48 protein-coding genes, 2 tRNA genes and 1 pseudogene (2 of these 51 only partly in view) are annotated in these 57,671 nt (G+C 42.4%); 14 read left to right on the top strand and 37 right to left on the bottom strand.

Annotated elements, in window-relative coordinates; genetic code table 11:
* On the top strand, nt 1-394 hold the 3' portion of the coding sequence (locus GDK41_RS10255) for a helix-turn-helix transcriptional regulator (RefSeq protein ID WP_152086328.1). The gene continues 569 nt to the left of window position 1, outside the view; 394 of the gene's 963 nt are visible here — the last part of the coding sequence; the start codon falls outside the window, past its left edge; its stop codon occupies nt 392-394.
* A 161-nt stretch (nt 395-555) separates the two neighbouring features.
* Here the strand turns inward: GDK41_RS10255 and GDK41_RS10260 are convergent, their stop codons facing one another.
* The 5 genes from GDK41_RS10260 to GDK41_RS10275 form a co-directional block, all read right to left on the bottom strand.
* The gene (locus GDK41_RS10260; RefSeq protein WP_152086329.1) at nt 556-1,206 is read right to left on the bottom strand and encodes a hypothetical protein; all 651 of its coding nucleotides are present in this window, start codon (nt 1,204-1,206) and stop codon (nt 556-558) included.
* A 265-nt stretch (nt 1,207-1,471) separates the two neighbouring features.
* A complete protein-coding gene (locus GDK41_RS20225; protein ID WP_172971521.1) occupies nt 1,472-1,645 on the bottom strand; it encodes a hypothetical protein in 174 nt (57 codons plus the stop codon).
* A 180-nt stretch (nt 1,646-1,825) separates the two neighbouring features.
* Nucleotides 1,826-3,241 carry an FAD-dependent oxidoreductase gene (locus tag GDK41_RS10265; RefSeq protein ID WP_152086330.1) on the bottom strand — a complete coding sequence of 472 codons (1,416 nt, stop codon included), beginning with the start codon at nt 3,239-3,241 and terminating at the stop codon, nt 1,826-1,828.
* Nucleotides 3,242-3,249: 8 nt separating this feature from the next.
* The gene (gltB, locus tag GDK41_RS10270; RefSeq protein WP_152086331.1) at nt 3,250-7,704 is read right to left on the bottom strand and encodes a glutamate synthase large subunit; all 4,455 of its coding nucleotides are present in this window, start codon (nt 7,702-7,704) and stop codon (nt 3,250-3,252) included.
* A 510-nt stretch (nt 7,705-8,214) separates the two neighbouring features.
* On the bottom strand, nt 8,215-8,562 hold the full coding sequence (locus GDK41_RS10275) for a Grx4 family monothiol glutaredoxin (RefSeq protein WP_152086332.1): 348 nt from the start codon (nt 8,560-8,562) through the stop codon (nt 8,215-8,217).
* A 240-nt stretch (nt 8,563-8,802) separates the two neighbouring features.
* Between GDK41_RS10275 and GDK41_RS10280 the strand changes: the two genes are divergently transcribed.
* The 4 genes from GDK41_RS10280 to GDK41_RS10295 all read left to right on the top strand — a co-directional run bounded on the left by GDK41_RS10280 (nt 8,803) and on the right by GDK41_RS10295 (nt 14,346).
* The gene (locus GDK41_RS10280) at nt 8,803-9,384 is read left to right on the top strand and encodes a superoxide dismutase (RefSeq protein WP_152086333.1); all 582 of its coding nucleotides are present in this window, start codon (nt 8,803-8,805) and stop codon (nt 9,382-9,384) included.
* A 204-nt stretch (nt 9,385-9,588) separates the two neighbouring features.
* Nucleotides 9,589-11,511: a PrkA family serine protein kinase gene (locus GDK41_RS10285; RefSeq protein ID WP_152086334.1), complete on the top strand. Its 1,923-nt coding sequence runs from the start codon at nt 9,589-9,591 to the stop codon at nt 11,509-11,511.
* Nucleotides 11,512-11,538: 27 nt separating this feature from the next.
* Nucleotides 11,539-12,822: a YeaH/YhbH family protein gene (locus tag GDK41_RS10290; protein ID WP_152086335.1), complete on the top strand. Its 1,284-nt coding sequence runs from the start codon at nt 11,539-11,541 to the stop codon at nt 12,820-12,822.
* Between the two features lie 18 nt (nt 12,823-12,840).
* Nucleotides 12,841-14,346, top strand: coding sequence for a SpoVR family protein (locus GDK41_RS10295; RefSeq protein ID WP_152086336.1), 1,506 nt, complete (start codon nt 12,841-12,843; stop codon nt 14,344-14,346).
* Nucleotides 14,347-14,402: 56 nt separating this feature from the next.
* Here the strand turns inward: GDK41_RS10295 and GDK41_RS10300 are convergent, their stop codons facing one another.
* On the bottom strand, nt 14,403-15,392 hold the full coding sequence (locus GDK41_RS10300; protein ID WP_152086337.1) for a sensor domain-containing diguanylate cyclase: 990 nt from the start codon (nt 15,390-15,392) through the stop codon (nt 14,403-14,405).
* Nucleotides 15,393-15,396: 4 nt separating this feature from the next.
* A complete protein-coding gene (locus GDK41_RS10305) occupies nt 15,397-16,401 on the bottom strand; it encodes a response regulator (protein WP_152086338.1) in 1,005 nt (334 codons plus the stop codon).
* A gap of 221 nt (nt 16,402-16,622) precedes the next feature.
* On the opposite strand from GDK41_RS10305, the gene tpx reads away from it, so the two are divergent.
* A complete protein-coding gene (gene tpx, locus GDK41_RS10310; protein ID WP_152086339.1) occupies nt 16,623-17,204 on the top strand; it encodes a thiol peroxidase in 582 nt (193 codons plus the stop codon).
* A gap of 184 nt (nt 17,205-17,388) precedes the next feature.
* Here tpx and GDK41_RS10315 read toward each other — a convergent pair whose 3' ends face one another.
* From GDK41_RS10315 to GDK41_RS10370, 13 genes and pseudogenes are all read right to left on the bottom strand, one after another.
* Nucleotides 17,389-18,144 (bottom strand): class I SAM-dependent methyltransferase, encoded by a 756-nt coding sequence (locus tag GDK41_RS10315; protein ID WP_152086340.1) that lies wholly within the window; start codon nt 18,142-18,144, stop codon nt 17,389-17,391.
* Nucleotides 18,145-18,305: 161 nt separating this feature from the next.
* Nucleotides 18,306-18,950, bottom strand: coding sequence for an adenylate kinase (gene adk, locus GDK41_RS10320; protein ID WP_152086341.1), 645 nt, complete (start codon nt 18,948-18,950; stop codon nt 18,306-18,308).
* Between the two features lie 153 nt (nt 18,951-19,103).
* On the bottom strand, nt 19,104-21,017 hold the full coding sequence (gene htpG, locus GDK41_RS10325) for a molecular chaperone HtpG (protein WP_152086342.1): 1,914 nt from the start codon (nt 21,015-21,017) through the stop codon (nt 19,104-19,106).
* Nucleotides 21,018-21,241: 224 nt separating this feature from the next.
* Nucleotides 21,242-21,847: a recombination mediator RecR gene (gene recR, locus GDK41_RS10330; protein WP_152086343.1), complete on the bottom strand. Its 606-nt coding sequence runs from the start codon at nt 21,845-21,847 to the stop codon at nt 21,242-21,244.
* Between the two features lie 153 nt (nt 21,848-22,000).
* Nucleotides 22,001-23,767: an endonuclease/exonuclease/phosphatase family protein gene (locus GDK41_RS10335; RefSeq protein ID WP_152086344.1), complete on the bottom strand. Its 1,767-nt coding sequence runs from the start codon at nt 23,765-23,767 to the stop codon at nt 22,001-22,003.
* A gap of 230 nt (nt 23,768-23,997) precedes the next feature.
* On the bottom strand, nt 23,998-24,885 hold the full coding sequence (locus GDK41_RS10340) for a PD40 domain-containing protein (RefSeq protein WP_152086345.1): 888 nt from the start codon (nt 24,883-24,885) through the stop codon (nt 23,998-24,000).
* A 473-nt stretch (nt 24,886-25,358) separates the two neighbouring features.
* Nucleotides 25,359-25,685 carry a YbaB/EbfC family nucleoid-associated protein gene (locus tag GDK41_RS10345; protein WP_070991532.1) on the bottom strand — a complete coding sequence of 109 codons (327 nt, stop codon included), beginning with the start codon at nt 25,683-25,685 and terminating at the stop codon, nt 25,359-25,361.
* Nucleotides 25,686-25,742: 57 nt separating this feature from the next.
* Nucleotides 25,743-27,974 carry a DNA polymerase III subunit gamma/tau gene (gene dnaX / locus GDK41_RS10350; RefSeq protein ID WP_152086346.1) on the bottom strand — a complete coding sequence of 744 codons (2,232 nt, stop codon included), beginning with the start codon at nt 27,972-27,974 and terminating at the stop codon, nt 25,743-25,745.
* A gap of 1 nt (nt 27,975) precedes the next feature.
* The gene (gene apt / locus GDK41_RS10355; RefSeq protein ID WP_152086347.1) at nt 27,976-28,521 is read right to left on the bottom strand and encodes an adenine phosphoribosyltransferase; all 546 of its coding nucleotides are present in this window, start codon (nt 28,519-28,521) and stop codon (nt 27,976-27,978) included.
* A 159-nt stretch (nt 28,522-28,680) separates the two neighbouring features.
* Nucleotides 28,681-28,803 carry a hypothetical protein gene (locus GDK41_RS20440; RefSeq protein WP_269473128.1) on the bottom strand — a complete coding sequence of 41 codons (123 nt, stop codon included), beginning with the start codon at nt 28,801-28,803 and terminating at the stop codon, nt 28,681-28,683.
* Nucleotides 28,804-28,873: 70 nt separating this feature from the next.
* Nucleotides 28,874-29,620: an HvfC family RiPP maturation protein gene (locus tag GDK41_RS10360; RefSeq protein ID WP_152086348.1), complete on the bottom strand. Its 747-nt coding sequence runs from the start codon at nt 29,618-29,620 to the stop codon at nt 28,874-28,876.
* On the bottom strand, nt 29,620-30,462 hold the full coding sequence (locus GDK41_RS10365; RefSeq protein ID WP_152086349.1) for an HvfB family MNIO-type RiPP peptide maturase: 843 nt from the start codon (nt 30,460-30,462) through the stop codon (nt 29,620-29,622). The genes GDK41_RS10360 and GDK41_RS10365 overlap by 1 nt, the downstream gene beginning before the upstream one ends.
* Before the next feature lie 66 nt (nt 30,463-30,528).
* Nucleotides 30,529-30,750 (bottom strand): annotated as a pseudogene (locus tag GDK41_RS10370) (HvfA family oxazolone/thioamide-modified RiPP metallophore); the annotation flags it as partial.
* A 154-nt stretch (nt 30,751-30,904) separates the two neighbouring features.
* Between GDK41_RS10370 and GDK41_RS10375 the strand changes: the two are divergent.
* Both GDK41_RS10375 and GDK41_RS10380 read left to right on the top strand, forming a co-directional pair.
* The gene (locus tag GDK41_RS10375; RefSeq protein ID WP_152086351.1) at nt 30,905-31,897 is read left to right on the top strand and encodes a tRNA-dihydrouridine synthase; all 993 of its coding nucleotides are present in this window, start codon (nt 30,905-30,907) and stop codon (nt 31,895-31,897) included.
* Between the two features lie 29 nt (nt 31,898-31,926).
* Nucleotides 31,927-32,286 carry a conjugal transfer protein TraR gene (locus tag GDK41_RS10380; protein ID WP_152086352.1) on the top strand — a complete coding sequence of 120 codons (360 nt, stop codon included), beginning with the start codon at nt 31,927-31,929 and terminating at the stop codon, nt 32,284-32,286.
* Here the strand turns inward: GDK41_RS10380 and GDK41_RS10385 are convergent.
* From GDK41_RS10385 to GDK41_RS10430, 10 genes are all read right to left on the bottom strand, one after another.
* Complete coding sequence (locus GDK41_RS10385; RefSeq protein ID WP_152086353.1) at nt 32,283-33,302, bottom strand: hypothetical protein; 1,020 nt, start codon at nt 33,300-33,302, stop codon at nt 32,283-32,285. The genes GDK41_RS10380 and GDK41_RS10385 overlap by 4 nt on opposite strands.
* 49 nt (nt 33,303-33,351) lie before the next feature.
* Nucleotides 33,352-34,611: a tetratricopeptide repeat protein gene (locus tag GDK41_RS10390; protein WP_152086354.1), complete on the bottom strand. Its 1,260-nt coding sequence runs from the start codon at nt 34,609-34,611 to the stop codon at nt 33,352-33,354.
* An 11-nt stretch (nt 34,612-34,622) separates the two neighbouring features.
* Nucleotides 34,623-35,237: an energy transducer TonB gene (locus GDK41_RS10395; protein WP_152086355.1), complete on the bottom strand. Its 615-nt coding sequence runs from the start codon at nt 35,235-35,237 to the stop codon at nt 34,623-34,625.
* The gene (locus tag GDK41_RS10400; protein ID WP_105168645.1) at nt 35,237-35,641 is read right to left on the bottom strand and encodes an ExbD/TolR family protein; all 405 of its coding nucleotides are present in this window, start codon (nt 35,639-35,641) and stop codon (nt 35,237-35,239) included. Before GDK41_RS10400 ends, GDK41_RS10395 begins: the two co-directional genes overlap by 1 nt.
* A 14-nt stretch (nt 35,642-35,655) precedes the next feature.
* Entirely contained in the window at nt 35,656-36,180 is a 525-nt protein-coding gene (locus tag GDK41_RS10405; protein ID WP_152086356.1) for a MotA/TolQ/ExbB proton channel family protein, read from the bottom strand.
* Nucleotides 36,180-37,544, bottom strand: a complete 1,365-nt coding sequence (locus GDK41_RS10410; protein WP_152086357.1) for a MotA/TolQ/ExbB proton channel family protein — start codon at nt 37,542-37,544, stop codon at nt 36,180-36,182. Before GDK41_RS10410 ends, GDK41_RS10405 begins: the two co-directional genes overlap by 1 nt.
* Nucleotides 37,545-37,550: 6 nt before the next feature.
* Nucleotides 37,551-38,321, bottom strand: a complete 771-nt coding sequence (locus GDK41_RS10415; protein ID WP_152086358.1) for a DUF3450 domain-containing protein — start codon at nt 38,319-38,321, stop codon at nt 37,551-37,553.
* A 411-nt stretch (nt 38,322-38,732) separates the two neighbouring features.
* Entirely contained in the window at nt 38,733-39,371 is a 639-nt protein-coding gene (locus GDK41_RS10420) for a CatA-like O-acetyltransferase (RefSeq protein WP_152086359.1), read from the bottom strand.
* 68 nt (nt 39,372-39,439) lie between these two features.
* Nucleotides 39,440-40,480: a Leu/Phe/Val dehydrogenase gene (locus GDK41_RS10425; RefSeq protein ID WP_152086360.1), complete on the bottom strand. Its 1,041-nt coding sequence runs from the start codon at nt 40,478-40,480 to the stop codon at nt 39,440-39,442.
* 326 nt (nt 40,481-40,806) lie between these two features.
* A complete protein-coding gene (locus GDK41_RS10430; protein WP_152086361.1) occupies nt 40,807-42,333 on the bottom strand; it encodes a fumarate hydratase in 1,527 nt (508 codons plus the stop codon).
* A gap of 155 nt (nt 42,334-42,488) precedes the next feature.
* Between GDK41_RS10430 and pabB the strand changes: the two genes are divergently transcribed.
* From pabB to GDK41_RS10445, 3 genes are all read left to right on the top strand, one after another.
* Nucleotides 42,489-43,838, top strand: coding sequence for an aminodeoxychorismate synthase component I (gene pabB, locus GDK41_RS10435; protein WP_152086362.1), 1,350 nt, complete (start codon nt 42,489-42,491; stop codon nt 43,836-43,838).
* Between the two features lie 9 nt (nt 43,839-43,847).
* A complete protein-coding gene (locus GDK41_RS10440; RefSeq protein WP_232056442.1) occupies nt 43,848-44,423 on the top strand; it encodes an NUDIX hydrolase in 576 nt (191 codons plus the stop codon).
* An 83-nt stretch (nt 44,424-44,506) separates the two neighbouring features.
* Nucleotides 44,507-45,883, top strand: coding sequence for an L-serine ammonia-lyase (locus GDK41_RS10445; RefSeq protein ID WP_152086363.1), 1,377 nt, complete (start codon nt 44,507-44,509; stop codon nt 45,881-45,883).
* Between the two features lie 192 nt (nt 45,884-46,075).
* Here GDK41_RS10445 and GDK41_RS10450 read toward each other — a convergent pair whose 3' ends face one another.
* The 5 genes from GDK41_RS10450 to dapB all read right to left on the bottom strand — a co-directional run bounded on the left by GDK41_RS10450 (nt 46,076) and on the right by dapB (nt 52,675).
* The gene (locus GDK41_RS10450; protein WP_152086364.1) at nt 46,076-46,651 is read right to left on the bottom strand and encodes a rhomboid family intramembrane serine protease; all 576 of its coding nucleotides are present in this window, start codon (nt 46,649-46,651) and stop codon (nt 46,076-46,078) included.
* Between the two features lie 115 nt (nt 46,652-46,766).
* Nucleotides 46,767-47,243 (bottom strand): transcription elongation factor GreA, encoded by a 477-nt coding sequence (gene greA, locus GDK41_RS10455; RefSeq protein WP_152086365.1) that lies wholly within the window; start codon nt 47,241-47,243, stop codon nt 46,767-46,769.
* 46 nt (nt 47,244-47,289) lie between these two features.
* On the bottom strand, nt 47,290-50,508 hold the full coding sequence (gene carB / locus GDK41_RS10460) for a carbamoyl-phosphate synthase large subunit (RefSeq protein WP_152086366.1): 3,219 nt from the start codon (nt 50,506-50,508) through the stop codon (nt 47,290-47,292).
* 17 nt (nt 50,509-50,525) lie between these two features.
* Nucleotides 50,526-51,662: a glutamine-hydrolyzing carbamoyl-phosphate synthase small subunit gene (gene carA, locus GDK41_RS10465; RefSeq protein WP_152086367.1), complete on the bottom strand. Its 1,137-nt coding sequence runs from the start codon at nt 51,660-51,662 to the stop codon at nt 50,526-50,528.
* Between the two features lie 209 nt (nt 51,663-51,871).
* A complete protein-coding gene (dapB, locus tag GDK41_RS10470) occupies nt 51,872-52,675 on the bottom strand; it encodes a 4-hydroxy-tetrahydrodipicolinate reductase (RefSeq protein WP_152086368.1) in 804 nt (267 codons plus the stop codon).
* Nucleotides 52,676-52,901: 226 nt separating this feature from the next.
* Here dapB and GDK41_RS10475 point away from each other — a divergent pair, with 226 nt between their 5' ends.
* The 3 genes from GDK41_RS10475 to GDK41_RS10485 all read left to right on the top strand — a co-directional run bounded on the left by GDK41_RS10475 (nt 52,902) and on the right by GDK41_RS10485 (nt 57,430).
* Nucleotides 52,902-54,209 (top strand): Na+/H+ antiporter NhaC family protein, encoded by a 1,308-nt coding sequence (locus GDK41_RS10475; RefSeq protein ID WP_152086369.1) that lies wholly within the window; start codon nt 52,902-52,904, stop codon nt 54,207-54,209.
* Between the two features lie 186 nt (nt 54,210-54,395).
* Nucleotides 54,396-56,471 (top strand): prolyl oligopeptidase family serine peptidase, encoded by a 2,076-nt coding sequence (locus tag GDK41_RS10480; RefSeq protein ID WP_152086370.1) that lies wholly within the window; start codon nt 54,396-54,398, stop codon nt 56,469-56,471.
* 170 nt (nt 56,472-56,641) lie between these two features.
* Nucleotides 56,642-57,430 carry a nucleoside-binding protein gene (locus GDK41_RS10485; protein ID WP_152086371.1) on the top strand — a complete coding sequence of 263 codons (789 nt, stop codon included), beginning with the start codon at nt 56,642-56,644 and terminating at the stop codon, nt 57,428-57,430.
* Between the two features lie 77 nt (nt 57,431-57,507).
* Here the strand turns inward: GDK41_RS10485 and GDK41_RS10490 are convergent.
* Together GDK41_RS10490 and GDK41_RS10495 are read right to left on the bottom strand one after the other, a co-directional pair.
* Nucleotides 57,508-57,594, bottom strand: a tRNA-Leu gene (locus GDK41_RS10490).
* A gap of 35 nt (nt 57,595-57,629) precedes the next feature.
* Nucleotides 57,630-57,671: transfer RNA gene (locus tag GDK41_RS10495), tRNA-Cys, on the bottom strand (it continues 32 nt past the right edge of the window).

The following is a 57,671-nucleotide window of genomic DNA, read 5'->3' on the forward strand; positions in this document are numbered from 1 at the left end:
AGCTATTTGCGATTTGAACGGCTGCTTTCATGAAGTACAACCGCGATTTGTAACTCTGTTAAATCAACACTTTCCAAACCGCTCCGATGTAACCTTACCCTTTCCCATTGGCAAAGACCAAACAATGGTCGAGATCAATAATTTGTCCATCACATTTAAGTCGCTTGGTAAGCTTGTTTTAGTCACGTTGCGCTTACCTGGGCCATTAGACGTACTCAGTCAGCGTGAAAAACAAATAGTAACCTGGATCTGCAAAGGCCTCAGCTTTAAAGAAGTAGCCAAGCAACTCGAGGTTGCACCGTCAACGGTGTCTAATCATTTGTATCGTATTTATGAAAAGGTAGGCATCAACAGTCGCAGTGAACTGGCCCAGTTGGTGGATAGTCAGAATTAATTTTGCATATGCCATTAAAAGAGCGCTTCCATCATAGGCTCAGAGCCTGTCACATACGTACAGGCTGTTAGTCAGATTGGTAGTTTTTGATCTTTATATTGTGAAGCAAGTGACTTGACCCCTTGCCTTTTAGTGACCCCTTGCCTTTTAGGGCTACACAACTAATTGATTTTCTCTCTTATTTCATATAGATGGTCGAGTAATGTGTCTAATTCATTAAGCAAATCATCTAGAGAATTCAGAGGCTTATCGCTATTTAACTTTGGCATATTTTCAAGAGTAAGTTCTTTTTTACAAGTTATCTGCTGCTTTAATTGTTCCGCAAAGACCTGAATTCCAAAAATAGTACCTGAAATCCTAGCTATCAGATCAATGCTTTCACCTTGTAAATACTTATATAAGTTACGTTCAAATAATGATTCATAACGCATCTCGATACGAGCGGCCACTTCAACCAATGCTATTGGTGGTCTGTTGTTTTCAATACAATGTTTAACGTACCCAACTTTAGCTTTTAGGTCTTTTACAATAACAATTGCATGATGAGTTGACTGTACAGTTTCAACTCTTTGTTCATTTTCTTCCAATATACGGTTATTGATTATCAGCCGGTTAGCAACCTGTACAACTAGAAGAGCAGTTAAAGGGGGCAATAAAGATTTAGCCCCCTCGAATAGATAGTTAAAATCTTTAATATAAAGGCAATAAATAATTCTGAAGAGAACAAGACAACAGTACGTTATCAATAACCAAGTAAGCCACTTTATGTCACGATCAATAGTTTCATACTTTTTTACTAAATCGAAAATCATCGAACTTCCTAGTAGCCCTAACAGCCCATTCAGCCCCTTTTGGTAGTTTATAACACACCAAAGCGACTCATATTACATACCGTTATAATTCCACCAATAATTGCCAATGTAAACAAGCATATAACACAGCGGAAAATTCCAGTTTGTCGCTTTACCCCAAAACAGCGAGGAATAATGTTTTAGGACAAAATTCGGCACTTTGTATAAAACGGCATAACTTTGCTCTCTACTAACGGCTGCTTCTGACATTTTTCAGCCCTTAAACTCAAGTCCAATAGTCACTTTTAGCCAGCAGCTTAACGTAGTCAGTCGGGTTATTTCTAAGTAACAGCATGATTTCTAGTCGGATGGCGGCGCTGCGCACCTTATACCGACCTACACCAAAAGGTAGGTTGGTTAAGCCGAAGGCGCCACCCAACAAAGTTTCAGATTCAGGCATTGGAACTACGCTTCTGGCATTTTCCAGCCGTTAATCTCAGGTCCAAATGCCACTTTTAACCAACCGTTTAGATACGCGCTTCACAAAGCATATCGATAAACCAAACCCAACAAAAAAGCCCGCTTGTGCGGGCTCGATGGTCTTACTACTTAGTTTGAAACTAATTTCTAAATAGAGTGATTAAACATCCAAGTAATCGAGAATACCTTCTGCGGCGTTTCGGCCTTCGAAGATGGCGGTAACCACTAAATCGGAGCCGCGCACGGCATCGCCACCAGCGAAAATTTTTGGGTTGCTGGTTTGATGGGTAAATTCGCCTTTTTCTGGTGCTTCTATGCCGCCCCAGTGGTTAATTTCCACATCGTATTGCGCTAACCAATCAAGGCTATGTGGTTTAAAACCAAATGCCATCAATACCGCATCCGCTTCTACCACATGCTCAGACCCTGCCACCTCTTCAGCGCGACGACGGCCATTGGCATCGGGCTCACCGAGTTTGGTTTGTACCATTTCAACGCCAGTGACATGGCCTTGCTCGTTCACCAAAATCCCCTTTGGTTGTAGGTTAAATTTAAACTCAACCCCTTCTTCTTTGGCATTTTTTACTTCACGACGAGAGCCCGGCATGTTTTCTTCATCTCGACGATAGGCACACACAACCGATGCGGCGTTTTGTCGAACAGACGTACGCACACAGTCCATGGCAGTATCGCCGCCACCAAGTACCACGACTTTTTTGCCTGCCATATCGATAAACGGCTGTTTTGACTCGTCATATCCCATCACACGGTTGGTATTGCCAATTAAAAATGGCAGTGCGTCATATACGCCTTGTGCGTCCTCATTCACCAGTCCACCGCGCATGCTTTGGTAAGTACCCACACCTACAAACACTGCATCGTATTGTGATAACAGTTCATCCATACTAATGTCTTTGCCTACTTCCGTGTTCAGCTGAAAATCGATTCCCATTTCAGTAAAGATCTCGCGGCGTTTTTCCATTACCGATTTTTCGAGCTTAAATGACGGGATCCCAAAGGTTAACAAGCCGCCAATTTCAGGGTTACGATCAAACACCACTGGCTTAACGCCATTGCGTACTAAAATATCGGCACATCCGAGCCCCGCCGGGCCTGCGCCAATAATAGCTACTTTTTTGTCGCTCCAAACCACATAAGACATATCCGGCTTCCAGCCCTGTGCAAATGCGGTGTCGGTAATGTATTTTTCAATATTGCCTATTGTGACGGCGCCAAACTCTTCGTTAAGTGTACACTCGCCCTCACATAACCTGTCTTGCGGACATACCCGACCACATACTTCTGGTAAACTATTGGTGCGGTGTGACAGCTCTGCCGCTTCAAAAAGTCGACCATTTCTTATTAACTTCAGCCACTGCGGAATATAGTTATGAACTGGGCATTTCCACTCGCAATATGGGTTGCCACAATCTAAACATCTATCCGATTGCGAATTTACCTGACTGCTCGAAAACGGTTCATAAATTTCTACAAATGACTGTTTACGAGTCGAAATTGGCTTTTTGCGCGGGTCAACTCGTTGTACGTCTATAAATTGATATACATTTTCGCTCATACTTCCCCCTATTGAGCCTGCACACGAAGTTCAGCACTACTGCGTGCTCTGTGCCCTAATAGGCCTTTAAGATCGCTAGATTTAGGTTTAACTAGTTTGAACATCGGCAAATACAAATCAAAGTTAGCCAACACTTGCTCGGCACGTGATGAACAAGTTAGATCTAAATGCTCTGCAATTAAGCCTCGCAAATGTTCTTGATGCGACGCCAGTTCAGTCAGTTCAACCACTTCAACAAGCTCTGGGTTAATACGTTTTTCAAAGTCATTGCCCTCATCTAACACATAGGCAAAACCACCGGTCATACCGGCACCAAAGTTCACCCCTACCGCACCAAGCACACACACCACACCACCGGTCATATATTCGCAGCCATTATCCCCTAGGCCCTCTACAACCGCTTGAACGCCAGAGTTACGCACCGCAAAACGCTCACCTGCTCGCCCTGCAGCAAACAACTTTCCACCTGTTGCACCGTACAAACAGGTATTACCCATGATTGTGGCTTGATGACTGGCAAAGCTCGAACCCATAGGCGGCCTGATCACCAGCTTACCGCCAGCCATACCTTTGCCTACATAATCATTCGCATCACCTACGAGTGTCATCTCCAGACCACCGGCGTTCCACACACCAAAAGACTGGCCAGCTGTACCATGTAGCTCAATAGCAACTGGGTCTGCAGACATACCTTGATTACCATGCTTACTGGCAATATAACCCGATAACATTGCCCCGACCGAACGATCGGTATTAGCTATTCGGTTGACCAAAGAGATCCCTGATTTTTCGTCGATGGCTTGTTTTGCCTTATCAAGCAATAGCTCATTAAGCTTACCCTCATAATGAGAGGTGTTCTTTGCGCTGCAATAAAGCGTCTCACCTGAGGGGTTACTCGGTTGTGCCAGCAAGTTCGATAAATCAAGCTTACTTTGCTTGGCTGTGCGACCTTCTATCACCTCAAGCAGGTCGGTACGGCCAATTAGGTCAACAAGTCTTGTTACCCCTAATTGCGCCATTAACTCACGCGCTTCTTGGGCAATAAACTTAAAATAATTCATCGCCATTTCAGGTAGACCGTGATAATGCTTTTGGCGCAACGTTTCGTCTTGTGTTGCCACACCCGTTGCACAGTTATTGAGATGACAAATTCTTAAATATTTACATCCAAGCGCAACCATAGGGCCGGTACCAAAACCAAAACTCTCGGCACCTAAAATAGCGGCTTTAACAATATCTAAACCCGTTTTTAGACCACCATCGGTTTGTAAACGAATGCGGTGACGCAAGCCGTTTTCAACCAATGCTTGCTGGGTTTCAACTAAACCAAGCTCCCACGGACTCCCCGCATACTTAACTGATGTTAACGGACTTGCACCGGTGCCACCGTCATAACCAGCAATGGTAATAAGGTCGGCATAAGCTTTTGCCACACCCGTGGCAATCGTACCAACACCCGGTTCAGACACGAGCTTCACCGAGATCATGGCATTGGGGTTAACTTGCTTAAGGTCAAAAATTAGCTGAGCTAAATCTTCTATTGAGTAAATGTCATGATGCGGTGGAGGTGAGATCAACGTCACGCCAGGTACTGAATAACGTAACTTCGCTATGTATGGCGTCACTTTTTCACCTGGCAACTGACCGCCCTCGCCCGGCTTCGCGCCCTGCGCTACTTTAATTTGGATCACATCGGCACTTTGCAAGTAATGCGGCGTTACACCAAATCGGCCTGAGGCAACTTGCTTAATACGCGAGTTCTTTTCTGTACCAAAACGCAGTTTATCCTCACCGCCTTCACCTGAGTTAGAGCAACCACCCAAACGGTTCATGGCAATTGCCAATGCTTCGTGCGCCTCTGGCGATAACGCGCCAATACTCATTGCTGCTGAGTCAAAGCGTTTGTAAAGCTCAGTTGCAGGTTCTACATCATCAATACTAACTGCCGTTTGTCCTTTTAAAGCCAACAAATCGCGCAAGTTGGTAATAGGACGATTATTTACCAGATCTGCGTATTTCTGGTAATCAGAATAACTACCAGAGCGCACTGCCACTTGCAGCGTTTGCACAACATCTGGGTTGTATGCATGGTACTCTCCACCATGTACATATTTGAGTAAGCCACCATGGCTGAGCAATTTACGCTTGCTATAAGCGAGCTTATGTAGCTTAGCTTGATCACTTTCAAAGTCTTCAAAACATGCGCCCTGAATGCGGTTTGCAACACCTTTAAAGCATTTTTCAACCACGACATCAGATAGACCAACCGCCTCAAATAGCATTGAACAGCGATAAGAGGCAACCGTGCTAATGCCCATTTTTGACATGATTTTATACAAGCCTTTGTTAATCGCATTACGATAGGCTAGCGTCACTTCACGGTAAGTCTTTTTGATGATGCCTTGATCACACATCGCTACCAATGACTCATATGCCAAGTAAGGATAAATAGCTGTGGCACCAAAGCCTAACAATACTGCAAATTGGTGTGGATCTCTTGCGCTTGCCGTTTCAATAATAATGTTAGAATCGCAACGCAAGTTAGTATCAACTAACCTCCTTTGCACTGCCCCCACAGCCATTGCAGCTGGAACAGGTAACGTTGCCTCACTGATATCTCGGTCGCTCAATACTACCATCACACAACCGGCTTGTGCCATTTGCTGCGCTTCATCGCATATACGATTTATGGCATTTTCTAAGCCCTCATCTGGTTTGTAGTTCAGTGATACCTTGCAGATAGAATAGTGCTCATCGTCTGCATTACGCAGCTGCTGCATATCAGAGTAAGACAATACGGGCGAATCAAACTGTAAGCGCTTAGCATGACCGGTCGTTTCATTAAATACGTTTTGCTCTCTACCAATACATGTAGCCAAAGACATAACGTGATTTTCGCGAAGAGGATCAATGGGCGGGTTGGTTACTTGCGCAAATTTTTGTCTGAAGTAATCAAACAGCGAGCGATAACCTTCTGATAATACTGCAAATGGTGTGTCGTCACCCATTGAACCTGTAGCTTCCTGGCCATTTTGACCCATCACACGCAATACTTGATCAAGCTCTTCATTGGAGTAGCCAAACAGCTTTTGGTAGGTCAATAGCATTTGGTCGTCTACATCTCTGCCACCTGCTTGCTGCTCATCTAACTGCTCAAACGGCGTTAAGCGTTTAACGTTTTGTTCCAACCACGCTTTGTATGGGTGGCGTGCTTTTAGATCTTGGTCAATTTCATCCGATTGCCAAATTTTGCCGTGTAATGTGTCAATTACGAGCAATTCACCGGGTCCAACACGGCCTTTATCAATCACCTCATCAGCGGCGTAATCCCAAATTCCTACCTCTGAGGCTAGTGTAATAAAGCCATCTTGGGTTAATACATAACGCGCAGGCCTAAGTCCATTTCTATCTAAGTTACACGCAGCAAAACGCCCATCCGACATAACAATGCCCGCGGGGCCATCCCAAGGCTCCATGTGCATAGAGTTAAAGTCGTAGAATGCGCGTAAGTCATCGTCCATCGCACGATTTTTTTGCCACGCAGGTGGCACTAGCATGCGCATGGCTCGAAATAAATCCATACCACCAGCTAAAAACAGCTCTAGCATATTATCTAGGCTCGATGAATCTGAACCTTCTTCATTGACAAAAGGTGCTGCACTTTGCAAGTCAGGCAACAACGGCGAAGAGAACTTATAGGCACGAGCTTTTGCCCACTGACGATTGCCAGTAATGGTATTGATTTCACCATTGTGTGCTAAATATCTAAATGGTTGAGCCAACGGCCAACGCGGTTGGGTGTTGGTTGAAAAGCGCTGGTGGAACACACAAATTGCACTTTTCATTCGCATGTCTGCAAGGTCAAGATAGAAGTTTGGCAAATCTGCCGGCATCATCAGACCTTTATACACAGTTACAAGGCCCGAGAGACTCGAAATATAAAACTGCTTATCATCAGCTAAGCGCTTTTCAATTCTGCGCCTTGCAATATAAAGTCGGCGCTCGAGATCTTTTGGTCTCCAGCCTTCTGGCGCACTGACAAATACTTGTTCAAAAATGGGCAATTGCTGCTTTGCAATCGGACCCAGCATTGACGGATCTGTGGGCACTTCTCTGAACCCCACCAGCGTGAGTGTTTCTTTTTCTAATTCTTCACCAACTACTTTTCTTGCAGCGTTCGCAAGTTCACTATCCGTATTTAAAAATAACATGCCGACGGCATAGTTCTTACCTAAGCGCCATTGCTTTTCATCAGCAATAGCACGAAAGAAACTGTCTGGCTTTTGTAATAATAATCCACAGCCATCACCTGTTTTTCCATCAGATGCAATGCCCCCTCGGTGTTGCATCCGATCTAATCCTGTTATCGCTGTGCGAATGAGTTTGTGACTCGCCTGACCATTGATATGAGCTATCAAGCCAAAACCACAATTATCTTTTTCTAGTGCTGAGTCATATAACATGGACTCCTCCCCTTGCTACAACTGCCGTTGGTTACACTTCTAACGATATTTTTGGCAGATATTCAAAATTAGCGAGGTTTTATATGCGAGTCAACAAAATTATGAATACATATTCATGAACTTGAATATTTCTCATTGGTATCAAAAATTAACAAGACACTTCTAAAATAGGATAAAAGTCGCAAAAAAAGATTAAAAAAAGAACATGACACCAGTGTCATTTTAAATTTAAAGTTAAGCTCGTTAAGCTGAAAGATACAGTTTACGTAAACGTAACCCCATAGAAAATGAATAAATATGCAACGTCAAGGTCGTTTGATTGGCTTTCGTTATTTATTCGTTTGCATACTATGCAGTTTAGGCTTGAGCAAATAACAGATTCCGCTTACGGTCAAATCCTGAGGTTTACGCGAACGTCAACCCAACGTCTTGCTTTGTTGATGCGCGATATGAATTAGACATAAAAAAGCCCAACACTTGGTTGGGCTATAAATCTCTCAGAAAAGCCATTTACTCAGCAGAGCTAGACTCTTCTGTTTTATATTTTGCGGCAGTTTCTTGGATAAGCGGTTGTAATTCACCACGTTGGAACATTTCAATAATGATGTCACAGCCACCAATTAACTCACCTTCAACCCATAATTGTGGAAATGTTGGCCAATTTGCATAATGAGGTAGCTCAGCACGAATATCTGGGTTGAGTAAAATATCAACGTAAGCAAATTGTTCACCACATGACATCAATGCTTGTGCTGCTTGTGACGAAAAACCACAGTTAGGTAATTTAGGAGAGCCTTTCATATAAAGAAGAATCGGGTTTTCAGAAATTTGCTGTTTAATTTTATCAATGGTTTCCATCTTTAACCTCAAAGTGACGATAGCATTTGGTCTGTAATAAAATGTGTGCTTGAAATATCACCATTAAGACCACATTTACAATTAGTATTAAGGCAACGCCATTGCTGTTTGCCAAAACTTGAGTAAAATACTCGGGAATTATAGTATCACTATAATGCCAATTCGTATAGAACAGCACTGGTTAAGTGCACAATGTTTGATACTCTTATTTGGCATTCACACAACAAAATGGAGATTAAAATGGCATTTGAACTACCGTCACTACCTTATGCAATCGATGCACTTGAGCCACATATTTCTAGAGAAACATTAGAGTTCCACCACGGCAAGCACCACAACACTTACGTTGTAAAACTAAATGGTTTAGTTGAAGGTACTGAGCTTGCTAACAAAACGTTAGAAGAAGTAGTATGTAGTTCAGAAGGTGGTGTATTCAATAACGCTGCTCAGATCTGGAACCACACTTTCTACTGGCACAGCCTTTCGCCAAATGGTGGCGGTGCGCCAGCTGGTAAAGTTGCAGAGCTTATCAATGCTAAATGGGGCTCATTCGAAGCGTTCCAAGAAGCGTTCAACGACAAAGCGGTAAATAACTTTGGTTCTAGCTGGACTTGGTTAGTACAACTTGCTGACGGTTCATTAGATATCGTAAATACATCGAACGCGGCTACACCGCTTACAGATGCAGGCGTAACACCAATTCTTACGGTTGACCTTTGGGAACACGCTTACTATATCGACTACCGCAACGTTCGTCCTGACTACTTAAAAGGTTTTTGGGCATTAGTTAACTGGGAATTTGCAAACAGCAACCTTGCTTAACAAATCAATCCCACTTAAGCGATAAAACTATTGCAAAAAAAGGCACTTTCGGTGCCTTTTTTATTTCCTCTCATTTTTCATCCAAATGCATTAAATATTTGGAATTTTTAGGCAAATTTCAGATATCAGGACTAAGCTTAAAGTAACCTTTTTCCTTTGTAGACAAATCAGCTTTTTTGAGTAAGCAGGTTACTGGAGGTCGTTATGACGATATTTGAACACTACCAAGCCAGATATGAAGCAGCACAAGAAGAAGAGTACAGTATCGCCGAGTTTCTTGAGATCTGTAAAAATGATAAATCGGCCTACGCAAGTGCTCCTGAACGCCTTTTAATGGCCATTGGCGAGCCAGAGATGATTGATACAGCAAGTGATGCACGCCTGAGTCGCCTTTTTTCGAACCGCGTTATCGCTCGTTACCCTGCATTTAATGAATTTTACGGTATGGAGGATGCAATTGAACAAATTGTTTCTTACCTTAAACATGCCGCTCAAGGGCTAGAAGAATGTAAGCAGGTGTTGTACTTACTGGGTCCCGTGGGCGGTGGTAAATCCTCAATAGCAGAAAAACTCAAGTATTTGATGCAGCAAGTGCCTATTTATGCCATCAAAGGTTCACCTGTAAATGATCACCCTCTTTCTCTTTTTAATCCCATTGAAGATGCTGAGCTACTTGAAAAAGAGTACGGTATAAAACCACGCTACTTAAAAACCGTCATGTCTCCTTGGGCAACAAAAAGACTCCATGAGTTCAATGGCGATATTAGCCAATTCAAAGTAGTTAAACGCTATCCTTCAATTTTAGACCAAATTGCGATAGCTAAAACTGAACCTGGGGATGAAAACAACCAAGATATTTCAGCACTTGTTGGTAAAGTTGATATCAGAAAACTTGAGCACTATGCACAAAATGATCCTGATGCCTATTCTTACTCAGGTGCGTTGTGCTTAGCTAACCAAGGCTTAATGGAATTTGTAGAAATGTTTAAAGCGCCAATCAAGGTGCTACACCCGCTACTGACTGCTACCCAAGAAGGCAATTATAACGGAACCGAAGGCATATCAGCCCTGCCCTTTAATGGCATGATTTTAGCGCACTCTAATGAATCGGAGTGGCAAACTTTTAAAAATAACAAAAACAATGAAGCATTTTTAGACCGAGTTTACATCGTTAAAGTGCCTTATTGTTTGAGAGTGTCTGAAGAAGTAAAAATCTACAACAAGTTAATTGAAAATAGTGAACTATCGTTAGCACCGTGTGCACCTGGGACACTAGAAACGTTGGCTAAATTTGTTGCGCTTTCTCGGATCAAAGAGCCAGAAAACTCTAGCATTTACTCAAAAATGCGTGTGTATGATGGTGAAAGTTTAAAAGACACCGATCCCAAAGCTAAGTCTTATCAAGAGTATCGCGATTATGCTGGTGTAGATGAGGGCATGACAGGGTTATCTACTCGATTTGCATTCAAAATCTTATCTAGAGTGTTCAACTTCGACCACGCTGAAGTTGCAGCCAACCCTGTTCATTTATTTTATGTACTTGAACAACAAATTGAACGTGAGCAATTCAGCGCTGAAGTACAAGAGCGTTACCTAAGTCATCTTAAAGGGTACTTAATCCCTCAGTATGTTGAGTTTATCGGTAAGGAGCTACAAACCGCATACCTAGAATCATACTCTGAGTATGGCCAAAACATATTTGACCGTTATGTCACTTATGCTGATTTTTGGATCCAAGACCAAGAGTACAGAGACCCAGACACAGGACAGTTATTTGATAGAGCAGCTCTCAATGCAGAGCTTGAAAAGATTGAAAAACCGGCTGGCATTTCAAACCCTAAAGATTTCAGAAACGAAATTGTTAATTTTGTACTGCGCGCTAGAGCCCATCACAATGGCCAAAATCCAGTTTGGACTAGCTACGAGAAACTTCGCACTGTTATTGAGAAAAAGATGTTCTCAAACACAGAAGAGTTACTCCCTGTTATTTCATTCAATGCAAAAACTTCTGCAGAAGATCAGAAAAAGCATGAGGATTTTGTTAATCGCATGGTTGAAAAAGGCTATACGCAGAAACAAGTTAGGTTGCTCTCTGAATGGTATCTAAGAGTTAGGAAATCACAGTAATACGATTAGACACTGAGAGGGTGATTTATGGCGCATTTTATAGACCGTCGCCTGAACGGTAAAAACAAAAGTACGCTGAATCGACAGCGCTTCATAAGACGCTATAAGAAGCAGATTAAAGAAGCTGTTTCTGATGCAATTAATAAGCGCAGTGTGACCGATACGAGCAGCGGAGAGAGTATCTCAATCCCTCAACGCGATATTAGCGAACCTGTATTTCATCAAGGCAAAGGGGGGGATCGTGAAATGATCCACCCTGGTAATGACCAATTTAGTACCGGGGACAAAATACAGCGACCTCCCGCGGGCCAAGGTGGGGGATCTGGACCTGGTGATGCCAGTGATCAGGGTGAGGGAGAAGATGATTTTGTATTCTCAATATCAAAAGACGAATATCTGGACCTCTTGTTTGAAGATTTAGAACTGCCAAACCTTCAGCAAAGCCAGCTCGATAAACTTGTGCAGATGAAAACGCACCGAGCTGGTTTTTGTAACGATGGCATGCCTAGTAACCTAGATATAGTTCGCTCTTTAAGAGGCTCTTTGGCGCGCAGAGTCGCTATGTCTGCTAGTAAACGTAGACGACTTGCTGAAGCGGAGGAAGAACTGGCTTTATTGCTAAAAGAGCCGGTTCCACCGCAAGGTAAAATTACCGAGCTAGAGACTGAAATAGCAGAGCTAAAACAAAAAATAGCAGCAGTTCCTTTTATAGATAACTATGATCTGAGATTTCGAAATTATGAAAAACGCCCACACCCAACAAGTAAAGCGGTTATGTTTTGCTTAATGGATGTATCAGGCTCAATGGATCAAGCTACAAAAGATATGGCAAAGCGGTTTTACATTTTGCTTTATCAATTTCTGACTAGAACTTATAAAGATATTGAAGTGGTCTATATTAGGCATCACACTCAAGCAAAAGAAGTTGATGAACAGGAGTTTTTCTACTCGCAAGAAACTGGCGGAACCATAGTATCCAGCGCATTGAAACTAATGGACGAAATAGTCAAGGAGCGCTACTCTCAAGGCGATTGGAATATCTACGCAGCACAAGCATCTGATGGCGACAACTGGGCTGATGATTCACCTCACTGCACAGAAATCATGACGAAAAAATTGCTCAAAGCTGTTAGATACTATGCCTACATCGAGATCACAACGCGAGCTCATCAGAGTTTATGGCGTGAATATCAAGCTATTGCTAATACACACGACAATTTTGCCATGCAGCATATCCGCACAGTTGAAGATATTTATCCGATCTTTAGAGAGTTGTTCAAAAAGAATCGTCAGCAACAAGGCGCGGCTTAGCCACATTGGAGGGAGCTTATGAGTTATAACCCAATGAATGATGGGCCAGATTGGACCTTTGATTTGTTAAACGAGTATCAAGCAGAGATTGCTCGCGTTGCAGAGCATTACAGGTTAGATACCTACCCTAACCAAATTGAGGTGATCACAGCAGAACAAATGATGGACGCATATTCCAGCGTGGGTATGCCCATTGGATATAGCCATTGGTCGTTTGGTAAAAAGTTTATTTCTACAGAGCAAAACTATAAACGTGGCCAAATGGGACTTGCTTACGAGATAGTTATTAACTCAGACCCTTGTATTGCATACTTAATGGAAGAGAATACGCTACCCATGCAGGCATTGGTAATGGCGCATGCTTGCTATGGCCATAACTCCTTTTTTAAAGGTAATTACTTATTTAAAACCTGGACTGATGCTTCATCAATTATCGATTACTTAGTATTTGCAAAAAACTACATTGCACGATGTGAAGAAAAGCACGGCATTGACGAAGTTGAAAACTTGCTAGATTCATGTCATGCATTGATGAATTATGGGGTCGACAGATACAAACGGCCACAGCAAATCTCGATGTATGAAGAGCAAAAAAGACAAAAAGAGCGGGAAGACTATTTACAGTCACAAGTAAACGAATTGTGGCGCACTATTCCTGTTAACCAGCAAGAAGAACAGATGAAAAAAGTTCGCTTCCCAAGCGAACCACAAGAAAATATCCTGTACTTTATTGAAAAAAATGCCCCTCTGTTAGAGTCGTGGCAGCGAGAAGTAATCCGTATCGTTAGAAAAATATCGCAGTATTTCTATCCACAAAGACAAACTCAAGTGATGAACGAGGGATGGGCAACATTCTGGCATTACACCATTTTGAATCATTTATACGACGAAGGAAAAGTATCAGATGCATTCATGTTAGAGTTTTTACAAAGCCATACTAATGTTGTTTATCAACCTCCTTATAACAGCAAGTTTTACTCTGGTATTAACCCCTACGCGCTTGGCTTTAATATGATGGTTGATATCAGACGTATCTGTGAGAACCCCACTGACGAAGATAAAGCGTGGTTCCCTGAGTTTGCAGGCAGTGACTGGCTAGATACGTTACATTTTGCAATGGAAAACTTTAAAGATGAAAGCTTTATTAGTCAGTTTTTATCTCCCAAGCTTATCCGTGATTTTAAATTATTTACTATTGTCGATAACCAAAAAAACCCTCACCTAGAAGTCGGTGCAATCCACAATGATGAAGGGTATCAAAAGGTTCGCTCTTCGCTGTCGGCACAATATAATTTGAGTAATAATGAACCTAATATTCAAATTTACGATGTTGATGTTAGAGGTGACCGCTCGTTAACTTTAAGGTACGTTCCTCATAACAATATCCCATTGGCTGATTCAAAAAATGAAGTGCTTAAGCATTTATACAGGCTTTGGGGATTTGATGTTAGGCTCGAACAGCTTGATGAACACGGCGAAAAGCAAGTTATTGCAAAATGCCCAATTGAAGAAAAAGAAGATTAATCTATTAGCTGAGTAACACTATAGCCTTAAGGATAGGTTGGTGTTACTCACTCTACTCAGCCCTTTTTAGCTGAATCTTTTTTCAACTCAGCTGTATACTGAGTCACCTTATTACGTCCAGTCTCTTTTGAGTGATAAAGCGCCATATCAGCTGCTTCAATCCATTGCTCATGTTTTATAAAATCGTCACTGTATGTAGCATAGCCAACACTCACTGTAATTTTTATCTGCTGTTCATCATAAAAAATAGACGATTTTTCAATTAGAGCACGCAACCGTTCGGCAAAAATAGCGGCTCCTTCGGCATCTGTGTCGACCAAAGTCACTGCAAACTCTTCACCGCCATATCGACCTGCAGTGTCGGTTTCTCTGAGTGTTTTCTTTAATAGATCAGAAATATGCCTGATAGCTTCATCACCACCACTGTGACCATATTCATCATTAACCGTTTTAAAGTGATCGATATCAAACATTAATAATGAACTGCAGCCTTTGCTCCGTTTAAGGCGTAAAAACTCATTACGAAGCCCCGCTTCCCAATATCCACGATTTGCCAATTGCGTCAAACTATCTGTTCTGCTGATCCGCTCTAGCTCTTGGTTGGCCTTTTCTAATTCAACTTTATTCATCGCTTCATCAGTTACATCGTAAATGATAATGCAAATATGCCCAACCTCTCCCGTTAAAGTGGATAACGGAATAATTGTTGAGTTTTGATACATGTAATCAGCTTTTCCCGTGATTGGGCGATAGTTTTTAAAGCGGAAAATATATGGCTGCTGCTCCCAAATTGTAAATGAGCGATTTTTCAATACAAACACCGACTCAGCCTTCGAACGAAACCATTTCTCGTCAATACTTGGGAAAATATCAAATATGTCTTTGTCCTTTACAGCACTCGGTAATAGCCCTGAATGATTCTCCATAAAGCCATTCCATACACACACCTTGTATTCCCTGTCTAGTACCACAAGACCAACGTCGACGGTATTAAACATATCCATCAACCAGTGTATTTCATTCATTTCAAAGTCAGCAGCAGGCATAATTCTAATCTTCTAAAAGGTAAGCAACTTTATATTTTAAGGTTTTCAGAGAATCTTCTGTAAATAAAAGCATCAAGTCACAGTTGATATTGTGATTTTCAATGCCATAGCTTATTTCAATGGCAAGCGTTCTCTGCCAGCGACTTTTGTTAGCTTTCACTAAGTCAGAAACGTCACAATGCTGCCCTAAAACCACGGGGTGCCCCTGACTAAAAGACATATCGAGTTGCTTAGATAAACCGGTTAAAATAGCGCCAATCAATATGTTACTAATATCCATTAGTAATTCTAGCTCTACTTTATCATTAAGCTCACCATGATAATTCATTAAAGAGGCAACCTCTTTAAAGCTAGAGTCGTTGAGAAGTAACAGCGCTTCTCCCGATACCCCACCCCCAATAAATCCTTGGCATACACCCGATGTACTAGCACTGGCATCAATTGCTTGCAATGCCATATGCAATTCACTAACCTCTAGCACATTCACATTAGGGATCGGTAGCTCGACAAACACATTGAGCAGCCTAGCCAGTAAGTCGCCGGCTTGTCCCATTGCGACATTGGTCAACTCTTGGTAAATGTCACGGATCTCAGGCTCTAACTGTTCCCCCAACTTATGAACCAAACTTTCTCTGATTGATCTATCACGTATTCCGTGGTGTTCAATAATTTCAACAAGCTTATCTGCATCACACGGCTTACGAATAAAATCTATTGCGCCCAACTCAATAACACGTTGATGTGCGTTAGGCTGAATATCGCCCGACACCACAACAGTAAGCACGTTTAAACCCTGATCACGAATGGCTTCGAGCACGCCGTAACCGTCCATTTGGGGCATATTGAGATCAAGAAAGAGAATTTCAGGAGAAAATGATTTTATTTTTTCCAAGCAGTCGATGCCATGCTCTGCAAACTCTACTTTTATATCCCAATCATTGGGCAACGAGCGCGCTAGCTGTCTGCGTGCCAGTTTCGAGTCATCACATATTAAGACCAATGTTGACATAAAAGCTCTCTTACATTATCAAACCACTTTCAGAAACACATGTTAAAAAATAGTTGCGTTTGTTATTATTTATATACGATAATAAAATATCGCTTATTTTCACGGCTCATGTTAATCAAATAACCATTGATTTACAACGTTATTCCTTTCGTAAACTTGGTTCACAGCTAACAGTATAATACACTCTGATGGATTACGATAACTGACTAAGGTCTTAGCTTATGAACAAAGTACTAATTTTTGCCGCAGCCCTCATTTCTCACTCTCTATTTGCTATGAGTTTACCTGAAAATCAGGTTGATATTGGTAAAGTAAATGCTAATGGAAAACCTGTCACATTGCTTGGTAGTGGTATCGAACTTGGGCAACAAGCGCCAAATTTTAAGGTCGTAGATGGGTCATTTGTGCCTGTTACGCTAGACAACTTTGCGGGTAAACCTGTTTTAATTAGTGTTGTGCCAAGTTTAGACACTGGCATATGTAGCCTACAGACAAAACACTTTAATGAGCAAGTAGCTGACGAATACAAAAACGTTGTTATGCTCACCATTAGTGCCGATTTACCGTTTGCCCAAAAGCGCTTTTGCCAAGCTGAAAATATCGACAAAATACAGACCCTCTCTGACTCAGTCTGGCATGACTTCGGTAAAAACTATGGTTTATATATCAAAGATATGGGGCTGTTAAGCCGAGCTGTATTTATACTTAACCAAGAGCATAAGGTGATCTATAAGCAGTTAGTTGAGAACCTAGCCACAGAGCCTAATTACGACAGCGTCATTGAAAAATTAAAATCGCTTTAATCTCTATGCGGATATTAAAGACTACTAATTAGCCTTTACTGAGAGTTAATGTGTTGTGAGATCCTAAAACAAATTCAGGATCTCGAAGGCTTTTGAGCGAGCGACTCACACTCAAAATGTATACTTTTGTCACTGACGAGAGTCTGGGTCGCTCAAAGCAATACTGTGACCTTTTCGTGTGTTTTTATTTCGGTTTTCTAAATTTAAGCACACTGCGGTCCGTGTTATACCTGTTCTCGGGCAAAAACACCGACGTCGTTAGGTCATCTTTAGGGTTACGCAAAAACTCTCCTTGCGCTTCTAGTACAAAACCCACCGCTTCAAGGTCTTTGATCACCGCTTCAGGGTCGACACGGTGAATAGACTTGCCTACATGCTCGTTATCAGCGCCTTTTACAGCGTTAGCATCGATAACTCCAAATACAGCGCCTGGCTCTAATTTGCTGTATATTCCTTGCAGAAACTTTGTTTTGTCAATTTCAGGCCAGCCATTTTCTGGATGAGCGTAATACAAATCATGCATTCCAAGAACAAACACTGCGGCATCGTACTTTACTTTGGTATTTTTTAATTCTTCAGGTTTAACAATTAATGTCGATACATTCGCAAGCCGATTATCTTTCAAGCGTTCATCAACCGACTTTTGCACAAATCGCTGCCAAGGCTGATTATTATACATCGTGATATGGCCACTGTTGCTTACAACATAACTCATCAACTCAGAGTAGTAGCCTCCACCGGCAAACACATCAAGAACCTTCATTCCTGGTTTAATCTCAAAAAAGCGCATCACTTGTTCAGGTTTACGCCTTTCATCCAAAGCGCGATCTTTTTCAGAGCGCGCAGAGTTTGCCACAGCATCACTATATACGTCTGCATGTACAAAAGTACTTGCTAAAGATGCACAACACAGCAGTGCACTCAAAATTTTTGCCTTCATTATTATTATCCTTTGAGCGAAATAAACAGCACTATACTAGCGTGAATAATTAAAAATTCGTGGGTAATTTTGTAACGGCGTGTTGCAAGGCTTGATGGCAGGAAAATAAAGAAGTGCTGAGTATGCACACATTGAGCGCATACTCAGTAAAGGCTATTAGGTTAGCCTAGTAGTTCAGCTAATTGTTGTCTTACCGCATCAACCGCTTGTGTGCCATCTAGCTTGTGGTATTGAGTATTACCTGCATCCGCCTCTGCTTGGTAGTAAGATACCAATGGCTTAGTTTGGTCATGATAAATACCCAAACGCTTACGCACTGTTTCTTCAACATCGTCGTCACGAATAATAAGATCTTCGCCAGTGACATCATCTTTACCTTCAACCTTAGGTGGGTTGTACACAACGTGGTAAACGCGGCCTGAACCTGGGTGTACACGACGACCGCCCATACGCTCAACAATGATTTCATCAGCAACGTCAAACTCAATCACGTGATCGATGCTGATACCGTTGTCTTTCATTGCATCCGCTTGTGGAATGGTACGAGGGAAACCATCTAGCAAGAAACCTTTAGCGCAATCTTCTTTCGCGATACGCTCTTTTACCAAACCGATAATGATTTCATCAGACACCAATTGACCAGCATCCATCACTTTTTTCGCTTCTAGGCCTAACGGTGTACCTTCTTTGATAGCTGCACGCAACATATCGCCAGTAGAAATTTGTGGAATACCGTATTTGTCCATTAAAAACTGTGCTTGAGTGCCTTTACCTGCACCCGGCGCGCCTAAAAGGATAATGCGCATAATTATGTTCCTCGTATCGGAGTTATTTGAAGTTGTCTAAATTTTTTCACATGCGCCCGAGATTCTCAAGCGACTTATACTAATTGCTAAGCTTTATCGGTCTTAAAAACGAAAAAAGGGGCCATTGGCCCCTTCCTAGTTACCTATTATTGATTACTTGCTTAAATCAAGCATCAATTTATTTAAGCGAGTCACAAAACCTGCAGGGTCTTTTAGGCTGCCACGCTCTGCAAGTAGCGCTTGATCAAGTAATACTTCTGACCACTGAGCGAACTTATCTTCATCTTGCTCAACATTTAAATGCTTAACAAGCTGATGCTCAGGGTTAAGCTCAAATACAGGCTTTTGCTCAGGAACCGCTTGTCCTACTGACTCCATCAGTTTTTGCATCTGTGAGCTCATGTCATGCTCATCGGCTACCACGCAAGCAGGCGAGTCTGTTAAGCGGTGTGTAAAGCGTACTTCTTTCACTTTATCACCAAGCGCTGTTTTAACGCGCTCAACTAAGCCTTCTACTTCTTTTTCACTTTCTTCTTGCGCTTTTTTGGCTTCTTCGTCATCCAAGTCACCCAAGTCTAAGTCGCCACGCGTGATTGACTGGAACTGCTTTTCGTCAAATTCAGTTAAGTGGCTCATCATCCACTCGTCAACACGGTCTGAAAGTAGTAACACTTCAATGCCTTTCTTACGGAAGATCTCTAAGTGCGGAGAACTCTTAGCGGCTTCAAAGCTGTCAGATACCACATAATAAATCTTATCTTGGCCTTCTTTCATACGCTCAATGTACTGCTCCAAAGACACATTTTGTGTACTTTCGTCAGTGTGAGTTGAGCTAAAGCGTAAAAGCTTAGCAATGGCTTCTTTGTTAGCCATATCTTCTGCTGGGCCTTCTTTGATCACTTGACCAAATTCATTCCAGAATGTTTGATACTCTTCAGGCTTATTTTTACCCATGCGCTCAAGCATTTTAAGTACGCGTGACGTACAGCCTTTACGGATAGCTTGAGTTATCTTGTTATCTTGTAAAATTTCACGTGATACGTTTAGTGGTAAATCGTTTGAATCAAGCAAGCCTTTTACAAAACGTAGGTAGCTTGGCATAAACTGCTCAGCGTCATCCATAATGAATACGCGTTGTACATACAGTTTTAAGCCGCTTTGACGCTCACGATTCCAAAGGTCAAAAGGTGCTTTTTTAGGGATATAAAGTAAGCTGGTGTATTCTGTTTTACCTTCTACTTTATTGTGTGCCCAAGTTAGTGGTTCTTCCCAGTCATGGCCTACGTGCTTGTAAAACTCTTTATATTCTTCTTCGCTGATCTCTGACTTATCACGTGTCCAAAGTGCCGTAGCACGGTTGATGGCTTCCCATTCACCTGGTTTAGCTTCGATTTTTTCGCCATCAGGACCTTCAGACTCAGGCACTGGCTCTTTATACATTTCAACAGGAATAGAGATGTGATCTGAGTACTTAGTGACAATGCCACGTAATCTGAAATTATCTAAAAATTCTTTTTCATCTTCACGAAGGTGAAGAATAATGTCGGTACCACGGCCCTCTTTTGCAACTTCAGCTAATGTGTATTCACCTTCGCCTTTTGAGTGCCATTCAACAGCTGTTTTCTCACCAGCTTTACGTGTAACAACAGTTACCGCATCAGCGACGATAAATGCTGAGTAAAAGCCAACACCAAATTGACCAATTAATTGCGAGTCTTTTGCTTGGTCACCAGTCAAGTTTTGGAAAAACTCAGCTGTGCCTGATTTTGCAATAGTTCCTAATGAGCTGATCACTTCATCACGTGTCATACCAATACCGTTGTCTGAAATGGTAATGGTATTGGCGTCTTTATCGACACTGACGCGAACACGAAGGTCGGCATCACCTTCATACAGGTCGCCGTTAGATAGTGCTAAAAACCTAAGTTTATCTGCTGCGTCAGATGCGTTTGACACCAGTTCACGTAAAAAGATCTCTTTGTTTGAATACAAAGAATGGATCATTAGGTTTAATAGTTGTTTGACTTCTGTTTGAAAGCCTAATGTTTCTTTTTGAGCTGCGGTCATTGTTCTCTCCGGTATAACCAATTGATGCAGTGTTAATATGCAATCAGATATGGGGGGGAGTTTTTTAACTTCAAGGGGAGCGTGTAAATTTTTTCAAGATAGAATACAGCCTCAACAATTTATGGCCATCTTGTTGCAAAAGAAACGCCCCATCGCAAAACGGCGCGTTTCATACATCGGCAGCCAAGCGAGCTTCGCATGGCCACATCATCAAGTAATCTGCGTTATGAGCGCAAAGAACGCCGACCAGAAAATGCATGCATTAGGGTCATACCATCCACCAAGTCTAACTCACCTCCAACTGGCATACCATGTGCAATTCTCGATGCGTTAACCTGATATTTATTACACAGTTCACCAATAAAGTGAGCGGTTGCTTCCCCTTCAACAGTTGGGTTAGTTGCTAATATCACTTCATCAATATTGCCTTGCGACAGCTTTTGCTCGAGTAAATCTAAGCCGATTTCTTTAGGGCCAATGCCGTCTATGGGCGACAAATGCCCCATTAACACAAAATAGAGCCCCTGATATTGACCCGTTTGTTCAATCGCCAGTACATCGGTGGGCGACTCAACAATACATAATAAACGGCTGTCTTGACGCTTAATACTTTGGCAGATATCACATTGAGGCGACTCTGAAAACGTTCTACATGACTGGCAATGTCCGATCACCTCCATTGCTTTTGTCAGGCAGTTTCCCAGCTGATTTCCCCCATCGCGGTCGCGCTCTAATAAGTGAAAAGCGATCCGTTGCGCAGACTTTGGGCCTATGCCAGGCAAACAACGTAAGGCTTCAATAAGGGCAGTTAAACTCGGTGATAATTGCATAAATGTCGTTTTTCTATATTGGCTTCGCTTTTTGAACTTTGCCAAGCATGAGTGAATATGCGAAAAAGTACCACAATCATCATTTAGAGTACATAAGTGCAACAAAAAGCACTTATGTACCTAACCAGATATTCTGTGACTTTTTTAAAGCGCTTACTCAACTACAAAGCTTGTTTGCGCCAATAGCTTATATCCATTGTTTTCAAACAGTCGCAACAAGTACTCACCCGCCTTTAGTCCTGTAAAAGTTCTCTTACCTGATGTTTGCCCGTCTATGTATTGCCAATCAATCGAATACACCGAACCATCACTTGGGTTGCCTTTGTAGTAAATACCAATCCAGTCCTTGGCATTGCCTGGTGCATTACTAAAGTTAGCAACAATACTTTCATTAACGCCATAAACCGCTTTAGAAGCGCGAATGTTTGTATTTGTGGTTGCGCCTAAATCAATCATGGCGTTAATTTCAGGCCAGCTTAAATCGTGCACCGCATCCACACGTGGCGATGCACCGTTGTTATGGAACAAACGTAATTGAATATCGTTATTCTCAAATTGGCTAGTCAAAAAGCGCTTAGGAATTATCAAAGAGATTTGTTGATTGTACTGATTGCTAGTGATACTAACACTCCCACCGCTTTGATCAGATGGAGCCGCGCTTTTAGTTGATACATTGACCGAGTAGTCAATATCTGTACCCATATACTGGCTATTATTAAGTGTAAATGTTACTTGCAGATCGGTGCCTGCTACACTTAATAGTACATTGTCGAACTTGGCATTGTTATCTAGCGACACACTTGTGCTTTTATCTGACGGCGTTTTAATGATAAATGACGTTTGATACCACAAATGATCAGATGGAAAGTCGTAGATGCCATACTCTGGCTCTTGCGTTTCGCTATTCACCAGTCGCCCTACGTATGGGTCTTGCCAATTATGATGGGGATCTTGCCCATCGGGACCGCTAAAGTAGGTATTAAAACGTGGCCCAACAAATGCCGCGCTTTGCAAGCTTATGCCTTCAACTTGTTGGCTGTAATAGATAAAGTCGATCCGATCTCTGTCATCTAATGCTCTGCCACATTCTTTGATATATGTGCTGCCTTTGGTCCAGCTATCTTCTTGTCTAAACGGCCACGACACGCCTGGATGCGTAACAGGATTTGGATAAAGCTTGCGATAACTATCGGTTAGCCCACCCGCTCGAACAATGCGGTGAGATTTAAAATCATATACCGTGCCTTTATGGTCGAACATATTAGCAGTAGCAGCGGTCCAATCTAAACCGCTTGGCTCATTGGTATCGCCACCTGCAATCACGGGTATACCTTGCTCAATATAGGGCTTTAAACTTTGCACTAAGCTGGCAGCCTGAATGGGTCGTTGTGACGAGTCGTTCAGTGCATCTAACTCGTTACTACCACTTACCGCTTGGCAGTGTTTGCGCGCCGCCCACGTTGTGCCATTGCCACCACGTGCATCGTAAGATACATATTGCTTATAATTCCAGTGGTTTGACCAAACCACTACATCACGGCCATTAATATCTAGTACCGCGCCAATATGACTACCCGTTGCATCGGTATCTATTACCTGTTTTATCGGAAATTTAGACAAAATGCCCATTGAACTTGCTGCGTAGCTGCCTTGCCATAAATACATACCCAGGTCATTTGCAAGGCGAGCACTGGCGCCATCGGCCTCTTGCGTAAAAATGATATCGGCATCTAAATGCTTAAACTCGGCAACGCCTGCCTCGTAGTAATGTGCCTTGGCACTTAAATCATGCCATAAATTAGCGGTGACAACTTTTACTTGCGTATCGAAAATTAAAGGCTGCGCGTGTGCAGAAATGGCATGGGTTAACCCCGACAATGTAAGGGCTGCGGCAAAATAAACTGAAAGAGGCTTTTTCATCTGTACTTCTACTTCTGAGTGAACGACTAAAATCAACAAGTCGCAGAAGATACGGCCCCATTGTTACCTTTTCAGAAATAAATGATGACGAAATCACGATACTATAATGACGAAATTATGACTCACTGCTACCTCGTAACAACCAAAGTCAACACCTTACTGACTTTCAGTGCTTAACTTTTGCTAAAAAGCGCGCAGCCATGGGCTTATGACTGCGCTGGTAACACGAGTTAGAACTTAGGTCGCAAATTTTCGATCACTTTAGCATCAACCCAGTAACTTCTACCCACCCAATTTTTGCTACCATCTGCTCGACGATGCCAATCACCACGAGAGAAAAATAGGTACTTCCCGTCATAACTTATCCACGGAGAACTTTCATCAGAGTCAGTATTAATATGCTCGCCCATATTGATGGCAGGTAACCACTCTCCTTCTTTATTTTTAAAGCTGATATAAATGTCAGACCCACCGTGACCTACATCGCGCACCACATCCCACATTAAATATGATTCATCGGGCGAAATATAAGGGTGTGCTATCCACTCTCCGGTATTGATCTGTGGCCCCAGCTTTATCGGGTCTTGGTATTGGCCATTCACTCGCTGCGAATAGCCGATGTTGCCATGGCCATTATCTTGTTTTTTATAAAACGGAAAATAATAAGTTCCGTTTGCCGATACAGACAAACCATGCCCCTGCTCTTGTATAAACGCGCCTAGGTTTTTAGGCTGGGACCAACCTGTTGCTGTGCGCTCTTTATACTGCTTACCAAGGCGCATCACCTTGCCATTAGCAGAAAATTGCGGCCAGCGAATATCCGTTTCAGCCTCTTCCCCCCAACAGCCATTTTCATAGCGGATAACAAAAAAGGTGCGCTTTTTATACTTGCCATTTTTGCGGGTGAAATAAAACTCAGTCATATCATGATTATACATCCCCCCTTCAAAGCGCCCCTCAGGAGAGACAATTTTAGGGTCGAACAGCTTAGGCATTAAACCCGGCGGCTGCTCTCCAAAGTATTCTTGCGCTGAAACACAAGACTTGTCTTGCGCAAAGTTTTTACCACTCAACATTAAACAAAACGGTAGCATAATGAGTGTCGGTTTGAAGTTCATCACTTATCCTTATTTTTAGTATTTATGAACAAGTAACCAAACTAACTAAAGCCTTTTTTAAATACCTGACGCGCGTATGATCTATGCCTGATTTTGTGCTGACGCTGTTTTTTATGATTAGGATTTATAGATAATAAATTGATTTTTAAGAATATAAATAAAATACGACATTAAGAAATTAATTCAGGTTTTGCAATGTACAGTTGCAGTGTCCTTTGCAAACCATCTCCTCGCCATCCTGATGAATACTGCTACTGAATGGACAGAAACCCAAATAGCGTCGCATGAGCAAGCGATGTTTACGATATTTGTTAACGATTCGAATAAGGGATTAGACAATGAGTAAGTGAGTTTACCCCGATAAAAATAAAAAGCTCAGGCCTGAAAACCTGAGCTTTTTACTTAGATTTGTCCAATATTTGTCTAAGTTAGACAGAACAATAGAAAAACCTATATATTTTAGATAGTTACAACTAGAATGGCATTTTGAAGCCAGGTGGTAATTGCATACCGCCTGTGATCTCAGACATTTTCTTTTCAGACTCTTCTGCTACGCGGCGAACGGCATCGTTGCACGCCGCTGCAAGTAGGTCTTCAATCATGTCTTTGTCGTCTTCCATTAAGCTTTCGTCAATTTCAACACGACGTACGTTGTGGCTACCTAGCATGGTTACTTTTACTAAGCCTGCGCCAGCTTCGCCTGTTACTTCTAAGTTTTTAATGTCTTCTTGGGCTTTTTGCATGCGCTCTTGCATTTGCTGCGCTTGCTTCATCATGTTACCCATTCCACCTTTAAACATAATATGCTCTCTTACATCAATTCAATTGGGCTAAAAGATAAGGGCTATTGTACTTGATTACAATGCCTGTACTGTATTTTCATCGACCGCTGCATCAAATTCTTGGACAAACTGCACAATATTTGGGTCGCTATTTATCACATCAACAGCTTGTTGGTAACGGTCGGCATCAATCTTCTGTTGGATTAGATAGGGTGAATCTATCACCCCTGGTGCAAAACAAATTTCTAATTGCACTTCGTAACCATATATTTCACTAAGCGATGCGGTTAGCTTTTGTCTAAGCATTGGGCTGTCTAAGTGCTGCTGACTTTGGTCTACTTCTAAATTAAACGTATGCCCGTCTTTGGTAAAAATAGAATGCAAGGCAAATTGGCGCATTCTACCACCAAGTCCCATGCGTTTAATTAAGTGCGCCCATTCATCTTGCTGGTGGGCAAACTTAATATCGCTAATTGGGCTACTAAAATCTTCTGGCACTGGAATGCTAGGCTCTTGTGGCTCAACTACTTTGTTAGTCGTTGGGGGCGCTATTTGCTCTAACAACTCTGGTGCTAAATTCTCTTGTTTGGTTTTATGTCGCTCTTTAAAAGCAACTTTTTTCTTAACCGGTGGCGTCGTCTGGTTTATCGGCGCTGGGCGCGCCTGAGGCTTTTTTACCTCACCTTCCTGCCCTTGCAACAATTGCCCTGCACCCGATATTTTACGGTTTTGCAAAATACGTGCGATGGCCGATTGGGCCTGCTGCTCTTTATCTGCAAGGTTACTTGCCACGCTCTGTTGTTGCGGTGCTTGCTCAACCGCTTCAGGAGCAATATCAGTGCTTTTAACTTGCTGCTCGTTGGTTGCAAAGCCCTGCTCACTTGCTTGCGCCATCACGTGTTCGTATTGCGCTGCATAATCTTGATGCTGCTGATACTCGTCATTTTGAACATCGCTGTTTGGGCTTGTTGGCATGTCGCTTTGCGACACAGCTTGCTCTTTATGGCTTACCTGTGGCACATGTTCGTTAGCCTCGGGCGCTATCGGGGTAACTACTTCTTCTTGTGTTGGCTGCGCGGCTACCGTATTTTGTGCTTGTGTGGCTGACTTTGGTTGCTCACTACCCACTTCACTAGATTTATTTAGCAAGGCACGCAAATTGCCAACCTTATTGGCTTTTGGCTCAGCAACACTCGCTGTATCAATCGGTGCGCTCTGTATGTTAGTTTTCTCAAACGCCAGCAACCGCAGCATTAGCATCTCAAAACCTAACTTTTGCTCAGGTGCCCATTGCAGATCTCGTTTGCCATTAAGCAACAATTGATAATAAAGCTGTACTTTTTCTGGGCCAATTTGCTGAGCAAGTACAGTCACATCTTGCGGGTCAAAGTCACTCAGCCTAGCCGCTTGCGGTACTAATTGTGCTAGCTGCATGGCATGTGTTAATGCTATCAAATCGTCTAAAACGCTAACAAAGTTGCCGTTTTGCACTGCAATATTATCAACCGCTTGCATTAGCGTCTCTGCATCTTGGCTGATAATGGCACAAAGCAATGTAATGGCATGTGCGCTATCCATTAAGCCCAACATTTGTTGCACCGCAACTAATGTTAAATCGCCGTTTGTTTGCGCAATTGCCTGATCGGTTAAGCTCAGAGCATCACGCATGCTGCCATCTGCTGCTTTAGCTAATGCTTGTAAAGCTTGCGTCTCAAATGTGACCTGCTCTTTGGGAAGAATGTCAGTTAACTGGCCGATGATATCGTGTTGCGACATCGCATTAAGGTTAAACTGCAAACACCGAGATAAAATAGTTACTGGTAGCTTTTGTGGATCGGTGGTTGCTAATAAAAACTTAACGTGTTGCGGAGGTTCTTCAAGGGTCTTCAGCAAAGCATTAAAGCTATGCTTAGATAACATATGTACTTCATCGATTAAGTAAACCTTGTAACGGCCCCGAGTTGGCGCGTATTGAACATTATCTAAAATTTCACGGGTGTCTTCTACTTTTGTACGTGACGCAGCATCGATTTCGATGAGATCAATAAATTTACCCGCTTCAATATCTTGGCAGCTACTACAGGTGCCACAAGGGTTTGACGTTATCCCTTGATCGCAATTAAGACTTTTAGCAAAGATCCGGGCGATGGTAGTTTTACCAACGCCCCGAGTCCCAGTAAATAAGTAAGCATGATGCAACCGTTGCTCGTTTAGCGCATTAACTAACGCTTGCTTAACATGTTGCTGCCCCACCAACTGATGAAATGTTTGCGGTCGCCACTTTCTTGCCAGGACTTGATAGCTCATATTATTCGCCTTCGAACTCTACCAGCTTAAGCACATTGATACCCATGTCAACCACGCGCTTTTCACCACCGAGTTCAGGTAAAGAGACGACAAAAGCCGCATCAGTTGCGTCACCACCAAGACGAGCAACTAGTTTAGCTGTCGCTTCAATCGTGCCACCCGTTGCCAATAAATCATCTACAAGTAACACTTTGTCACCTTCAACAATCGCATCAGCATGTAATTCTAAAACATCTTCACCATACTCTAACTGGTAAGCTTGAGAGATAACTTCTCGTGGTAACTTACCCGGCTTACGTACAGGAATAAATGGAATACCTAAGGCGTACGATAAAGGCGCTCCGAAAATAAAACCTCGAGACTCTGTACCGATTATTTTTGTAAAGCCTTTGTCTTTGTACTCTGAAACGAAGCAATCAATCGTTGCTTTAAACGCGGCAGGGTTTGCCATAAGCGTTGTTACGTCACGAAACATAATACCCGGCTTTGGGTAATTAGGAATAGTAACAATACTGTCTTTAATCATAGACGAATTAACTTGTGTCATTTTGGCACGCTTTGTTAAATAAATTTTCAAAAAAATGATTATAACAAGATTGACCAAACATGGAACGCTATGTGGCGGGATTCTCAATTAAACTCGATGGAAGTGCGTTATAAACGTACAAAAAAGGCTGCAATGCAGCCCGTTCTATTGTGGTGTCGCTTATACCGCGATTGCTGTTGCCCAGCCAAGAATTGCGTTTAAGCACCCAACACCTGCAAACACAGCAAGAAATGCCAGAAAATACTTTGCGTTGAATGGGTCTTTAAATTCACCTTTAGACATAAATACTACCTTTATTTAAGCACGACAAAACGGCGCACATAATAATCGATATGCCTAATGGGATAAAGTCCTATTCACGTTTTTTACTGGCAATAATACCTAGCTCAACAAATGCTGTTAAAGTCTGTTTGGCTCCAGCTTGCAATTGCGCAAGCTCAAATTGTGGTAGTTGCGAATGCACTTGAGTCACTAAATCGTCAAAGCTAATACCTGGGGTATGTTCGATGATCTGTAGGAGCATTGCAGTCATCGGGTTAGACGACAAAAATGCCACTTCTTCTTGTGGATCTCTGTAAACCACAAAGTAATGAGGCTGTGCGCTAGGCTCGGTTGGCAGATGATCAGCACTGATCTGATGCACAGGAAACTGATAACTGAGATTACGAGCAGTATCTTTAAAAAACAAAGCTTGTTGTTCTAGGTCATAAACCGGAACATAGTCATCGCTGCTTTGGCATACCGCTACGTCAAGCTCAGCCCATTCATAATGCGCCAATTCCAGCATAAAGCTAGGATCAGAAGGCGTTGGTTCATATTCAAACTGCAAAAAGAGTAAAAATTCTCGACTTATTTCTAAGAAGTAAGGCGTTTGACAATTATGCGTAACAAAAAACTGACGAACTAAACCTTGCCAATCTGTTTCATTGTACAAACTTTTTAGCACCGGAAACGCTGAAGATACAAAGCCCTCAATGTTGTTAAAAAACAGTTCTCGATAAATATTGAGTCGTCTGTCTTCAATATGGCTTGGTCCACTCACATTTTGCGGATCTCGAATATGCGCCATGAAGGCATTTTGCACATCGATAAAAGACATTAGGCAACCCCTTTTTCATCTGCGTGATGTTGCTTTTGGATACCCTCAATATGCATGAGCTCGTTTTGCAAATCATCCAAACTAGGGATATTAAAGTCTCTTTCTAGCAGTGTAGGAAAAACACCGTGATACTGATAAGCCTTAGCCAAAAGTTGCCAGACAGGATCGCATACAGGCGCTCCGTGCGTATCAACTAATAGGTCTTGTGCTTCTTCATAATGACCAGCAACATGCCCATATGCAATGCGCTCAGAAGGCATCGCTTTTAAAAACTCAAGCGCATCATAGCCGTGATTAATACTGTTAACATAAATATTATTCACGTCTAAAAGTAGATCGCAATCAGCTTGCTCTAGCACCGCCAAGGTAAACGCTTGCTCTGACATTTCTTGTCCTGGCGCCGCATAGTAAGAAACATTTTCAACAGCTATGCGCCTTTCTAAAATATCCTGCACTTGGCCGATTCGCTTTGCAACGTGCGTAACCGCTTCTTCAGTAAATGGTATTGGCATCAGGTCGTACATATGACCGTCACCAGAGCAGTAGCTGAGGTGTTCACTGTAGAGCAAAATGTTGTGCTCTTTAAAGAATGACTTTAAAGACTTTACAAACTCAACATCTAATGGCGCCGGCGATCCCAAAGAAAGAGACAAACCATGACAAATAAAACGATGTTTGTCGGTCAGTTCTTTGAATTGACGACCATATTTGCCACCCATTTTTAGCCAGTTTTCTGGTGCGACTTCAAAGAAATCAGCGCTTGGTGGTGGCGCTGTTAAAAAGTCGTCTATCATCTCACGTCTAAACCCTAAACCAACACTACCAAGTTTATTCGTTTGCATTTTCACCTCAAAAACTAGAGCAACCAAAGTTGCTCTATAAGTAGTATCACTCAGTAATTAACGCGAACCACATTTACCTTCGCCGCATTTGCCTTCTTTTTTGCCTTTGTGCTCGCCACCACATTTGCCTTCTCCGCATTTACCTTCAGCACCATCAAGCTGATACCCTGCAGTCATTGCCTGAAACGCAAAAGGGTTTGCATTTGCATCTGTTGCAGTTAGCCCCGCCGTACCCACAACAACAGCACCTAATGTTAGAGCAATAGAGTTCTTTTTGATTGTATTCATGACTGATTCTCTTTTATGAAATAAATGATTCTTTGAACAAGACCTACTGTGAACTAAAAATATTTCACCGAATAGCAAAAAAAGCAAATTTGCGCTTAGCAAATATCAAACACTCGTTTAAAATGGCCGCCTTTTGCAGCAACGATTAAGCAGTATGAAACTTATATTAGCCCCAATGGAAGGCGTTGTAGACTTTAAAATGCGCCAATTACTAACTGATATTGGTGGCTTTGATCTATGCGTGACCGAGTTTATCCGCGTTGTAGACTTAACTTTACCTAGACGTGTTTTCACAAGGTACTGCCCAGAGTTGTTCAATAACGGAAAGACACGCTCTGGGACACCAGTAAGAATTCAACTGCTTGGGCAAGTACCGCACGTGCTTGCTGCCAATGCAAGAAAAGCCGTCATGCTAGGGTCGCATGGTGTTGATTTAAACTTTGGCTGCCCAGCAAAAACCGTTAATAAGAGTAAAGGCGGAGCAGTTTTACTTAAAGAGCCAGAACAAATTTATCAAATAATTAAAGCCGTTAGAGAGGCTGTACCACAAGAACATGTGGTCAGTGCGAAGATCCGCCTAGGCTTTGACGATGACAGCAATAGCACTGAAATTGTTGATGCTGTGCAGAGCGCAGGTGCGTCAAGTTTAGCTATTCATGCACGCACTAAACGAGATGGCTACAAACCCCCAGCCTATTGGGAAAAAATCCCTCCCTTGCTATCTCGCCTTAGAATTCCCGTGGTTGCTAACGGTGAGATCTGGCAGGTTGAAGATGCACTGTTATGCCAACAACGAAGTGGCTGTAAAGATCTAATGATTGGACGTGGGGCACTGGCAATGCCAGATTTGGCTGCAAAAATAAAAGCAAAAGTACACCAACATAGTCACAATACGTTAAGTTGGGAAAATGTTATTTATCACATATTGCATTCGTCTATGCATCAAGACCCGAACGTAAGTGAAAAGTACTTTTCAGCCCGTACCAAGCAGTGGTTAGGCTACCTAAAAAGGCAATACCCTCAGGCTCATGAGTTATTTGATGAGATAAAAACGCTAAAACACAAAGATGATGTTGTTACAGTGCTTGAGAAATACGCAAAGTGTCCGAGTCTTGATTCAAATCATGATAACCATCTGCAAAGCTGATGATAATAGAAGCTCACAGGAGAGCGACTATGAATTCAGAACAGACAAGAAACTTTCAAGACCGATTAGAGTGCGAGCTACTTTCAGTTAGACAAGCACTTTTGAACGAGTTGAAACAATCTAGCCAAAAATTTGCTGGTGAGCTTGCTGAGTTGTTAGAGCAAAGTTCGCCTTCACAGTGGTTGGATATCGCAGCTAAACATATAAACCCATTACAGTACCCTGACTTTCAAAGGCTATTAAAGTTAGAAGCTGCACTGTGCCAAATTGACATAGGTCAATTTGGCTATTGTTGTGACTGTGAGACGCAGCTAGATATTGCAGATCTATCCGCAGATCCAACCATACAGCGGTGCCACAATTGCTGTGAAAAAAACCACCAAGTTTAAAGCTTTGGTAAAAAGGTTAGTATGCTGGCAGGGTATAAAGCGATTCCTTCGATAAGCTTGTATGCTTGTTCGTCTGTCAGCTCTAATCTAGATTGCAGTGTGACTTTTGCCTGCTTGAAAGACCAGCCTTGATAATGAACACCTAAATCCACTTCCATTAATGCCAATACTATCAGTTTATCGACTTCTGCCAAATTTAGCTGACAATCAAAAACAGTGGCAGGCAGGTTAATATAGTCATCTACCCAATTAAGACCAGGTTTAAGCGTGTCACAATGGGCTTTTATCACTTCAAGAGCATAGTTTAATTCTGTGCTATTAAGAGCTGCTTTAACACTAATCGGCTTACTGGCTAAGCGCTGTTGCACCTGAGTAAGCAAACTATTTGGTGAAACTGGCTTAGTGTAGTAAAAGTTTAATTTACTCTGATACCATTCTTTACCATTCGGTAGTTGATATAGGCCAATCCCATTTCTTGGCTTATACATCATTAAATAATCGAGTAATTCACCGCCAACCGGCTGTTCTGATACATATCTTTTTAACCTAGACAATTCTAACCGAGATAAGTAAATATTACTTTTTTGGGCCTCTTCTAGCTTCGCCTTAAAGACTTGTAACCAGTTGTTGATATCATCGTGATTGAGATCCATAGATACCGCATTATCTAATACGTTAACACTCGCTGGCCACATAATGTAACGTTCGGGATATCGCTCTTGTATTTTTAAATAGTTAAGTTCATCTAACTGGCAATTGTTTAATGCTTGTTCTTCTACCAGATTATAAACTTCATGTCTTTTTTCTAGATACTTGTCCGTAAAGGGTAAAACAACAGAACTACTCGCGGTTTTATCAGGCAAAGGAATCAGAACTTGATTGGTTTCTTGCATTCTTTCTTGTGCAGATTTATAGCTTATTGACTTAAAATCACGGGGCTTATCGCAACCAGTTATAAACATAAAGCTTGCAACACAGAATAACGACTTTAATACTTTTGAAGAGTGAAATTGCATGTTTTGAAATACTATAAGTAATAAAAAAGCCCCTTGCGGGGCCTTTTCGTTAGATCTTAACGCCTTTGCGTTGAGCTTTGTCTTTAATAAACGTCGCCCAACCGCGCGCAAATTTGCGTGTTCGAGGATCTTCTTGAGCTTTAACAATTGCTTGGTACGCTTGCTTATACTTCTCTTGGTATAAATAAGCTTCAGCTAGATCAGAGTATGTGCTCCCTTCTCTATCTGTACCAAGTTCAAGCGCCTTGTTTAAGCGTTCTACCGCAGCACTGAACTTTTGCTCTGTTAACAGTAAGCTACCAGCCTTTCTATAAAGCTCTGCATCGTCGTCAAACTTTGCAGCTTCTTCATAGTACTTGGCCGCATCAACTAAATGCTTAGCCTGATGATAGTAACTTGCAGTCGCAGTAATGTTTTGCTTTGTTCGCTCGACCTTTCCATCCTTCAATGCTTTTTCAAAAACAATTGCGGCTTTATAAGGAATGTCGTTTAGCGAATAGTAGCTGCTCAAAATTTTATAGTGATTTTCTTTCTCGAAGTAGCCCTTACTGTATGCTACTTCCATCACAGTCAAACCATCAGAATAGTCTTCAGTTTGCATGTAGAAAGAACCAAGTTGTGTCCACATTTTTGGATCTTCTGGGAACAACTTCACTAATGTTTCTGCAACTTTTACTGCATCTTTATACTTCTTAAGCTCAAAGAAGGCACCGATTTTAAGCATATGATATTGCTTGTTTGGCTCTTCTTCTAACTTAATAGCTTTGTCTGCAGGCTCTACAACTTTACTGTACTGTTTAAGCTCATAGTAAGCTTGCGCGATACGAGCGTATACTTTTGGGTCTTCTTCACCTGTGAAGTCCATCCAATCGTTATACGTTTTTACCGCTTCTTGATACTTGTTTGTACCAACTAACAAGTCGCCTAATAGCTTAAATAAATCAGCTTGGTCTTTAAAGTTAAGCGCATCTGGAGCAATCGCAGCACGAATATACTTAATCGCCTCATCATACTGCTCTTTTTGCGCATACATGTTGCCCAAGTAACGATTTACCGTTGCTTTATCAAAATCATTTGAAGGGTCAAGATCTCTCAATTCAGCAATTGCTTCATCGATTTTATCTTCATTGTACAAGTCAAAAGCTTTTACTACTTTCTTACCTGTACGCTCACCCATAATTTTGGTTTTGGCATTTTTACGCTTCTCAATCTCGGCATAGTCTGGCGCAGCCACTGCAGCCGTAGTGTATACAGTGCCTGACAAAGACATAAGTAGCGCAAGAGCTGTTGCTTTACGTAAGTGCTTCATATCTTGCCTCCTTAACCTTGATTGAGTTTAAAGTCTAACTGAACAGTGATACCCGGTTGTCTCTCTGGTTTCCCATCAACAATCTTAGGGCGGTATTTCCACTTACGCAAAGCACGGATAGCTTCACGATTGAAAATACGCTTTGGTTCAGCATCAATAACTTCTACATCTTCAACACCACCAAGCTCGTTGATAGTAAATGAAAGCTGTACCCAACCCTCTTTACCATCACGCGCTGCTTGAACCGGATATTTAGGTTCAATACGTACGATAGGTGTTGCATCACCGTCGCGACCAAATTCGCCAGGACCACTCAGACCGCCAGATGTTCCCCCTAAGTCGATGCTTGGCATATTAAAACCAATTGCACCTGCTGCAGGGTTTGCATTTTCAGGCTGAGGCGGCTGCGGCTTAGGCGGCTGCTTCGGTGGAGGTGGTGGCGGAGGCGGAACACGCTTCCGCTCCTGCACCTCAGATTCAGGTGGACTCGTCATAATTTCGACAACTATTTGTTCTTTTTTGTCTTCAGCCCTATCAGCTCCGCCGGAGATAAGATAGGACATAAAAAAGAATAAGCCGAAAGTAACTGCCCCACCTGCAATCAGTGAAAACAGAAAACGAATCATTACTTAGCTCCAGCTATTGAAATCTTCAGGCCATCATCAGTTGCCTTGATTTGGTCCATTACTTTCACAACCACACCGTGTTTAGCGCCTTTATCCGCTTGGATAATTACGGTTTCGGTCGGTTGCTCAGCAAGAATACTCTCAAGGTTTGCACTTACACGCTCTACATCAACTTGACGCTTGTCCATCCATATTTCGCCATTCTCACGAATTGCGATAAAGACGTTTGCGTTTTTAGTTTGCTGAGCTTGAGCAGCCTTAGGCTTCTTAACTTCAATACCAGCCTCTTTTACGAAAGAAGTGGTAACGATGAAGAAGATCAGCATGATGAATACGATGTCTAGCATCGGCGTCATATCTACTGCTGCGTCTTCCTCTTCACGAAAACGTTGTTTACGTGCCATATTTATATCTCTCTCTAGTGATGTGGCAAGCTGTCAATCAACTGCTCTTTAGCCATTTTCGCTCTTGCTTCCAAGCGAGTGCTAAAGAATACACCTGACAGTGCCGCAACCATTCCTGCCATTGTTGGTATCGTTGCCATTGAAATGCCTGATGCCATCAAACGTGCATTACCGGTACCTTGTGTAGCCATGGTTTCGAATACCGAAATCATACCTGTTACTGTACCTAGTAAGCCGATTAGTGGACACATTGCAACCAATGTTTTGATAATCAACATACGCTCATCTAATTTCTCAGACGCTTCAGAAATCCATGCATCGCGGATTCTGTGTGCGTACCAAGACGTTGTGTCTTGGCGGGCGTCCCACTTAGCGACGATATCCTTTTTCATTTTTGGATATTCCGCAAGTAGGAACCAATAGCGCTCAATCATTAAAACCCACATAACAAAGAGTGCTATCGCGACCACGTATAAAACTTGGCCGCCGGTGCCAACAAAATCCCTGATAGATTCCCAGGTCTCCATCAGGACTAGCATTAGGCTTTCTCCTTCTCCGCGTGTGCAGCAACAATACCTGCACTTTGCTCGTCAAGGATGTGTAGAACAGACTTACTACGACCTGCAACGATAGCGTGTAATAGGATTAGAGGTAGAGCAGCGATCAGACCTAGAGCTGTAGTTACAAGCGCTAGAGAGATGTTACCTGCCATGATCTTCGGATCACCAGTACCAAATAGTGTGATTGATTCGAAGGTTAAGATCATACCAACAACCGTACCTAATAGACCTAGTAGCGGTGCAATCGCAGCTAAGATCTTGATGATGTTAATACCCGCTTCAATACGTGGCGTTTCACGTAAAATCGCCTCATCAAGCTTAAGCTCTAGGTTCTCAACATCTTGGTTCTTGTTGTCATGGTAAACTTTCAAGATACGACCAAGTGGGTTATTTGTGTTAGGCGTATTGATGTTCTTGATTTGCGCCTTGATTTTCGCACCAACCATCATTAGGTCTAGGAAACGAACAAGCGCAAGCAATGCACCTACTGCTAATAAAGCAGTGATGATGTAACCAACTGTGTCACCTTGGTGCCAACGCTCTTCAGGTGTAGCACGCTGTGTGTTCAAACGTAAGATTGAACCACGAGTTGGGTCAACATAGAACTTAGTGTAAGAACCCGCTGATGTGCTAAGTAGCGAATCAACAGTTTTTAGTACATAACCGTCAGGTTGCTTACCAAGTGGCGTAATTGCTTTGTTAGCTGCGTCATAAAGAACATAGCCGTCTTTAGTTACTAAGTTAAAGTTACCAACACGAGTAACCTGCTTAACGTTAGTTTCACCACTTAGTTCAGCAACTTGTGCTTCAAAAGTAGATACTTTTGCAGACTCAGTCATTTCAGTTTGGAATGCAATCCAAAGCTCTTCTAGTTCGCGAGTAGTTGGTAGTTCTTTTGCCGCAGCAAGAGAACGAAGTACTTCAGCGCGTCCTGGTTTTTCAGCAGATACTAGTGATGCTTCGATTGAACCGATAGCTTCAGAAGCTGAACGACGCACAACACCGAACATCTCACCTAAAGTACCAGTCGCGTTAGCTAGTTCAACTTCTTTTTCAGCAAGCGTGATTTCGTTTTGTTTGAACTCTTTGTTCAAACGCTCACCGCGAGCTTTCTCAGCAGCAAGTTCACTTTTTGCTTTATTAAGTAAAGATTGCTGGTTTGCGCGAGAAGAAAGGAATTCTTGCTCACGTTGCTTGTTGATTTTACCTTCAGAAATACGGTTTTGCTTCACTTCCTGCAGGATTTTATCAAGAGCTTCTGTATTTGCGTGTGCATTTAGCGCGGCACCTGCAGAAACAGATAGTGCAGCGGCTACTGCAAAGCCTTTAAATAGTTTCTTCATTTTCACTTACTCCGCGCCAAAGATTGGTAATGCAACTAGATCTGGGGCAGCCTGACCACGTGCAATACGGATCATGTCTTTAACAGGCTTAAGGTATTCTTCGCCTAGTTCATCCCACTGTTTAGCAGTATTGTTCCAAACCCATGCGTGCTTTAAGTCAAAAGACTGAGCAACATAAGCAACACGGCCAAGACGAGCGAAATCAACGTTGATGTTTTTACCGTTAATTTCTAAAGAACCTTGAGACGCAGCCATAACCGAACTGTAGTCAGTTTCGATTGTGTACGCTTCAAGTACCTGGCGGAATTTTTCTGAAGTAGTTACTTTAGAATTTGAAAGCAGTTCACGTAGTTTCTCTACGCGATTCATGCGTGTTTCAGTATCAAACGGAACGTCCGCTTTGATGAATTGCTCAAGCGTATCGATCATGCGATACATCAAAGGCACAACGTCCTGTTTTGTCTTCTCAATTGTTCCGATCTGACGATCAAATGACTCGATGCCAGCTCTTTGGTCAGCGACCAAACGTGCGACGTGGTCGTTATAAACTTTTAGCAGTTCAGTTTCGTCAACAACACTACGGTACTCGCCGATCATTTCTTGCGTTTGACCAAAGATATTGTCGATTTTTTCTTGAGACTTTTTAGCAGCCTTTTGAGTTTGTTGACCTACTTTTTGTACGTCGTTCAAAGGATCTGCAATCACATTGCTGCTTGCAAATGCTGTAGCGCCTAAGAGCGCTGTAGCTACAAGACTCTTTCTGATTTTAACAGACATAGTTCCCAACCAATTAAGTAATGTTACTTTTATAATTTTATCACCCCTCTAGGGAGCAACCCTGATATCTTTTAACAGATATCAACTGTCCAATAATGCTAAATGCAAGTCGCTGTGTCAACTTCACTTGCAAAACAAATTTTCCAGTTTTAAAAAAATAAATCCGATATAAAACAAAAAATTAACATGGTTTTTTTTTATCTCCTCTTATAACCTTTGATAATAAAGCAGTTAAATCACAATGTTTACATTTAATTACAACACAAGAGCACAATGTAATAGTCTCTTTAATTTTGCAACTGTGACTCTTAACCCTATGAATGTACTAACAAATAAAATTTATGATTGAAAAATAATTGTCATTTTTGCATTACTGACAAAAAATCTTTCATTTGCCTACATTTCAACCACTTAATTTAGTAACTCCAAAACAACCTTATTCAGTGTAGTCAAAAATTGCGCAACGTGAACCCCATCTAATAAAGCATGATGCACTTCTATATTAACAGGCATTAGCCCAGTCTCTTTTTGATACTGTCCAAACACAAACTTTGGGATCCCAGAACAATTACTCGTATCTGTTGCGGCATGGCTAAAGCTACTAAAGTTAAACCACGGCAATATTGAAACATAAACTTGCGCCTCATGGGTCTGTCTAAGTTCAAACCTTTCATTCAAAAGTGTTTGCTCTAGGTATACTGCCTGCTGCCTAGACACATGTTCGCAGAAGAGAGTTAAATTCTCGTGCAAATGTAACGGTGTAAAACGAAATGTGTCATCATCTTTCAAAAATACCGTGCTTGCCGTCACTTTAGGCACTTCAACTGGCAAACCATCTACTATCCTGTAGCGCATTGGCGCATAACGATGTATCGCTTGCAACAAGCAATATAAATAACAATGGGTAAAAGAGACGTTTTTGTTTTTAGCAAACTGGTAAAGTGGCTTGAAGTCAACGTGAGTAGTAATATCGAAGTGCGGTTTTTCAAAGCCTTTAAAAAAGTGAAAGTGTTGTGCGCGTGGCCACGTTTTTAAGTCAATTGGTTTCATACTTGTACAGATCAAAAAAGGGTATGCTTAAGCATACCCTTTCAAATATCGACTATCGAATAAAATCGTTAAAGACCTTGTTCGATGATCTCTTGCGCTAGTTCATCTGCAATAATGTGAGTAGACTTTTGCTCACTCTCAGAACGCGCAAAAATTTCTGTCAGGGTATCGTAAATACCTTCTACGTGTTTAGTAGCATCAGCCTCGTTGTAGCCTTCAGGTTTAGTCTCATAATAGACATTGATAATACCACCGGCATTAATCACGTAGTCTGGCGCATACAACACGCCTTTTTCGCGCAAAATTTCACCATGGCGAGATTCCGCCAACTGGTTGTTAGCACACCCTGCGATGATAGTTGCTTTGATACGCGGGATAGTATTGTCATTGATAGTTGCACCAAGCGCGCAAGGAGCATAAACATCTACATCTAAGTCGTAAATTTCATCGATGCCTACTGCCGTAGCGCCAAAATCGCTAACTACTCTATCGATTGATGCTTGGTTGATATCTGTCACGAATAGCTCAGCACCTGCTTCGTGTAAATATTTACACAAGCCATAAGCTACCGCGCCTAGGCCTTGAACCGCTACTTTAACGCCAGCTAAATCTTGATGACCATGTTTATGCTGGTACGCAGCTTTAATACCTAAAAACGTACCTAATGCCGTAAATGGCGATGGATTGCCACTTTTGCCTTCCAGACCCAAAACATAATTTGTTTCTTTGTGCATCATCATGACATCACCAGTGGTGATGTTTACGTCTTCTGCTGAGTAGTAGCTACCACCCAAACGTTCAAGATGCTTACCAAAGGCTCTGAATAAAGCTTCAGACTTGATTTCTTTCGCATCGCCGATGATCACTGACTTGCCGCCACCAAATGGTAAACGTGCCACCGCGTTTTTATACGTCATACCTTTAGATAAGCGTAATACGTCATACACTGCATCTTCATCTTTAGCGTAGTGCCACAAACGACACCCCCCTACCGCAGGACCTAACTTGGTGCTATGCACAGCAATAATCGCTTTTAGGCCTGATGCTTCATCGGCGCAAAAGACGACCTGTTCATGATTGTCAAATTCAACTTGGTTAAATACAGCCACTTTAAGTTCTCCGAAATGTCTCACCCTTTGGGTGTTGATAGCGCTGAAATTGGCAAAACTCTATCACTAACTTCACCAGCATGCCAGAAAATGAGATGATCATCCTACTAAATACAATTAATTTAAATATTCAAGTTAATAAAACAAATGTATGAGAATAATTAAACTAACAATACGAAATTAGCGGGCAAGTATAGTTAAGATATCTTAAATCTTCGCAAGGGATGTTTACGTAAACGTAAAGTTTAGCTTTAGTGTAAAATTTTAATTACAAAAAAGCCGCATGTTTATGCAACATGCGGCTTGTATACTCTGATTAAAAGGCGTTATTTGAGCTTACTATCAAGCTCTTCTATTTTTGCTTTCCAAATAGCAGGGCCTTGCTCATGCGCATTTGCTCCGGTGCTATCTACAGCAACTGTTACTGGCATGTCCTCAACTTCAAACTCATAAATAGCTTCCATTCCCAAGTCTTCAAAAGCAACAACACGTGCTTTTTTAATCGCTTTTGCAACCAAATAAGCAGCGCCACCTACAGCCATAAGATAGATTGATTTGTTATTCTTGATTGACTCAACGGTTGCAGGACCTCGCTCTGCTTTACCTATCATACCTACAATACCGGTATTCTCTAACATCATATCGGTAAACTTATCCATACGAGTTGCAGTAGTCGGACCAGCTGGACCTACCGCTTCGTCACCCACTGCATCAACTGGGCCAACGTAATAGATAAATTTGTTCTCAAAATCTACACCTTCCGGTAAGCCTTCGCCCGAGTTGATCATATCTTGCAATCGTTTATGCGCTGCATCACGACCTGTTAAGATTTTACCTGATAGTAAAACTGTTTCGCCCATTTTCCAGTCGTGAGTGTCTTCTTTAGTCAACGTATCCAGATTTACACGACGCGTATCTTCACCTACTTCCCAAGTCACTTCAGGCCAATCTTCTAGTTTAGGCGCTTTAAGATCTGCAGGACCTGAACCATCTAGCGTAAAGTGCACATGACGGGTCGCCGCACAGTTCGGGATCATAACAACTGGCTTTGATGCCGCATGCGTTGGCGCTGTTTTTATTTTTACATCAACCACGGTTGTTAAACCGCCTAGACCTTGTGCTCCAATACCTAGTTTATTTGCACGCTCAAAGATCTCCAAGCGTAACTCTTCCTCAGCCGTTTGCGCGCCGCGTTCCATTAGCTCGTGAATATCAACTGGGTCCATTAGTGACTCTTTAGCTAATACTGCTGCTTTTTCAGCCGTACCACCAATACCTATTCCCAGCATGCCAGGAGGACACCAACCTGCCCCCATTGTTGGCAGAGTTTTCTCAACCCAAGCAGCCACATCATCAGATGGGTTTAGCATAACCATTTTAGTTTTGTTCTCAGAGCCGCCACCTTTAGCCGCAATCATCACTTCAACTTCTGCTCCTGGCACCATATCAATATGCACAACCGACGGAGTGTTATCTTTGGTATTTTTGCGGCTACCTGCTGGGTCTGCAACAATTGATGCACGCAATGGGTTGTCTGGATTCAGATATGCTCTGCGCGTACCTTCATCTACCATTTGCTGAACCGTAAGATCAGTCTTATCCCATTTTACATCCATACCTACTTTTACAAAGCAGGTAACGATACCTGTATCTTGACAAAGTGGGCGTTTGCCCTCTGCTGACATGCGCGAGTTAATTAAGATTTGCGCAATCGCGTCTTTTGCCGCTTTGCTTTCTTCTTTGTGATACGCTTTTTCTAGCGCCTGAACAAAATCAAGCGGATGATAAAAAGAGATATATTGCAAAGCATCTTCGATACTTTCGATGAAGTCTTGCTGACGGATCATACTCATGACGGTTCCTTAGTTTAGTTATTTACCCAAAGGCTAATAACGAATACATCTTAAAAATAGTGACCGATTTATGCTACCAGCCAAGCCACTATAGAAAAATAGATAAGTATGATAACCTCCCCGCCCGTTTCGGGCTAGTTTTCAGGTTCAAGTAAATGGAAAATGAACAAATTTACGTTAAAAAATTAAATATTACTTTGCCTACTGAGGCAGTATTTGAGCACTTTGCACATTTACCCAATGCAATTTTGTTAGATTCATGCAATGCCAACCATGTTAACAGTCGTTTTGATGTCATCAGTATCGAACCTGAACACCTACTGAGTGCTAAAGATGGGCATATCTTTTTAGATGGCGAACCGCAAAGTATAAATTGCTTCGCACTCATGAAAACACATCTAGCCAAGCTATCTGCGCAAAAAGCCCCCTACGACTTGCCTTTTAATGGCGGCTGGCTCGGCTATTTTGGCTATGATTTAGGTCGTTACATTGAAAAGCTTCCAGAGCTGGCAGCGCAAGATATTGACTTACCAGATTTACACATTGGTCTATATTTAGATGCGCTAGTTTACGACAATCAGCAAAAACAATGGTATTACGTCAGCCAACCAACAAATCAACGGTTAGCACTTTATGAAACGTTATTAGCCAAACCGTCGCCAAACCATACAGCATTCACTTTAACTAATGAGTGGCAATCTAACATGGCTCAAGTGCAATACAATGAGAAATTTGAGCAAATACAGTGTTACTTAAAAAGTGGTGATTGCTATCAAATCAACCTCGCACAGCGCTTCAGTGCAAAGTATGAAGGCTCTCCTTGGCTTGCATACAAAAAGTTACGTGCACAAAACAAAGCTCCCTTCTCTGCTTTTATCAATCTCGAGAACAGTGCCATTTTGTCTGTTTCACCTGAGCGCTTTTTGCTGGTCCAAGATGATGAGGTTGAAACTAAACCTATCAAAGGCACATTACCAAGAATGCTCGACCCAATAGAAGATAAACGCCAAGCTGAGCGTTTGGCTAATAGCAGTAAAGACCGCGCAGAAAATGTCATGATTGTTGATCTATTAAGAAACGACTTGGGCAAAGTAGCAAAACCAGGCTCAGTGCAGGTGCCGAGCTTATTTGCAATAGAGAGCTTTCCGGCCGTACATCATTTGGTCAGTACAGTAAAAAGTGAATTGGCCGAAGGAAAATGTGCCGTCGACCAACTCGAAGCTGCTTTCCCTGGGGGCTCTATCACAGGAGCACCAAAAATACGTGCAATGGAGATTATCGAAGAACTTGAACCTCACAGACGCAGTGTTTATTGTGGCTCTATCGGCTATCTAAGTGCGTGTGGTAGGATGGATACGTCCATCACAATTCGTACCTTAGTGTGCAATGCAGAAACAATACATTGCTGGGCTGGCGGCGGTATTGTGGCAGACTCTCAAGCTGAGCTGGAATACCAAGAGACATATCACAAGGTAAATAAAATTCTACCCGTATTAGAAAATTAAGAGTACAACGTGACATTAGACGAGGTAATTACAAGGTTTCATATCAGCGCGTTACAAAACAACGGGTCGCGCGAAATTGCCCAAGACTCTGTAAAATCAAGTGCCGTATTAATGCCCTTAATTGAGCAAAATGGTCAAGCAGCTTTGTTATTTTGCAAACGAGCTGCTTATCTTAAGCACCACCCATCTCAACTGTGTTTTCCTGGCGGTAAAGCTGAACCGCAGGATTGTAACTTAATAATGACCGCACTCAGAGAAACACATGAGGAACTAGGAATTACTCCCGAACAAATCACTCCTTTAGGTACATTAAGCCTTCACGCTACTTTAACTGGTTTTTCTATCCTCCCAGTAGTTGCCAGATTAGCACCTAACACCCAGTGGCATACCGAAAGCTTGGAGGTTGAGCATGCATTTACGATTTCAATTGCCCAACTCAGTTTAGAATCGAACTGGCACACTTACGAGCTACAACTCGCCGGAAAGTCCCGCTCACTTCCCGGCTTTATCACCCCCCACGGACTACTTTGGGGAGCGACCGCAAGCTTAGTCAAAAACTTTATAAAATTAATCAAAACTGCATAGCGATTTCGTAGCACAACGGGTTACAAGGCACATTTTTAACGTTATGATGTGCCCCCGTTCAAAGGCAATGTTGAGTAAAAAATATGATTAGTGCATTTGATATGTTTAGTATCGGTATTGGCCCCTCGTCGTCGCATACCGTTGGTCCAATGCGCGCTTCAAGACTGTTTGTAAAAGATTTGCAAGATAAAGGCTTGTTGGCACAAACCACTGAAGTAAAAGTAGAACTGTTTGGTTCATTAGGTCAAACAGGCATTGGTCACGGTTCTGGTAAAGCCGTTATACTCGGGCTTGCGGGCTACGACCCAGAAACCATCGATGCCGACGCCGTTCCTGATATTTTAGAAAAAATAGAACAAGAACAAGTTATTTATTTAGATCAAAGCCATAAAGTAAAATTTCCAAAGCAAGGCGCTATTGTATTTCATCGCAGAAAAACACTACCTAAACATTCAAACGCAATGGAAGTGGTCGCCCTAAATGGTAAAGACAAAGTACACAGCCAAATTTATTATTCAATTGGCGGTGGCTTTATCGTCACAGACGAACAGTTTGAGCAAGAGAAACAAGCTGCGCTCGATATCCGCGAGCAAAACCCAGCGCCTTACCTTTTCGATAGTGCTGAGCAGCTTTTAGATTTATGCAAAGAGTCTGGCTTAAGTGTGTCTTCGCTAATGATGGCTAACGAAAAAACATTAAGACCGGTTTCAGAAATAAAAGCAGAACTTTTTAATATTTGGCAAGTGATGAAAGCGTGTATCGAGCGTGGGATCCGTACCGAAGGTATTTTACCAGGTGGGTTAAAAGTAAAACGTCGTGCACCGAGTTTGTACTTAAAATTAAATGTTGAAAATAGCAATGACCCGCTTCGAGCTATGGACTGGGTGGATCTGTTTGCGCTAGCGGTGAATGAAGAAAATGCCGCCGGTGGCCGTGTGGTTACTGCACCAACAAATGGTGCGGCTGGTATCCTGCCAGCAGTACTCATGTACTACCACACCTTTATCAAAGAGGTTGATGAGGAAATAGCGACTCGCTACCTACTTACTGCCGCTGCAATCGGTATTTTATATAAAAAGAATGCCTCAATTTCTGGTGCAGAAGTTGGCTGTCAAGGCGAGGTAGGCGTTGCTTGTTCAATGGCTGCGGGAGCTTTAACAGAGATCATGGGAGGTAATGTGGTCAATGTTGAGAATGCAGCAGAAATAGGTATGGAGCACAATTTAGGACTGACCTGCGACCCTGTTGGTGGCTTAGTGCAAGTCCCTTGTATCGAACGTAACGCAATGGGCGCAGTAAAAGCGATTAATGCCTCACGTCTTGCTATGCGTGGCACGGGTGAGCAAAAAGTATCACTGGATAAAGTAATTAAAACCATGCTCGATACTGGCAATGATATGAAAACCAAATATAAAGAAACCGCTCGAGGCGGCTTAGCAGTAAATATCATTGAGTGTTAACACATATACACAAGCCTAACCCTTAATCTAGGGTTGGGCTTTTCCTATTCATACAGAGCAATAAAAAACGCTCTATCAGTCGCTTTTATGATGTTCTATTTAAAGCTTTGTAGCTTTCTATCAGATTAATAATCGATGAATCTATGCAAAGTATTTTTTAATGAAAAGTAATACTAAAAATAGTTATCAACTTTACTTTTTATCCACTCCAAAATTTGCACACCTAAATAAATACGCTGCTATTACTCCGCTAATAAAGCCAAATAAATGACTTGAAACACTCGTGGTGGCATCAAAAGAAAATAAAGTGCCAAATAAATTAATCTGAAAATAGTGCGTAATAGCTAGTAGTGCAGCTGCGATAACAAAGCTCACTATATTGCGTCTAAACACCGCACTACCCATAATAAAGCCAAAGTAACCCATCACAATCCCCGAAGCGCCAATGTGGTTTGCATAACTAGCAAATAACCACACTAACAAGCCAGTCAACACGAAAATGACGGCTGTAGCGCGTTTGAAGTAAGTCAGCTGGCTTGCCAAAAAACCACTAATCAATAAGCCCAACGTATTACCAATTAAGTGTTGCCAATCACTGTGGATAAAAGGGTATGTAATTATCCCATAGAGCCGAGATTGACTCAGTGGCACCAGGCCAAACTGGGTCAACGGTATGCTAGTAACGCTAGTAAATATATGCACGAGCCACATAACTGCTAGCATGGCAGTAACAAACTTAAAGTTATTTCGGTTAAAACGCTTTAGCATGGTCTTCCTTACAACGAATATTTACTATTCTATAGGAAACTACCGTAACCGCTCCATATCCAAGGCATAAAAAAACCGAGCCCAAGCTCGGTTTTTATGTAACTAAATGTTTAAGCTAGATATACTCAACTTCGATGATCTCATACTCTACAGCACCATTTGGTGTTTGAATGTTAGCGGTATCATCTAGTTCTTTACCAATTAAACCTCTTGCAATCGGCGAGTTGACTGAAATTAGGTTGTTCTTAATATCTGCTTCGTCGTCACCAACAATGCGATATTTCACCTCTTCGTCAGTGTCTACATTACAAATAGTCACTGTTGCGCCAAAAATCACTTTGCCATTATTTGGTATTTTGGTTACATCGATCACTTGAGAGGTTGAAAGCTTAGCTTCAATCTCTTGGATACGGCCTTCACAAAAACCCTGTTGCTCGCGCGCTGCGTGATATTCAGCGTTTTCCTTTAGGTCACCGTGTTCACGTGCTTCAGCGATATCGGCAACAATTTGGGGGCGAACAACCGATTTTAAATGGTTTAGTTCTTCACGAAGCAACTGCTCGCCTCGTACTGTCATCGGAATTGATTGCATAACTTTCTCACTTGATGCCAAGACCGAGTGGCCTTGGCGTTAGTCCTTAGTTCAATCGTTGGTGTAGCTCTTGTACAGAATTTACCGTGCTTCTATCATCAGCGGCATGCGCGATGCAGTTAGCAAATGCTGCATTAAGCGTAGTGGTATAGTTTGTCTTATGCTGCAATGCACCACGACGCAACACCTTCGAGTCTTCGATCGCTTGGCGACCTTCAGTGGTATTAACTATGTAGCTGTACTCACCATTTTTGATTCTATCAAGAATGTGAGGACGACCTTCGTATACCTTGTTTACACGACGTACTTCAATGCCAGCAGCTTCAAGCGCTTTGGCAGTACCATTTGTCGCATCCAGCTCAAAACCAATTTCTCTCATGATTTTAGCCAGTTCGACAATGCGTGACTTATCACTGTTACGCACAGATAGTAGCGCGCGACCACCGCGTGGTAAAGCGTTACCCGCACCTAATTGCGCTTTTGCAAACGCTTCGGCGAAGTTTTCACCAACACCCATGACTTCACCTGTTGAGCGCATTTCAGGACCACGAAGCGGATCAACGCCTTGGAACTTAGCAAATGGTAATACCACTTCTTTTACGCTGTAATAAGGTGGAATAACTTCGTTGGTTATACCTTGACTTGCCAGAGACTGACCAGCCATACAACGTGCTGCTACTTTAGCAAGCGCAACCCCTGTCGCCTTTGATACAAATGGTACAGTACGAGCGGCACGTGGGTTAACTTCGATTAGGTAAACTTCGCCATCTTTCACTGCAAACTGAGTATTCATCAAACCAACAACACCCAATTCAAGTGCCATATCTGTCACTTGCTTACGCATGACATCTTGGATCTCTTGAGACAGTGAATGTGCTGGTAGTGAACATGCTGAGTCACCTGAGTGAACACCCGCCTGCTCGATGTGCTCCATTATACCACCGATGATCACTTGCTCACCGTCACAAATCGCGTCAACGTCAACTTCAATTGCGTCATCTAGGAAACGGTCTAGTAGAACTGGCGCTTCGTTTGATGCTGATACAGCTTCAGTCATATAGCGACGTAAGTCATCTTCGTCATAGACAATTTCCATTGCGCGACCACCTAGTACGTATGAAGGACGCACAACCAGTGGGAAGCCGATTTCTTGCGACTTCGCAACCGCTTCTTCAAGAGAAGTTACTGTTGCATTTTCAGGCTGAAGTAAATTTAAACGCTCTACCATTTGCTGGAAACGCTCACGGTCTTCGGCACGGTCAATCGCATCAGGTGAAGTACCAATGATTGGCACACCATTCGCTTCAAGCGCACGCGCTAGTTTAAGTGGAGTTTGGCCACCATACTGAACAATCACACCTTTTGGTTTTTCAACACGCACAATCTCTAATACGTCTTCAAGGGTAATTGGTTCGAAGAACAATCTATCTGAAGTATCGTAGTCTGTTGAAACCGTCTCAGGATTACAGTTAACCATGATAGTTTCATAGCCGTCTTCACGCATTGCAAGCGCTGCATGTACACAGCAGTAATCGAATTCAATGCCTTGACCGATACGGTTAGGGCCGCCACCGATAACCATGATTTTATCTTTATCAGACGGATTTGCTTCACATTCTTCATCGTATGTTGAGTACATGTAAGCCGTGTCTGAGCTGAATTCAGCCGCACAGGTATCTACGCGCTTGTAAACTGGCACGATGTTTAACTGGTGACGCTTCTTACGAATTTCTTTTTCAGACACACCTGCGATTTCAGCAATACGCGCATCAGCAAAACCTTTACGCTTCAAGCGACGTAAGAAGTCTTCGTTAAGACCCGCAAGGCCCACTTCAGCAATGGTTGCTTCATCTTTGATGATGTCTTCGATTTGAACAAGATACCAAGGGTCTATCTTAGTTAGTTCAAACACATCCTCTACACTCATACCATGGCGCATAGCATCAGCAATATACCAAATACGTTCAGCGCCAGGCTCACGAAGTTCGCGGATAATCGTTTCTTTTGCTTTAGGGTCGTCAAGTGCAACGATAGGGTTGAAACCCGTTGCCCCTACTTCTAAGCCACGTAGTGCTTTGTGTAGTGACTCTTGTTGGTTACGACCAATCGCCATCACCTCACCCACTGACTTCATTTGCGTGGTCAAACGGTCGTTTGCACCGGCAAATTTTTCGAAGTTAAAGCGAGGGATCTTAGTTACAACGTAGTCAATTGACGGTTCAAATGATGCTGGCGTTGCACCACCTGTGATGTCATTTTGCAGCTCATCAAGTGTGTAACCGACAGCTAGTTTTGCAGCGATTTTCGCAATAGGGAAACCAGTCGCTTTAGATGCTAGTGCAGATGAACGAGATACACGCGGGTTCATCTCAATGATCACCATACGGCCATCAACAGGGTTAACGCCAAATTGTACGTTTGAACCACCTGTTTCAACACCAATTTCACGCAGAACGGCCATCGAGGCGTTACGCATGATTTGATATTCTTTGTCAGTCAATGTTTGCGCTGGTGCAACCGTGATTGAGTCACCAGTATGTACACCCATTGGGTCAAAGTTTTCAATTGAACACACGATGATACAGTTGTCGTTTTTATCACGAACCACTTCCATCTCGTACTCTTTCCAACCGATTAAGCTTTCATCGATCAGAAGTTCATTGGTTGGCGATAAATCTAGACCACGTGTACAGATCTCGTCAAACTCTTCCATGTTGTAAGCAACACCACCACCAGTACCACCCATGGTAAATGATGGGCGAATGATACACGGGAAACCAATGCGAGAAAGCACGTCGTGGGCTTCCTCCATTGAGTGTGCAATTTCAGCGCGAGGACATTCCAGACCGATGTTCTTCATCGCGACGTCAAAACGCTCACGGTTTTCTGCTTTATCAATCGCATCAGCGGTTGCACCAATCAGTTCAACACCATGCTTAGCCAACACACCGTGCTTATCTAAATCAAGCGCACAGTTTAATGCTGTCTGACCGCCCATGGTCGGTAATACTGCATCTGGCTTTTCTTTTTCAATAATTTTTTCGACAACTTCCCAGTGGATTGGCTCGATGTACGTGGCATCAGCCATTTCTGGGTCTGTCATAATCGTTGCAGGGTTAGAGTTAACTAGAATAACTCGATAGCCTTCTTCTCTTAGCGCTTTACAAGCTTGCGCGCCTGAGTAGTCAAATTCACACGCCTGACCGATCACAATCGGTCCCGCGCCTAAGATAAGAATGCTTTTAATATCAGTACGTTTTGGCATTATAACTCCACTCTCAATTAGGCTTTACGCGATTGCATTAAATCGATGAAATGGTCAAACAATGGTGCCGCATCGTGCGGACCTGGGCTTGCCTCAGGGTGACCTTGGAAACTAAATGCAGGCTTATCAGTACGGTGAATACCTTGCAATGTGCCATCAAATAATGATTTGTGCGTGGCACGTAAGTTAGCAGGTAAACTATCTTCATCAGCAGCAAAGCCATGGTTTTGTGCAGTGATCATGACCACATTGCGGTCTAAGTCTTTAACTGGGTGGTTACCGCCATGGTGACCAAATTTCATTTTTACTGTTTTAGCACCCGATGCTAAAGCCAGAAGCTGGTGCCCTAAACAAATACCAAAAATAGGTGTATCTGTTTCTAAAAATGATTTAATCGCTTCGATTGCGTATGTACAAGGCTCTGGATCACCCGGGCCATTTGATAAGAAAATACCGTCAGGATTAAGTGCCAACACGTCTGCAGCGGAGGTTTCTGCAGGCACTACTGTAAGTTTACAGCCACGGTCAACCAGCATACGTAAGATGTTTTTCTTAACACCAAAGTCATATGCAACAACATGGAACTTCTCTTCTTCTGCCGTTAAGGTCTTGTAACCTTCACCAAGTGTCCAACTTGATTCGCTAAATGCATACGATTCTTTTGTACACACCACTTTGGCTAAATCCATGCCTTTTAAACCTGGAAATGCTTTTGCAGCTTCCAAAGCTTGTTGTTCGTCCAATGAGTCTCCCGCGATGATACAGCCGTTTTGAGCACCTTTATCACGCAAAATACGCGTAAGTTTACGCGTATCAATATCAGCAATGCCGAGGATATTGCGGGCTTTAAGGTAATCACTTAATGATTGCTCGTTACGGAAATTACTGGCTAGCAAAGGTAAGTCACGGATCACTAGGCCTTTCGCCCAGATCTGGTCCGCTTCTTCGTCTTCACTGTTAGTGCCGGTATTACCGATGTGCGGGTAAGTCAAAGTTACGATCTGTTCCGCGTATGATGGGTCTGTCAAAATTTCTTGATAACCAGTCATAGACGTATTGAATACTACTTCACCGACTGACATACCGTCAGCGCCGATCGCAGTACCGCGAAACACCGTGCCGTCTTCTAGGACTAACAGAGCGGATTTAGTCAAGTTAACCTCCTAATGGTAAAAAACGGGAGCAAGCTTTAACGCTTTTCTTCCCGTTCACAAAGCGCTTGGTAACACGCAGTTATTAATTTTTGGCAAATTCGTTATAGTCTACAGCAATTTGTTAGATTCGTCTAACCCAACCAGAAAAAACATGGAAAACACTGCGTTTTAATAAAATTTCAAACCAAACCGCCAAAAAGCTAAGTTAACTACTTCAATCCAAGCACATCTTGCATGCTATAAAGTCCATTTGGTTTATTTCTCAACCACTTTGCAGCCCTTACAGCACCAGAGGCAAAGGTTAAACGTGAAGTTGCTTTATGGGTTAATTCTAGCCTTTCGCCCATTGTAGCGAAATAAGCCGTATGTTCACCTACTATATCACCAGCTCTGAGCACCGAATAACCGATTTCATTTTGCGACTTTGCTTGCTCAATTGGCGTTCTATCGTATCTAGCTACTGCATCGTGATCCCAACCTTTAGCCTCTGCAATTGCCTCTCCTATCGCCAAAGCAGTACCAGAGGGCGCATCAATTTTGTTACGGTGATGAGCCTCAAAAATTTCAATGTCCATTTCATCAGCAAGCTTGGTCGCTGCAGTTTGTACAAGGTCCAACAATAAAGTAACACCAACGCTAAAATTGCGCGCAAATACGATTGGAATATGTTTTGCTGCCGCTTTAATTTCACTCATATCATCATCGTTCAACCCCGTTGTCCCAATGACCATAGGCAAATTGTGCAACACAGCAAGGTTCAAGTGGCGTTTCATTCCCTCAGGGAGAGTAAAGTCAATCAGAACATTTGCATCGCTATTGTGTACCTCAGCTTCATCGCTAAAACTTAGCTCTTTTGGGGCACAAGGTTGCTTATTAATCACTAAAGTAGAAAGTAATTGAGAATTAGAACGCACTGCGGCCGCAGCTATCTCAGTACCGCTCACTAGCGTACAGGCTTCTATTAACGCCAAGCCCATACGGCCGTTGGCACCAAAAATTCCAATTTTATCCATGTCTTAACTCTATTTTAAAGGTTGGCTTATTATTCTTAGCTATAGAGTTTATCAATTCTCTATGCCATAGTCAGTGAAACTACAATAATAACAGAACGCCATGGACTTTGGACGTCTAAATGTATAAACTTCCCAATTCGCCGATTTTACTTATTGCGGGCGTTTGAAGTTTAAATACAGCTAATAATGGATCTCATGGCTGTGGTACATTTTTTTGGAGAGCATAATGCAGCCAAACACTCTACACGCGAAGCTATCGCTTTTGCCTTTATTGACCTTTGTCGGGCTTTTTTTAGGCGCAGGCCTATATCTGCAATCCCAAGGGGTTGATTACGCCTTCTACCAACTGCCAGCACCAGTAGCTATATTGCCAGCGATCGTCGTCGCCTTTTTAATTAATAAAGCCAGTATCAACCAAAGTGTTGAGACCTTTATAAAAGGCGCTGGACACAGCAATATCATTACTATGTGTTTAATCTATTTATTAGCAGGTGCATTCTCTGCTGTAGCCGGTGCCACGGGGGGAGTTGATGCCGTCGTGAACGCCGGTCTATCGCTGATCCCTGCGTCATTTTTACTACCTGGACTCTTTTTAATATCAGCAGTTGTATCTACCGCCATGGGCACATCAATGGGCACTATTGGCGCAATAGGACCCATCGCCTACGCTGTTTCATTAAAAACAGGTATCGACCCCGCTTTAATGGCGGGCACTATCGTCTCTGGTGCAATGTTTGGCGACAACTTATCTATTATTTCAGACACCACGATTGCCGCCACTCGCACACAAGGCTGCGAAATGAAAGACAAGTTTAGAGAGAACTTAAAAATAGCTCTACCCGCGGCGCTTCTGACGGTGTTGCTACTTGTTTTTCTCACACCTGAACCGCAAGCTGTTGAAACAAAACCTTTTGACTGGTTGTTAGTATTACCCTATATCTTCATTTTGGTATTAGCGGTCGCAGGGTTAAACGTATTTGTCGTACTTTTCAGTGGCATTGTTTTCGCCGCGGCGATGGGCTTTATTGGTAATTATGAAGTGGGTAATTTTGCCAAAGATGTCTATAAAGGCTTCAGTGACATGCAGGAAATATTTTTACTGTCGATGTTTATCGGAGGCTTATCTGAATTTATTCGCGTCAATGGTGGTCTAGATTATCTTGCAGCGAAAATCCAAAAATTAACCGCAATAATAGCTAAGTGGCACCGTAAAGTTGCCGATCAACTCGGTATCGCCGCTTTGGTATTAACCAGTAATTTATGTATCGCCAATAATACTGTCAGTATTATTGTTGCGGGTCCAGTTGCTAAAAAGCTGGCGGATGATGGTGGGATCTCGGGTAAACGTTCGGCAAGTTTACTCGACATTTTTGCCTGTGTGATGCAAGGTTCATTACCTTACGGTGCACAAGCCTTATTGTTAGGTGCAACTTTCAAGATCAGCCCTTGGGATGTATCAACTTCCTCTTTCTACTGCTTTATTTTGGCGTTTACCGCTATTACGGTCATTTGCCTACGCCGTAACAAAGCGTAAAAATGATTCTATGCGCCCTATCTTTGTGGGCGCAATAAGCAATAGCAATTTACCCTTTACATGTAGGCTACTTGTAAGCTCATACATTTATTTATGATGTATTTCACTAACGCACACAGCTCCGTTGTACCAAAAAAGGTACACTGGTAACCTTAGTCTAACTGACAACTAACTAAGGACTAAGTTTTGAAAACAAAAATAATCAGTATCGCTGCTCTCCTATCTCTGTCTGTAATATCATCAGGAATACTTGCCTCAGACAAAGACCCCTATATGTGGCTCGAAGACGTTGAGGGGGAAAAAGCGTTAAAGTGGGTGAAAGAACAAAATGATATTTCTCTGAATTACTTAAAAGGTCAAGAGGTATACCAAGAAGTTTACCAAAACAATCTCGCTATTTTGAATGATAAGTCTCGTATTCCTTACGTAAACGAGCGTGCAGGTTACTACTACAACTTTTGGCAAGACGAACACAACGTAAAGGGTATTTATAGGCGAACAACCCTAGAAGAATACCAAAAAGCACAGCCAAAATGGGAGACCGTGCTCGATCTAGACGCACTCGCAAAATTGGAAAACGAAAACTGGGTTTATAAAGACATACAATGTCACTACCCTAAATACGAACTCTGTTTAATTTCCTTGTCCCGCGGCGGAGCCGACGCTACCGTAGTGCGCGAGTTTAACATGAAGACCAAATCGTTTGTTAAAAACGGCTTTTATCTTCATGAAGCCAAAACACGAGTATCTTGGCGTGATGAGAACAGTATTTTTGTTGCCACTGACTTTGGTGAAAACTCGCTTACTAACTCAGGCTACCCAAGTATTGTCAAAATTTGGCAGCGCGAACAACCGTTAGAAACAGCTAAAACAGTATACACCTCAGATAAAAGCTCGGTACTAGCAGGCGCTTACGTTACTTACGACAATGGCTCCAAATATCAGCTTATTTACGATTTAACTAGCATGCACACAATGGACCTCTACTTGCTTCAAGACGGTAAAAAAATCAAATTCGACTTACCTAATGATGCCAATATCATTGGCATAAACAACGGTAAATTTTTCGTTCAACTCAAATCCACCTGGCAAGAATTTGCACAAGCAGAAGTCATTTACGCTGATATTAATGATGTTGGTAAGAAAAATATCTCATTTACCAGCTTCGTTAAACCCTCTGACACTCGCTCCATAGAAGAGTTAAGCTTTACTAAGTCAGCCATTTTGGTCACCGTATTGGACGATGTAAAAAACAAAGTTTATCGTTACTTACCCAAAGCCAATGGTCAATGGCAAGTTGACCAAGTGAAATTCCCAGAAACTGGTTCGATAGCTGTACTTAACACCAGCCCTGAACGCGATGATTTTTTTGTGAACTATAGTGACTTTTTATCGCCTTCAAGCTTGTACCTAGTGAACGGCGCATCTTTAGAGTTCACCAAGCTAAAAGGTAACAAATCACACTTTGATGCTAACAAATATGTAGCTAAGCAAAAATTTACAACATCAAAAGATGGGACTCAAATTCCATACTTTATCGTTCACAAAAAAGATCTAAAACTAAACGGCAAAAACCCTACTTTACTTTATGCCTATGGCGGTTTTGAATTATCTATGCAACCATTTTATTCTGCAGGTATAGGCAAAAACTGGTTAGCAAAAGGTGGCGTGTATGTACTTGCAAATATCCGAGGAGGTGGCGAATACGGTCCTCGCTGGCACCAAGCTGCACTAAAAAAGAACCGTCATAAAGCCTTTGAAGATTTTGAGGCTGTTGCAGAGCGACTTATTACAGATAAAGTCACTGAGCCTAAACACCTCGGCATTAAAGGGGGTAGCAACGGTGGTTTATTAGTCAGTGCGGCATTTACACGCAGACCAGATCTTTACAACGCGGTAATTTGCCAAGTACCTCTTTTGGATATGCAGCGCTTTAATAAACTGTTGGCTGGTGCTAGCTGGATGGGTGAATATGGTAACCCTGACAACGCAGATGAATGGCAATATATTAAAACGTATTCTCCATATCACAACCTAAGTAAAGACAAGCAATACCCGCAAGTGTTTTTTACAACATCGACGCGTGATGACCGTGTTCATCCGGGCCACGCTCGTAAAATGGTGGCAAAAATGAAGGACATGGGCTTTGATGTACTTTACTTTGAGAATATGGAAGGCGGCCATGCTGGTGCGGCTAACAAAGAACAGTATGCTATGGTCAATAGTCTAGAATACGTGTATTTAATGAATAGGTTACACTAATTCATTCTTTGGGCAGCCTTGCTGCCCTTTCACTCCGTTAAGCTCGGTATATTGTATTTCCCTTATATCGCTACTGTGCTCACTCATGTCGGGAAAATTTGTCAGCAACACGCCACACGTATTGACCATTGACTATAATTCATACCACCCTGCGCTTAAGGACAATGTCAATGAAGTGTAAAATATTTACTGTGCTTATCACTGTGATACTCACAACTCTGTCATTAACAACACACGCTGCGAACTGGAGTAAAACACAGCTGCATATCAATCGCGGCGTATTTGACCATCCCTTTACCAAACAAAAAGCCATGACTGATGTAATCTCACTACAACATGCATCAACCAATAACTACGGTAGCGTGTTCTTTTTCGTTGATTATTTAGATGACGATGTTGTTGATGGCTTCAATGATAAGGACTTTTACTCAGAGGGTTATGCAACGTTCAGTGGCAAAGCACTGTTTGATTGGCAATATAATTTTTGGCGATTGAAAGACATTGGTTTTGTCATTGGCTATAACGCCGCCGGCGATGCCAAAGTGCTCAAGTACCTGCCTGGGATTAAGCTCAGTTGGGATATTCCAGGGTTTGACTTTTTAACCACGACAGCAACCGCCTATTTTGATGATAGTGCTGGCATAAGACAAGGCGGCGCGCCACAAACTAACAATACGTTTATGCTTGATCTCGCTTGGGGTTACCCCTACTCACTCGGCGCTCAGAAGTTTTACTTCACAGGTCACGCCGAGTATATCGGCTCTAGGCGCAATGAAATTGGCGTTTATATAAATGATTGGATATTGGCACAAATGGCTTTTCAATGGGATCTAGGACATGCTATCGCAACTACTAGCAATACCCTTTTGCTTGGTGTCGAATGGCAAGTGTGGCGAAATAAAATGGGCACATCTCATAATGAGTCAGCGACCCAACTGCATATTGTTTGGACGTTTTAGGGCATAAAAAAGAAAATATTCATATTAGTTTTGCTTACGCGGTTTGATTTTTTAATAACGAATAGGAAAGATAAAAATGGTGCCCGGGGCCGGACTTGAACCGGCACGCTGTTACCAGCGAGGGATTTTAAATCCCTTGTGTCTACCAATTCCACCACCCGGGCTTCGGGTTGCTTGCGCATGTGGAAAGTTTGATAAATGGAGGCGGAACCCGGAGTCGAACCGAGGTAGACGGATTTGC

This window comes from Pseudoalteromonas sp. A25 (assembly GCF_009176705.1).
GTDB lineage: Bacteria > Pseudomonadota > Gammaproteobacteria > Enterobacterales > Alteromonadaceae > Pseudoalteromonas.

Coding starts and splice junctions, on each gene's coding strand:
- GDK41_RS10260 (WP_152086329.1), bottom strand. CDS start 1,206: ATGATTTTCGATTTAGTAAAAAAGTATGAAACTATTGATCGTGACATA.
- GDK41_RS20225 (WP_172971521.1), bottom strand. CDS start 1,645: ATGCCTGAATCTGAAACTTTGTTGGGTGGCGCCTTCGGCTTAACCAAC.
- GDK41_RS10265 (WP_152086330.1), bottom strand. CDS start 3,241: ATGAGCGAAAATGTATATCAATTTATAGACGTACAACGAGTTGACCCG.
- gltB (WP_152086331.1), bottom strand. CDS start 7,704: ATGTTATATGACTCAGCACTAGAAAAAGATAATTGTGGTTTTGGCTTG.
- GDK41_RS10275 (WP_152086332.1), bottom strand. CDS start 8,562: ATGGAAACCATTGATAAAATTAAACAGCAAATTTCTGAAAACCCGATT.
- GDK41_RS10280 (WP_152086333.1), top strand. CDS start 8,803: ATGGCATTTGAACTACCGTCACTACCTTATGCAATCGATGCACTTGAG.
- GDK41_RS10285 (WP_152086334.1), top strand. CDS start 9,589: ATGACGATATTTGAACACTACCAAGCCAGATATGAAGCAGCACAAGAA.
- GDK41_RS10290 (WP_152086335.1), top strand. CDS start 11,539: ATGGCGCATTTTATAGACCGTCGCCTGAACGGTAAAAACAAAAGTACG.
- GDK41_RS10295 (WP_152086336.1), top strand. CDS start 12,841: ATGAGTTATAACCCAATGAATGATGGGCCAGATTGGACCTTTGATTTG.
- GDK41_RS10300 (WP_152086337.1), bottom strand. CDS start 15,392: ATGCCTGCTGCTGACTTTGAAATGAATGAAATACACTGGTTGATGGAT.
- GDK41_RS10305 (WP_152086338.1), bottom strand. CDS start 16,401: ATGTCAACATTGGTCTTAATATGTGATGACTCGAAACTGGCACGCAGA.
- tpx (WP_152086339.1), top strand. CDS start 16,623: ATGAACAAAGTACTAATTTTTGCCGCAGCCCTCATTTCTCACTCTCTA.
- GDK41_RS10315 (WP_152086340.1), bottom strand. CDS start 18,144: ATGAAGGCAAAAATTTTGAGTGCACTGCTGTGTTGTGCATCTTTAGCA.
- adk (WP_152086341.1), bottom strand. CDS start 18,950: ATGCGCATTATCCTTTTAGGCGCGCCGGGTGCAGGTAAAGGCACTCAA.
- htpG (WP_152086342.1), bottom strand. CDS start 21,017: ATGACCGCAGCTCAAAAAGAAACATTAGGCTTTCAAACAGAAGTCAAA.
- recR (WP_152086343.1), bottom strand. CDS start 21,847: ATGCAATTATCACCGAGTTTAACTGCCCTTATTGAAGCCTTACGTTGT.
- GDK41_RS10335 (WP_152086344.1), bottom strand. CDS start 23,767: ATGAAAAAGCCTCTTTCAGTTTATTTTGCCGCAGCCCTTACATTGTCG.
- GDK41_RS10340 (WP_152086345.1), bottom strand. CDS start 24,885: ATGAACTTCAAACCGACACTCATTATGCTACCGTTTTGTTTAATGTTG.
- GDK41_RS10345 (WP_070991532.1), bottom strand. CDS start 25,685: ATGTTTAAAGGTGGAATGGGTAACATGATGAAGCAAGCGCAGCAAATG.
- dnaX (WP_152086346.1), bottom strand. CDS start 27,974: ATGAGCTATCAAGTCCTGGCAAGAAAGTGGCGACCGCAAACATTTCAT.
- apt (WP_152086347.1), bottom strand. CDS start 28,521: ATGACACAAGTTAATTCGTCTATGATTAAAGACAGTATTGTTACTATT.
- GDK41_RS20440 (WP_269473128.1), bottom strand. CDS start 28,803: ATGTCTAAAGGTGAATTTAAAGACCCATTCAACGCAAAGTATTTTCTG.
- GDK41_RS10360 (WP_152086348.1), bottom strand. CDS start 29,620: ATGTCTTTTATCGATGTGCAAAATGCCTTCATGGCGCATATTCGAGAT.
- GDK41_RS10365 (WP_152086349.1), bottom strand. CDS start 30,462: ATGCAAACGAATAAACTTGGTAGTGTTGGTTTAGGGTTTAGACGTGAG.
- GDK41_RS10375 (WP_152086351.1), top strand. CDS start 30,905: ATGAAACTTATATTAGCCCCAATGGAAGGCGTTGTAGACTTTAAAATG.
- GDK41_RS10380 (WP_152086352.1), top strand. CDS start 31,927: ATGAATTCAGAACAGACAAGAAACTTTCAAGACCGATTAGAGTGCGAG.
- GDK41_RS10385 (WP_152086353.1), bottom strand. CDS start 33,302: ATGCAATTTCACTCTTCAAAAGTATTAAAGTCGTTATTCTGTGTTGCA.
- GDK41_RS10390 (WP_152086354.1), bottom strand. CDS start 34,611: ATGAAGCACTTACGTAAAGCAACAGCTCTTGCGCTACTTATGTCTTTG.
- GDK41_RS10395 (WP_152086355.1), bottom strand. CDS start 35,237: ATGATTCGTTTTCTGTTTTCACTGATTGCAGGTGGGGCAGTTACTTTC.
- GDK41_RS10400 (WP_105168645.1), bottom strand. CDS start 35,641: ATGGCACGTAAACAACGTTTTCGTGAAGAGGAAGACGCAGCAGTAGAT.
- GDK41_RS10405 (WP_152086356.1), bottom strand. CDS start 36,180: ATGCTAGTCCTGATGGAGACCTGGGAATCTATCAGGGATTTTGTTGGC.
- GDK41_RS10410 (WP_152086357.1), bottom strand. CDS start 37,544: ATGAAGAAACTATTTAAAGGCTTTGCAGTAGCCGCTGCACTATCTGTT.
- GDK41_RS10415 (WP_152086358.1), bottom strand. CDS start 38,321: ATGTCTGTTAAAATCAGAAAGAGTCTTGTAGCTACAGCGCTCTTAGGC.
- GDK41_RS10420 (WP_152086359.1), bottom strand. CDS start 39,371: ATGAAACCAATTGACTTAAAAACGTGGCCACGCGCACAACACTTTCAC.
- GDK41_RS10430 (WP_152086361.1), bottom strand. CDS start 42,333: ATGAGTATGATCCGTCAGCAAGACTTCATCGAAAGTATCGAAGATGCT.
- pabB (WP_152086362.1), top strand. CDS start 42,489: ATGGAAAATGAACAAATTTACGTTAAAAAATTAAATATTACTTTGCCT.
- GDK41_RS10445 (WP_152086363.1), top strand. CDS start 44,507: ATGATTAGTGCATTTGATATGTTTAGTATCGGTATTGGCCCCTCGTCG.
- GDK41_RS10450 (WP_152086364.1), bottom strand. CDS start 46,651: ATGCTAAAGCGTTTTAACCGAAATAACTTTAAGTTTGTTACTGCCATG.
- greA (WP_152086365.1), bottom strand. CDS start 47,243: ATGCAATCAATTCCGATGACAGTACGAGGCGAGCAGTTGCTTCGTGAA.
- carB (WP_152086366.1), bottom strand. CDS start 50,508: ATGCCAAAACGTACTGATATTAAAAGCATTCTTATCTTAGGCGCGGGA.
- dapB (WP_152086368.1), bottom strand. CDS start 52,675: ATGGATAAAATTGGAATTTTTGGTGCCAACGGCCGTATGGGCTTGGCG.
- GDK41_RS10475 (WP_152086369.1), top strand. CDS start 52,902: ATGCAGCCAAACACTCTACACGCGAAGCTATCGCTTTTGCCTTTATTG.
- GDK41_RS10485 (WP_152086371.1), top strand. CDS start 56,642: ATGAAGTGTAAAATATTTACTGTGCTTATCACTGTGATACTCACAACT.